Origin of the sequence: Phaeobacter sp. QD34_24 (genome assembly GCF_028890115.1) — a bacterium.
Taxonomy (GTDB): Bacteria; Pseudomonadota; Alphaproteobacteria; order Rhodobacterales; family Rhodobacteraceae; genus Phycobacter.
The window spans coordinates 56,901-113,478 of sequence record NZ_JARCJD010000011.1 but is presented as its reverse complement, the minus strand read 5'-3'; the positions used below and the strand labels follow the sequence as shown (position 1 = coordinate 113,478).

The 56,578-nt window shown below is 62.7% G+C and carries 56 protein-coding genes (1 of these 56 running past the window's edge); 27 read left to right on the top strand and 29 right to left on the bottom strand.

The window, feature by feature from the left end; translation table 11 throughout:
* The first annotated feature begins 30 nt into the window (after positions 1–30).
* The 16 genes from PXK07_RS10835 to PXK07_RS10760 all read left to right on the top strand — a co-directional run bounded on the left by PXK07_RS10835 (position 31) and on the right by PXK07_RS10760 (position 15,637).
* On the top strand, positions 31–711 hold the full coding sequence (locus PXK07_RS10835; protein ID WP_274848258.1) for an orotate phosphoribosyltransferase: 681 nt from the start codon (positions 31–33) through the stop codon (positions 709–711).
* Between the two features lie 276 nt (positions 712–987).
* Positions 988–2,514, top strand: coding sequence for a replicative DNA helicase (locus PXK07_RS10830; RefSeq protein ID WP_274848257.1), 1,527 nt, complete (start codon positions 988–990; stop codon positions 2,512–2,514).
* A 25-nt stretch (positions 2,515–2,539) separates the two neighbouring features.
* Positions 2,540–2,971, top strand: a complete 432-nt coding sequence (locus PXK07_RS10825; RefSeq protein WP_274848255.1) for a YybH family protein — start codon at positions 2,540–2,542, stop codon at positions 2,969–2,971.
* Between the two features lie 99 nt (positions 2,972–3,070).
* On the top strand, positions 3,071–4,108 hold the full coding sequence (alr, locus tag PXK07_RS10820) for an alanine racemase (RefSeq protein WP_274848254.1): 1,038 nt from the start codon (positions 3,071–3,073) through the stop codon (positions 4,106–4,108).
* Positions 4,105–4,887: an MlaE family ABC transporter permease gene (locus tag PXK07_RS10815; protein ID WP_274848252.1), complete on the top strand. Its 783-nt coding sequence runs from the start codon at positions 4,105–4,107 to the stop codon at positions 4,885–4,887. Before alr ends, PXK07_RS10815 begins: the two co-directional genes overlap by 4 nt.
* Positions 4,884–5,630, top strand: coding sequence for an ABC transporter ATP-binding protein (locus PXK07_RS10810; RefSeq protein ID WP_274848251.1), 747 nt, complete (start codon positions 4,884–4,886; stop codon positions 5,628–5,630). Before PXK07_RS10815 ends, PXK07_RS10810 begins: the two co-directional genes overlap by 4 nt.
* A 140-nt stretch (positions 5,631–5,770) precedes the next feature.
* Entirely contained in the window at positions 5,771–6,220 is a 450-nt protein-coding gene (locus PXK07_RS10805) for a paraquat-inducible protein A (protein WP_274848250.1), read from the top strand.
* Between the two features lie 290 nt (positions 6,221–6,510).
* Positions 6,511–7,878 (top strand): DNA repair protein RadA, encoded by a 1,368-nt coding sequence (gene radA / locus PXK07_RS10800; RefSeq protein ID WP_274848249.1) that lies wholly within the window; start codon positions 6,511–6,513, stop codon positions 7,876–7,878.
* A gap of 42 nt (positions 7,879–7,920) precedes the next feature.
* Entirely contained in the window at positions 7,921–8,475 is a 555-nt protein-coding gene (locus PXK07_RS10795; protein WP_274848248.1) for a CvpA family protein, read from the top strand.
* A 390-nt stretch (positions 8,476–8,865) separates the two neighbouring features.
* Positions 8,866–9,558, top strand: coding sequence for a Hint domain-containing protein (locus tag PXK07_RS10790; protein ID WP_274848246.1), 693 nt, complete (start codon positions 8,866–8,868; stop codon positions 9,556–9,558).
* Positions 9,559–9,760: 202 nt separating this feature from the next.
* Entirely contained in the window at positions 9,761–11,218 is a 1,458-nt protein-coding gene (gene purF / locus PXK07_RS10785; protein ID WP_446728370.1) for an amidophosphoribosyltransferase, read from the top strand.
* An 85-nt stretch (positions 11,219–11,303) separates the two neighbouring features.
* Positions 11,304–11,882, top strand: coding sequence for a DUF2199 domain-containing protein (locus PXK07_RS10780; RefSeq protein WP_274848243.1), 579 nt, complete (start codon positions 11,304–11,306; stop codon positions 11,880–11,882).
* Positions 11,883–11,948: 66 nt separating this feature from the next.
* The gene (locus tag PXK07_RS10775) at positions 11,949–12,602 is read left to right on the top strand and encodes an SDR family NAD(P)-dependent oxidoreductase (RefSeq protein ID WP_274848242.1); all 654 of its coding nucleotides are present in this window, start codon (positions 11,949–11,951) and stop codon (positions 12,600–12,602) included.
* Positions 12,603–12,953: 351 nt separating this feature from the next.
* Positions 12,954–13,739: a 5'/3'-nucleotidase SurE gene (gene surE / locus PXK07_RS10770; protein ID WP_274848241.1), complete on the top strand. Its 786-nt coding sequence runs from the start codon at positions 12,954–12,956 to the stop codon at positions 13,737–13,739.
* Positions 13,736–14,383, top strand: a complete 648-nt coding sequence (locus PXK07_RS10765) for a protein-L-isoaspartate(D-aspartate) O-methyltransferase (RefSeq protein WP_274848239.1) — start codon at positions 13,736–13,738, stop codon at positions 14,381–14,383. The genes surE and PXK07_RS10765 overlap by 4 nt, the downstream gene beginning before the upstream one ends.
* A gap of 54 nt (positions 14,384–14,437) precedes the next feature.
* The gene (locus PXK07_RS10760; RefSeq protein WP_274848237.1) at positions 14,438–15,637 is read left to right on the top strand and encodes a peptidoglycan DD-metalloendopeptidase family protein; all 1,200 of its coding nucleotides are present in this window, start codon (positions 14,438–14,440) and stop codon (positions 15,635–15,637) included.
* A 38-nt stretch (positions 15,638–15,675) separates the two neighbouring features.
* Here PXK07_RS10760 and PXK07_RS10755 read toward each other — a convergent pair whose 3' ends face one another.
* From PXK07_RS10755 to PXK07_RS10690, 14 genes are all read right to left on the bottom strand, one after another.
* Complete coding sequence (locus PXK07_RS10755) at positions 15,676–16,071, bottom strand: GFA family protein (protein WP_274848236.1); 396 nt, start codon at positions 16,069–16,071, stop codon at positions 15,676–15,678.
* Positions 16,072–16,074: 3 nt separating this feature from the next.
* A complete protein-coding gene (locus tag PXK07_RS10750) occupies positions 16,075–16,917 on the bottom strand; it encodes an ATP-binding protein (RefSeq protein WP_274848303.1) in 843 nt (280 codons plus the stop codon).
* A 177-nt stretch (positions 16,918–17,094) separates the two neighbouring features.
* Positions 17,095–17,547: an SRPBCC family protein gene (locus tag PXK07_RS10745; RefSeq protein WP_274848235.1), complete on the bottom strand. Its 453-nt coding sequence runs from the start codon at positions 17,545–17,547 to the stop codon at positions 17,095–17,097.
* A 13-nt stretch (positions 17,548–17,560) separates the two neighbouring features.
* Positions 17,561–17,683 (bottom strand): hypothetical protein, encoded by a 123-nt coding sequence (locus PXK07_RS10740; RefSeq protein WP_274848234.1) that lies wholly within the window; start codon positions 17,681–17,683, stop codon positions 17,561–17,563.
* A complete protein-coding gene (locus PXK07_RS10735; protein WP_274848233.1) occupies positions 17,676–18,530 on the bottom strand; it encodes an XdhC family protein in 855 nt (284 codons plus the stop codon). The genes PXK07_RS10740 and PXK07_RS10735 overlap by 8 nt, the downstream gene beginning before the upstream one ends.
* Positions 18,531–18,538: 8 nt before the next feature.
* Positions 18,539–19,726 (bottom strand): vWA domain-containing protein, encoded by a 1,188-nt coding sequence (locus PXK07_RS10730; RefSeq protein WP_274848232.1) that lies wholly within the window; start codon positions 19,724–19,726, stop codon positions 18,539–18,541.
* Entirely contained in the window at positions 19,723–20,589 is an 867-nt protein-coding gene (locus tag PXK07_RS10725; RefSeq protein WP_274848231.1) for an AAA family ATPase, read from the bottom strand. Before PXK07_RS10725 ends, PXK07_RS10730 begins: the two co-directional genes overlap by 4 nt.
* A gap of 108 nt (positions 20,590–20,697) precedes the next feature.
* Positions 20,698–23,112 carry an aerobic carbon-monoxide dehydrogenase large subunit gene (locus PXK07_RS10720; RefSeq protein WP_274848229.1) on the bottom strand — a complete coding sequence of 805 codons (2,415 nt, stop codon included), beginning with the start codon at positions 23,110–23,112 and terminating at the stop codon, positions 20,698–20,700.
* A complete protein-coding gene (locus PXK07_RS10715; protein WP_274848228.1) occupies positions 23,109–23,600 on the bottom strand; it encodes a (2Fe-2S)-binding protein in 492 nt (163 codons plus the stop codon). Before PXK07_RS10715 ends, PXK07_RS10720 begins: the two co-directional genes overlap by 4 nt.
* Positions 23,601–23,611: 11 nt before the next feature.
* Positions 23,612–24,466 (bottom strand): FAD binding domain-containing protein, encoded by an 855-nt coding sequence (locus tag PXK07_RS10710; protein WP_274848227.1) that lies wholly within the window; start codon positions 24,464–24,466, stop codon positions 23,612–23,614.
* Positions 24,467–24,887: 421 nt separating this feature from the next.
* The gene (locus PXK07_RS10705; RefSeq protein WP_274848226.1) at positions 24,888–26,075 is read right to left on the bottom strand and encodes an MHYT domain-containing protein; all 1,188 of its coding nucleotides are present in this window, start codon (positions 26,073–26,075) and stop codon (positions 24,888–24,890) included.
* A gap of 179 nt (positions 26,076–26,254) precedes the next feature.
* The gene (gene tatC / locus PXK07_RS10700) at positions 26,255–27,181 is read right to left on the bottom strand and encodes a twin-arginine translocase subunit TatC (RefSeq protein WP_274848225.1); all 927 of its coding nucleotides are present in this window, start codon (positions 27,179–27,181) and stop codon (positions 26,255–26,257) included.
* Positions 27,178–27,663 (bottom strand): Sec-independent protein translocase protein TatB, encoded by a 486-nt coding sequence (gene tatB, locus PXK07_RS10695; RefSeq protein ID WP_274848223.1) that lies wholly within the window; start codon positions 27,661–27,663, stop codon positions 27,178–27,180. The genes tatC and tatB overlap by 4 nt, the downstream gene beginning before the upstream one ends.
* 6 nt (positions 27,664–27,669) lie before the next feature.
* Entirely contained in the window at positions 27,670–27,885 is a 216-nt protein-coding gene (locus PXK07_RS10690; protein ID WP_274848221.1) for a twin-arginine translocase TatA/TatE family subunit, read from the bottom strand.
* A 227-nt stretch (positions 27,886–28,112) separates the two neighbouring features.
* On the opposite strand from PXK07_RS10690, the gene PXK07_RS10685 reads away from it, so the two are divergent.
* Both PXK07_RS10685 and PXK07_RS10680 read left to right on the top strand, forming a co-directional pair.
* Complete coding sequence (locus tag PXK07_RS10685) at positions 28,113–28,433, top strand: hypothetical protein (RefSeq protein ID WP_274848220.1); 321 nt, start codon at positions 28,113–28,115, stop codon at positions 28,431–28,433.
* Positions 28,434–28,465: 32 nt separating this feature from the next.
* Entirely contained in the window at positions 28,466–29,143 is a 678-nt protein-coding gene (locus tag PXK07_RS10680; protein WP_274848218.1) for a helix-turn-helix transcriptional regulator, read from the top strand.
* Positions 29,144–29,228: 85 nt separating this feature from the next.
* Here the strand turns inward: PXK07_RS10680 and PXK07_RS10675 are convergent, their stop codons facing one another.
* Positions 29,229–29,771: a hypothetical protein gene (locus PXK07_RS10675; RefSeq protein WP_274848217.1), complete on the bottom strand. Its 543-nt coding sequence runs from the start codon at positions 29,769–29,771 to the stop codon at positions 29,229–29,231.
* A gap of 425 nt (positions 29,772–30,196) precedes the next feature.
* Here PXK07_RS10675 and PXK07_RS10670 point away from each other — a divergent pair, with 425 nt between their 5' ends.
* The gene (locus PXK07_RS10670; protein ID WP_274848216.1) at positions 30,197–30,592 is read left to right on the top strand and encodes a hypothetical protein; all 396 of its coding nucleotides are present in this window, start codon (positions 30,197–30,199) and stop codon (positions 30,590–30,592) included.
* A 59-nt stretch (positions 30,593–30,651) separates the two neighbouring features.
* On the opposite strand, the gene PXK07_RS10665 is transcribed toward PXK07_RS10670, so the two are convergent.
* The 4 genes from PXK07_RS10665 to PXK07_RS10650 form a co-directional block, all read right to left on the bottom strand.
* Entirely contained in the window at positions 30,652–31,755 is a 1,104-nt protein-coding gene (locus PXK07_RS10665) for an ABC transporter ATP-binding protein (RefSeq protein WP_274848215.1), read from the bottom strand.
* Between the two features lie 92 nt (positions 31,756–31,847).
* Positions 31,848–32,897, bottom strand: coding sequence for a methyltransferase domain-containing protein (locus PXK07_RS10660; RefSeq protein ID WP_274848214.1), 1,050 nt, complete (start codon positions 32,895–32,897; stop codon positions 31,848–31,850).
* A gap of 97 nt (positions 32,898–32,994) precedes the next feature.
* A complete protein-coding gene (locus tag PXK07_RS10655) occupies positions 32,995–34,113 on the bottom strand; it encodes a hypothetical protein (protein WP_274848213.1) in 1,119 nt (372 codons plus the stop codon).
* Positions 34,114–34,117: 4 nt separating this feature from the next.
* A complete protein-coding gene (locus PXK07_RS10650) occupies positions 34,118–34,897 on the bottom strand; it encodes an SDR family oxidoreductase (protein ID WP_274848212.1) in 780 nt (259 codons plus the stop codon).
* A 178-nt stretch (positions 34,898–35,075) separates the two neighbouring features.
* Here PXK07_RS10650 and PXK07_RS10645 point away from each other — a divergent pair, with 178 nt between their 5' ends.
* Positions 35,076–36,086: a Hint domain-containing protein gene (locus PXK07_RS10645; RefSeq protein ID WP_274848211.1), complete on the top strand. Its 1,011-nt coding sequence runs from the start codon at positions 35,076–35,078 to the stop codon at positions 36,084–36,086.
* Between the two features lie 45 nt (positions 36,087–36,131).
* Here PXK07_RS10645 and PXK07_RS10640 read toward each other — a convergent pair whose 3' ends face one another.
* The gene (locus tag PXK07_RS10640; RefSeq protein ID WP_274848210.1) at positions 36,132–37,559 is read right to left on the bottom strand and encodes a Hint domain-containing protein; all 1,428 of its coding nucleotides are present in this window, start codon (positions 37,557–37,559) and stop codon (positions 36,132–36,134) included.
* Positions 37,560–37,979: 420 nt separating this feature from the next.
* Between PXK07_RS10640 and PXK07_RS10635 the strand changes: the two genes are divergently transcribed.
* Together PXK07_RS10635 and PXK07_RS10630 are read left to right on the top strand one after the other, a co-directional pair.
* Entirely contained in the window at positions 37,980–39,605 is a 1,626-nt protein-coding gene (locus PXK07_RS10635) for a thiamine pyrophosphate-binding protein (protein ID WP_274848209.1), read from the top strand.
* 703 nt (positions 39,606–40,308) lie between these two features.
* Positions 40,309–40,494, top strand: a complete 186-nt coding sequence (locus tag PXK07_RS10630; RefSeq protein WP_274848208.1) for a hypothetical protein — start codon at positions 40,309–40,311, stop codon at positions 40,492–40,494.
* A gap of 852 nt (positions 40,495–41,346) precedes the next feature.
* Here the strand turns inward: PXK07_RS10630 and PXK07_RS10625 are convergent.
* The gene (locus PXK07_RS10625) at positions 41,347–41,697 is read right to left on the bottom strand and encodes a BrnA antitoxin family protein (RefSeq protein WP_274848207.1); all 351 of its coding nucleotides are present in this window, start codon (positions 41,695–41,697) and stop codon (positions 41,347–41,349) included.
* Between the two features lie 203 nt (positions 41,698–41,900).
* Between PXK07_RS10625 and PXK07_RS10620 the strand changes: the two genes are divergently transcribed.
* From PXK07_RS10620 to PXK07_RS10600, 5 genes are all read left to right on the top strand, one after another.
* Complete coding sequence (locus PXK07_RS10620; protein WP_274848206.1) at positions 41,901–43,508, top strand: peptide chain release factor 3; 1,608 nt, start codon at positions 41,901–41,903, stop codon at positions 43,506–43,508.
* 36 nt (positions 43,509–43,544) lie between these two features.
* Positions 43,545–44,297, top strand: coding sequence for a hypothetical protein (locus tag PXK07_RS10615; protein ID WP_274848205.1), 753 nt, complete (start codon positions 43,545–43,547; stop codon positions 44,295–44,297).
* Positions 44,294–45,259 (top strand): glycosyltransferase family 2 protein, encoded by a 966-nt coding sequence (locus PXK07_RS10610; protein WP_274848204.1) that lies wholly within the window; start codon positions 44,294–44,296, stop codon positions 45,257–45,259. Before PXK07_RS10615 ends, PXK07_RS10610 begins: the two co-directional genes overlap by 4 nt.
* Positions 45,260–45,424: 165 nt before the next feature.
* A complete protein-coding gene (locus PXK07_RS10605; protein WP_274848203.1) occupies positions 45,425–46,885 on the top strand; it encodes a DEAD/DEAH box helicase in 1,461 nt (486 codons plus the stop codon).
* 211 nt (positions 46,886–47,096) lie between these two features.
* Positions 47,097–47,270 carry an RSP_7527 family protein gene (locus PXK07_RS10600; protein ID WP_274848202.1) on the top strand — a complete coding sequence of 58 codons (174 nt, stop codon included), beginning with the start codon at positions 47,097–47,099 and terminating at the stop codon, positions 47,268–47,270.
* A gap of 81 nt (positions 47,271–47,351) precedes the next feature.
* Here the strand turns inward: PXK07_RS10600 and PXK07_RS10595 are convergent, their stop codons facing one another.
* The 8 genes from PXK07_RS10595 to PXK07_RS10560 all read right to left on the bottom strand — a co-directional run.
* A complete protein-coding gene (locus tag PXK07_RS10595; protein WP_274848201.1) occupies positions 47,352–49,019 on the bottom strand; it encodes a ribonuclease J in 1,668 nt (555 codons plus the stop codon).
* Positions 49,009–49,797: a type III pantothenate kinase gene (locus tag PXK07_RS10590; RefSeq protein ID WP_274848200.1), complete on the bottom strand. Its 789-nt coding sequence runs from the start codon at positions 49,795–49,797 to the stop codon at positions 49,009–49,011. The genes PXK07_RS10595 and PXK07_RS10590 overlap by 11 nt, the downstream gene beginning before the upstream one ends.
* Before the next feature lie 13 nt (positions 49,798–49,810).
* Entirely contained in the window at positions 49,811–50,557 is a 747-nt protein-coding gene (locus tag PXK07_RS10585; RefSeq protein WP_274848199.1) for a biotin--[acetyl-CoA-carboxylase] ligase, read from the bottom strand.
* A gap of 76 nt (positions 50,558–50,633) precedes the next feature.
* Positions 50,634–52,073: an NADH-quinone oxidoreductase subunit NuoN gene (gene nuoN, locus PXK07_RS10580; protein ID WP_274848198.1), complete on the bottom strand. Its 1,440-nt coding sequence runs from the start codon at positions 52,071–52,073 to the stop codon at positions 50,634–50,636.
* A gap of 14 nt (positions 52,074–52,087) precedes the next feature.
* Complete coding sequence (locus tag PXK07_RS10575; RefSeq protein ID WP_274848197.1) at positions 52,088–53,635, bottom strand: NADH-quinone oxidoreductase subunit M; 1,548 nt, start codon at positions 53,633–53,635, stop codon at positions 52,088–52,090.
* Entirely contained in the window at positions 53,635–55,725 is a 2,091-nt protein-coding gene (nuoL, locus tag PXK07_RS10570) for an NADH-quinone oxidoreductase subunit L (RefSeq protein ID WP_274848196.1), read from the bottom strand. Before nuoL ends, PXK07_RS10575 begins: the two co-directional genes overlap by 1 nt.
* Before the next feature lie 6 nt (positions 55,726–55,731).
* Positions 55,732–56,037 (bottom strand): NADH-quinone oxidoreductase subunit NuoK, encoded by a 306-nt coding sequence (gene nuoK / locus PXK07_RS10565; protein WP_005624625.1) that lies wholly within the window; start codon positions 56,035–56,037, stop codon positions 55,732–55,734.
* A 4-nt stretch (positions 56,038–56,041) separates the two neighbouring features.
* On the bottom strand, positions 56,042–56,578 hold the 3' portion of the coding sequence (locus tag PXK07_RS10560) for an NADH-quinone oxidoreductase subunit J (protein ID WP_274848195.1). 66 nt of this gene lie beyond the right edge of the window; the window shows 537 of its 603 coding nt (coding positions 67–603); its start codon lies beyond the right edge, outside the window — the gene reads right to left on this strand; it ends in the stop codon at positions 56,042–56,044.

Here is a 56,578-nt window from a genome sequence, read left to right as displayed (position 1 = left end):
CAGCCCCGACCCGAAGCAAAGGACCTGCCCATGATCCCCTCCTCCTACCCCACCGCCGAAGAAATCGCCCGCCTGTCTGCCCGGATGCTGCTGGAAATCGGCGCGGTGAATTTCAACACGGAAACGCCCTATACGCTGGCCTCCGGCCTGCCCTCGCCCAGCTATATCGACTGCCGCAAGCTGATCTCCTTCCCGCGTATCCGCTCGACGCTGATGGATTTCATGACCGTCACCGTGATGCGCAACGCAGGGTTCGAGGCCTTTGATAATATCGCAGGTGGTGAAACCGCCGGCATCCCCTTTGCCGCCCTGGTGGCTGAGCGCATGGCGCTGCCGATGACCTATGTGCGCAAGAAACCCAAAGGATACGGCCGCAACGCCCGCATCGAAGGCGCCATGAGCGAGGGCGAGCGGGTGCTCTTGGTCGAGGATCTGACCACCGATGGCGGCTCGAAGCTGTCCTTCGTGGATGCGATCCGGGAAACCGGGGCCACCTGCGGGCACACGGCGGTGATCTTCTACTACGACATCTTCCCAGAAACGACCAAGACGCTGGGCGACCACGGGGTGGAGCTGCATTACCTCTGCACCTGGTGGGATGTCCTGGCCGAGGCCCGCGCCCAAGGCGCCTTCAGCACCGCAACGCTGGATGAGGTGGAAACCTTCCTGAAAGACCCCCGCGCCTGGCAGGATGCGCATAAATCCGCCTAAAGACGGCACCGCTGTCAGCTAGATAACCGGGGCCGGATCAGGCCCCGGTTCTTGCATGTACAGGCCGCAGGGGCGCCGCCCCCTTTATTTTGCGGCCCACCCATGCCATCCTACCGGATATTGCGCGCCACAGGCGCTTTTGGGTCCAAATGGGAAATCATCAACAGGCGGCGGAGAGTTCTCCACAGCCTGCCCACAGCTTGTCCACGGTGATTTCCAGATGGATTTGAGCGCCTGAATTGCCCTATCTATCCGGACCGACTGAAGAGAGCCGCGATGAACGAACTGACCCCATTCGACGGAGACCAGCCCCCCGCCCCGATGCCGGAACCGGATGCTCCGCAGCAGGCCAGTGGCATGGAGGCCAACGAGCTGCCCCATTCGGTAGAGGCCGAACAGCAGCTTCTGGGCGCGATCCTGACCAACAATGACGTCTATGACCGGGTTGCCTCGATCATTGATTCCTCGCATTTCTACGATCCGGTCCACACCCGCATCTACGAAATCGCCGCCGCGCGGATCTCCAAGAACGCGCTGGCCTCGCCGGTGACGCTGAAGGCCTTCATGGAGGATGACGAGGGTCTGAAGGAGCTTGGCGGCCCCGCCTATCTGGCGAAACTCGCCGGTGCGTCGATCTCTGTCTTTGCGGTGCGCGACTATGCGCAGATGATCTACGATCTGGCGATCCGGCGCGAGCTGATCGCCCTTGGCCAGTCCATCGCCGACAAGGCGCGGAGGGTGGATGTGTCCTCGGAACCGAAAGAGCAGATTGTCGAGGCGGAACAGTCGCTTTATCAGCTGGCCGAACAGGGCCAGACCGAAAGCGGCTTCAAATCCTTCCTCAAGGCCGTCACCGAGGCGGTCAATGTCACCAACGAGGCCTATCAGCGCGGCGGCGGCATGGCGGGGATTTCCACCGGGCTGACCGATCTCGACAAGCAGCTAGGCGGCCTTCACCCGTCGGACCTTCTGATCCTCGCGGGGCGCCCTTCGATGGGGAAGACCTCGCTTGCGACCAACGTCGCCTTCAACGTGGCCAAGGCCTACAAGAAGGGTGTTAAGCCTGACGGGACCGAGGGTGCCGTGGATGGTGGCGTGGTGGGCTTCTTCTCGCTCGAGATGAGCGCCGAACAGCTGGCCGGGCGGATCCTGGCCGAGGCGTCCGAGATTTCCAGCCACAAGATCCGCCAGGGCGACATGAGCGAAAGCGAATTCCGCCGCTTCGTGCAGGCCGCCAAGGATCTGGAAAGCTGCCCCTTGTTCATCGACGACACGCCCGCCCTGCCGATCTCGCAGCTGGCCGCCCGCGCCCGCCGCCTGAAACGGACCCATGGCCTGGATCTTCTGGTGATCGACTACCTGCAGCTTTGCCGCGGCATGTCCGACAACCGGGTGAACGAGATCGCCGAGATCTCGATGGGGATGAAGGCCATCGCCAAGGAGCTGAACATCCCGGTGATTGCGCTGTCGCAGCTGTCGCGTCAGGTGGAAAGCCGCGATGACAAACGCCCGCAGCTGTCGGATCTTCGGGAATCCGGCTCGATCGAACAGGACGCCGACGTGGTGATGTTCGTGTTCCGCGAGGAATACTATAAAGAGCGTGAAAAGCCCGGCGATCACGAACTGGACAAGATGGAAGAATGGAAGGCCGCGATGGAGCGGTTGCATGCCAAGGCCGAGGTCATCGTCGGCAAGCAGCGTCACGGTCCCATCGGCACGGTGGAACTGTCGTTCGAGGCGCAATTCACCCGCTTTGGCAACCTCGCCAAATCCTGGCAGCAGCAGCCGGACGGCTACGAATAACTCTTTTCCAGGCAGAGGATTTCCAATGAGCATTCACGATTTCATGCAGGCCTACAAACGGGTGTGGGAGGCGCAGGATTCCGAAGGCTTTGCCGCGCTCTTTACCCCCGATGGGCAATATTGGAACACGCCCTTTCAGGTGCAGACCGGCCCCGAAGAACTGGCCCGCTACTGGGATCGGATCAAGCTGCAACAGGACATTTGCCTGACCCCAAGCGTGTTGGCCGAAACACCAAAGGGCGGCGTCGGCCATTGGAACGTCACCTATCAGGTCGCCAGCGAGGAACTGTTCCAGATCTGGGCGAAATCCACCGGCACCGGCCTACCGGATCGCCAGCCCGGCGACCCCCTGCCCCGGATGGAGCTGGACGGCACCCTGGTGGCAGAGCTGAACGATCAGGGCCTTGCCACCTGCGTGCGGATCTTCTGGCACTCCAACGCCACCATGCCGAAGTAGGCACCCGCCACCGGCAAGACGGCGCCATCCAAGGCGCAACACAGCCCTGCAGCACCGTTTCCCCCTTGACCCCTGCTGCGCGCATGTCATGAACAGCGCATGAGCACGGCACGACTGACAATCAACCTTGATGCGCTGGTGACCAACTGGCGCAATCTTGATGCAAAGACCAACTGCGAAACCGCCGCGGTGGTCAAGGCAAATGGATACGGCCTGGATTCAGGCCGCGTGGCAACCGCCCTGGCCAAGGCCGGTGCGCGCAATTTCTTTGTGGCGGCCGCCGAGGAAGGCGTCGCCCTGCGCCGCGCCCTGGGGCCTGGTCCCGGCATTTCCGTCTTCTCCGGCCATATGGAGGGCGACACCGGCCTGCTGCGCGATTTCCAACTGGCCCCGATGCTCAACTCGCTCGACCAGATGCTGCGCCATTTCGAAAGCCTGCCCGGCCATCCCTTTGGCGTGCAGCTGGACAGCGGCATGAACCGTTTGGGGATGGAGCCCGGCGAATGGGCGGCTGTACGCGATATCGCGCTGGGGCAAGGCCCGGTCCTGCTGATGTCGCACCTGGCCTGCGCCGATGAACCCGCGCATCCGATGAATGCACAGCAGCTCAAGACCTTCCACGAGATGACCGACGGGATCGAGGTGCCGCGCTCGCTCTCGGCCACCGGTGGCATCCTGCTTGGTCCCGACTATCATTTCGACCTCTGCCGACCGGGCATCGGTCTTTATGGCGGCGACCCCTACGGCGATGCCCTGCCGGTGGTGCAACTCGACCTGCCGGTGATCCAGATCCGCGACCTGATGCCCGGCGAAACCGTCGGCTATGGCAACACCTGGACCGCCCAGCGCCCCAGCCGCATCGCAACCGTGGCGGCTGGCTATGCCGACGGGTTGCTGCGCGCCATGGGCAGCGGCGGCATTCAGGCCTATGCCGGTGACACGGCCTGCCCGGTGGTGGGGCGGATCTCGATGGATCTGATCACCATCGACGTGACCGACCTTGACAGCGACCCCGCCGCGCTGACCCTGCTCAATGAAGTGCAGACCGTAGACAGCCTCGCCGATGCGGCGGGCAGCATTGGCTATGAGATCCTGACCTCGATGGGCGCGCGCTATGCAAGGAGCTACAAGGGATGAACCCGCTCGCCCTTCTTGCCCGCATCGGCCGTCTGGCGCTCGATATGCTGTCCGCCATCGGTCGTGTCGCCCTGTTTGCGCTCTCCACACTGTCCTACATGATCCGCCCGCCGTTCTATGGCCGCGAGACGCTGACCGCCCTGTTGCATGTTGGCTGGCTGTCGCTGCCGGTGGTGGGTCTGACGGCGATCTTCACCGGCGGTGCGCTGGCCCTGCAGATCTACGCCGGCGGCGCCCGTTTCAACGCCGAGGCCGTGGTGCCCCAGATCGTCGCCATCGGCATGGTGCGCGAACTTGGCCCGGTTCTGGTTGGCCTGATGATCGCCGCCCGCGTCACCTCCTCCATCGCGGCCGAGATCGCCACCATGAAGGTGACCGAGCAGATCGACGCCCTGGTGACGCTATCGACCAACCCGATGCAATACCTCGTCGCCCCCCGCGTGCTGGCAGCCTTCCTGACCGTGCCGCTCCTGGTCGGGATCGGCGACATCATCGGCATTGCCGGCGGCTATGCGGTTGCGGTGCATAACCTCGATTTCAACGCCGCTGCCTATCTCAAGAACACCGTAGATTTCCTTGAACCGCTCGATGTGATCTCCTCGCTGGTGAAAGGCGCCGCCTTTGGCACCATCGCCGCCCTGATGGGCTGCTACTACGGCATGCAATCGGGCCGCGGTGCGCAGGGCGTGGGCCGCGCCACCAAAGGATCGGTCGAGGCCGCCGCCATCCTGATCCTGGCCGCCAACTTCCTGCTGACGGGGGTGTTCTTCTCGGTATGATCAAGCTCGAAAACGTACATAAGGCCTTTGGCTCCAACCAGGTTCTGCGCGGCATGACGCTGGAGGTCCCCAAGGGCACCTCGATGGTGATCATCGGCGGCTCCGGCACCGGCAAATCGGTGGCGCTGAAATGCGTCCTGGGCCTCATCAAACCCGACAGCGGCAGCATTCTGGTGGATGGCAAACCGGCGGATGCAGGCGACCGCGATGCCTTTCTGGCGCGGTTCGGCATGCTGTTTCAGGGCGGGGCGCTGTTTGACTCCCTGCCCGTCTGGCAGAACGTCGCCTTCCGCCTGATGCGCGGCACGCTGAAACGCCCCGCCGAAGAGGCCCGCGAAATCGCCATCGAGAAACTGCGCCGCGTCGGCCTGAAAGCCGATGTCGCGGATCGTTTGCCCGCCGAACTCTCGGGTGGCATGCAGAAACGCGTCGGCCTCGCCCGCGCCATCGCCGCCGAGCCGGAGATCATCTTCTTTGACGAGCCCACCACCGGCCTGGACCCGATCATGGCGGGGGTGATCAACGATCTCATCCGCGAGATCGTGGTCGAGATGGGCGCCACCGCCATGACCATCACCCACGACATGACCTCGGTGCGCGCCATCGCCGACAATATCGCCATGCTGCATGACGGGGTGATCAAATGGACCGGCCCGGTTGCCCAGATGGACAATTCGGGCGATCCCTACCTCGACCAGTTCATCCACGGCCGCGCGGAGGGTCCGATCGAGGCGGTGCGGTAAACGACAGCTCAGGATTTCCCACCTCAAGCAACTGCGAAGAGCTCACGGCCTGCCCCGGCCGATGACTGCCGTGCAACTTTCCCCTTCAAAATCAGCAGCGGAAGGCACACATCTAGGCAACGCCACATATCCGGACCGCCATGATCCTCCGCCTCGCCACCCTGTCGCTCTTGATCCTCTACCCCATCGCCTGGTTCGCGCCCCTGCTGCGGGCGGGCCTTTTGCCGCTGTTCGGTCTTTCCGAGATCAGCGTCATCACCGGGTTGCAATCGCTCTGGGGCAGCGATGTGGTACTGGCGCTGCTGGTGACTTTCTTTGCCATCTTCGCCCCCTACCTCAAAACCATCGGCCTTGCGCTGGTGCAATGGGGCCTGCTGGATCGCCGCGCCCAACCGGTGCTGCATCTGCTGGGCAAGCTTGCCATGGCCGACATCTTCCTCATCGCGCTCTACATCACCCTTGCCAAGGGCATCGGCTACGTCACGATCGAGACCGGCTGGGGCCTTTATCTCTTCTCCGCCTGCATCCTCGCCTCCATCGCCCTCGGCCTCATAACCGAACGCAGCCTGCGATCAAATCCGGGTCAATGACGGCGCGCAGGCGCCGCCTTGCGCAGCAAGGTCGCAGATCATTGACGCGGCTTTGATCCACATAGACTCGAAATCGCGCATTCAGGGCAGACCTGCCCCTGAATCGCCTCTCAGCAAATCCTTTACGCCGCGCCAGCGGCGGCACCGCGGCAGCGGTTCTTTCCTGATCTGGCCGCACCGCGGCAGCGGTGCCGGGCCAAACGGGAGCGGATCCCGCTCGGGATCCAGCGACGGGCGGGAGACCTACCTTACGCCTTGAACAAACCCTGAACATCGGGCAAAACAGCCCCATGGCAAAATCATCTTCCTTCTCCTGCTCGGCCTGTGGCGCCAGCTTCTCCAAATGGTCCGGCCGCTGCGAAGGCTGTGGCGAGTGGAACACCATAGCCGAGGACAAGGGCCTCTCCTCTGGCGGCCCTGCCAAGAAAAGCCTCGGCATGCGGCGTGGGCGCACCATTCCGCTTTCCGATCTTGCGGTCGAGGAAACACCGCCGCCGCGCAGCCAGTCCGGTGTCGGCGAGCTTGACCGGGTCCTGGGCGGTGGCTTGGTGCCCGCTTCGGCCATCCTGGTGGGGGGCGATCCCGGTATCGGCAAATCGACGCTCCTGTTGCAGGCCGCCGCCCGCTTTGCCAGGGCAGGCCTCAAGACCGTCTATGTCAGCGGTGAAGAGGCCAGTGCCCAGGTCCGCATGCGGGCGCAACGCCTTGGCCTGGCACAGGCGCCGGTGAAACTCGCCGCGGAAACCAACCTGCGGGACATCCTGACCACGCTGGAGGCGGAAAAACCCCAGCTTGCCATCATCGATTCGATCCAGACCATGTGGGCCGATCACGTGGACAGCGCGCCGGGGTCGGTCAGCCAGGTCCGCGCCGCCGCGCACGAACTCACAACCTTTGCCAAGACCAACGGCATCTCCATCATCATGGTCGGCCATGTCACCAAGGAGGGCCAGATCGCAGGCCCCCGCGTGGTGGAGCATATGGTCGACACCGTCCTCTATTTCGAGGGCGAGCGCGGCCACCAGTTCCGCATCCTGCGCGCCGTGAAGAACCGCTTTGGCCCGGCGGATGAGATCGGCGTCTTCGAGATGACCGGCGGTGGCCTGGCCGAAGTGGTGAACCCCTCTGCCCTGTTCCTCTCCGAACGTGGCCAGCCCTCGCCCGGATCGGTGGTCTTTGCCGGCATCGAAGGCACCCGCCCCGTGCTGGTGGAACTTCAGGCGCTGGTGGCCCCCTCCCCCCATTCGCAGCCGCGCCGTGCGGTGGTGGGCTGGGACTCATCGCGCCTGGCCATGATCCTTGCGGTGCTGGAGGCGCGTTGCGGCATTCCTTTCGCCGGTCTTGATGTCTATCTCAATGTGGCGGGCGGCATGAAGATCTCTGAACCCGCCGCCGATCTGGCGGTCGCCGCCGCACTGCTGAGCGCCCGCGAGGACACCGCCCTTCCCGCCGATACCGCAATATTCGGAGAAATCTCGCTATCTGGTGCCCTCAGACCCGCGCCTCAGACAGAAAACAGGTTGAAAGAGGCGCAAAAACTTGGTTTCACCTCAGCCATTGCCCCCGGCGGCGGCAAATCCGTATCGGTCAAAGGCCTGGCTCAGCGCAAGGTTGACGACCTCACCGGTTTTGTTGGCGAATTCTTCGGGGCCGGCTAAAGTCGCCGAAAGAATTTTACTGTGCGCTAACGGGCGAGGGACATGGAAGGTTTCACCATTATCGACGGGGTCGTGGCCCTGGTCATTGTTGTATCGGCATTGCTGGCCTATTCGCGCGGTCTGGTGCGCGAGGCGATGGCCATCGCAGGCTGGATCGCCGCCGGTGTCCTTGCCTTCATGTTCGCCCCACAAGTCGAGCCGCTGATGGCAGAGATCCCGGTGGTCGGGGACTTCATCGCCGACAGCTGCGAATTGTCGATCATCGCCGCCTTTGCCGCCGTCTTTGCCCTGGCCCTGATTGTCGCCTCCTTCTTCACCCCGCTGTTTTCCTCCTTGGTGCAGCGCTCGGCCCTGGGCGGGCTGGACCAGGGCGCGGGCTTCTTCTTTGGCGTCTTGCGCGGCATCCTTTTGGTGGCGATTGCCTTCTTCCTCTACAATGTGGTGATGACCGGGCAGAGCTTTACAATCGTTGACGAAAGCCGCTCTGCCGTGGTGTTCGAACGCATGATCGGCAAGATCGAGGACCGCAATCCCGAGCAGGCGCTTGGCTGGGTCACCCAACAGTACGAGGCCCTGATCGGCGCCTGCGAGGACTGATCAGCCCGCCCTCACTCCATGCCCAAAACAATGAGAGCGCCCCTTGAGGCGCTCTTTTTTCATTCAAAACATAAGCATAGCCAGAATCCACCTCAGCGCTCCCGGCCATGCAAGCTCTTGATCAGGCAGATTCGCCCTCTGTGGGCACCTTCAGAATCACCGCGCCCTGCCGCTGCCGCCTTTCCAGCCTTGGCAAGGGGTAATTCTTAACAAAATCTGATCCACAGCGGTCAATTGGTTAACAATCCGGGGAAAAAATCCGATTTTGTCCCCGAAAAATAGGTCAAATTCTAAATTGGCCGCACCCTTGCCCCATTTTCGGCCCAATTCGGGGGCCAATTAGGATCCACGACAGGCAGAAAGCCACTCGATCTCAGAAGGGACACGAAAATGTTGCTGGATCATTTCAACTCTTTCGCTGACTACCAGCCGGTGGACATGCTGTTGGATTTTTCCGTTTTCAACTGCGCGTCCCTGCTGGAGACCCCCATCGACACCACGCCGCTGCGCCCTCGTGAAGGCGGCTTCCTGCCCTCCACCCTGGTGGAAACCGACCGTGGCTTCATCCAGGCCCGCGACGTGAAGCCGGGTGACATGATCTACACCTTCGACGGTGGCGCCCAGGAAGTGCAGGCGGTGCGCCACGCGGTGCCGCGCCTGACAACGCTGATGCATGTGCCTGCTGGCGCCCTTGGCAATGACACCGACCTGCTGCTGCCCGCCGATCAGACCGTGGCGCTGGAACTGGACGCCGCAGAGCGCCTGTTTGGCCTGCCGCTGGTCACCGCCAAGCTGATCCACCTGGCCGGTCACAAGGGTATCAAGGCAGCCGCGCCCGAAAGCATTGGCCGCATTCACATCACCTGCACCGAGGAAGAGCTGATCTGGGCCGAAAGCGGCATGCTGGTTCTGGCCGGTGAAGGCGGCCCCGATGGCGCCTTCTGCGAACTCTCCCTGACCGAGGTACGCCAGGTTCTGGCCAGCGACGAAGGCCGCGCCCTGTCGCAGACCGGCATGGGGGCAGAGGATGCCCGTTACCCCGATCCCTTTGACGCCGTCTTCATGCCCGCTCTGGCCGCGTGAGACGACCGAAACCACCGGCAAGACCAAATAGACGAGCAGAACTGACCGGGGGCCTGTGGAAACAGCCCCCTTTTTCTTCCGCGACAAATCCGCCGGTCACAAAGGAATTGTGATCCTTTGGTGACATCCGTGGAGGAAGGCTCTATGTGAGGGCCATCACTCATTCCCGGATTCGGAGCCACACGCCTTGCCGATGCCGCAGATGCCCCCCGCCCATCCCTTTGACGACGACAAACTACGCGAAGAATGCGGCGTGTTTGGCGTCGTCGGCGTCCAGGACGCCGCCAATTTCGTAGCCCTTGGCCTGCATGCGCTGCAGCACCGCGGACAGGAGGCAGGCGGTATCGTCTCCCATGATCCTGTCGAGGGGTTCAACAGCGTGCGCCGCTTTGGCTATGTGCGCGACAACTTCACCTCGCAGGATGTGATGGCCACGGTGCCCGGGCCGCTGGCCATCGGCCACGTGCGCTATTCCACCGCCGGATCGAAAGGCCAGACCGCGATCCGCGACGTGCAGCCCTTCTTTGGCGAATTCGCCATGGGCGGGGCCGCCATTGCCCACAACGGCAATATCACCAATGCCAACGCCCTGCGCCGCGAGCTGATCGAGCGCGGCTCGATCTTCCAAAGCTCATCCGACAGCGAATGCATCATCCACCTGATGGCGCGCTCCATGGGCCGGTCGATCCCCGACCGCATGGAAGAGGCGCTGCGCAAGGTCGAAGGCGCCTTTTCCGTCGTCGCCATGACCCGTACCAAGCTGATCGGCGTGCGTGATCCCTTAGGCGTGCGCCCGCTGGTGCTCGGCAAGATCGGCGATGGCTATGCGCTGAGCTCCGAGACCTGCGCGCTGGATATCATCGGCGCCGAATTCATCCGCGAGATTGAACCCGGCGAAATGGTGGTAATCAACGACAAGGGCGTCGAGAGCCATTTCCCCTTCCGCCGCCAGCCCTCGAAGTTCTGCATCTTCGAACATGTCTATTTCTCGCGCCCCGATTCGATCCTGGGCGGTCGCTCGGTCTATGAAACCCGCGAAGCCATCGGGCGGGAACTGGCCAAGGAAAACCCGGTCGAGGCGGATCTGGTCTGCCCGGTGCCCGACAGCGGCACCCCGGCCGCGATCGGCTATTCGCTGGAATCGGGCATCCCCTATGCCATGGGGATCATCCGCAACCAGTATATGGGCCGCACCTTCATCGAGCCGACCGAGCAGATCCGCAACATGGGTGTGCGCCTGAAGCTGAACGTCAACCGCGCCCTGATCCAGGGCAAGCGGGTGATCCTGGTGGACGATTCCGTGGTGCGCGGCACAACATCCCGCAAGATCAAGGAGATGATCCTGGATGCGGGCGCCAAGGAGGTGCATTTCCGCATTGCCTCTCCGCCCACCGCCTGGCCCTGTTTCTATGGCGTCGACACGCCGGATCGCGACAAGCTGCTGGCCGCCACCATGACCGAGGATCAGATGGCCGAACATCTGGCGGTCGACAGTCTCAAGTTCATCTCGCTCGACGGGCTTTACCGCGCCGTGGGCGAGGCCTCGGGCCGCGACAAGAGCTGCCCGCAATACTGCGACGCCTGCTTCTCGGGTGAATATCCCGTGACCCCCTCCGATATGATCGAACGGGGGTTTGAAATGAAGACCGCCGCAGAGTAAGAGGTCGCCAAACACAATCAGGGAGGGCGCTGATCCCATGGGGTCGGCGCCCTTTCCTATGGTCCGTTTTTCAGACCGCACCTCAATGAAAGGCCCTTCCTTGGACGCCCACCTTGCCCGATTGCTGACCTCGACGCGCAAATGCCGCTGCTGTGATGCCACCTTTGCACAGCTGCTCAGCCTCAGCTGCGACCGGCCGGATGCCTGCCCCGAAGACCTGGTGGTGCAGGACAATTCCGCGGTGATGAGCCTGCGCGGCGATGTGCTCGCCGAGGATTTCTGCCGCCTTGGCGATCTGCGCTTTGTACGCGCGGTGCTGGCGCTGCCGGTGCAAGGCGGCTGTGGTGCCGAGTTCATCCTGGGCACCTGGGCGAGCCTGGGTCAGGATGATTTCGAAGCCTATCTCGACCTGTTCGAACTGCGCGAGGTGGAAAGCCTGGGCAGCCGCCCGGCCTGGCTTGCCAATGCCATCCCGCCCGACGACGGCGGCCCGGTGGCCTGCATGCTGCATATGCGGCCCGAAGGCGAATACCCGGAATTGCAGGTTTCGGAACCCAGTCACCTGCTTGCCCGCCTGCAGCAAGAGGGGCTGCAGCTGGAAGAAGTGTTGGAAATGCTGCATGCCTACGGGCACGATATCCCTTCGCTGATCTATGACGCGTAAAGGCGCCAGATTGCAGCAGCCCCCTGCCCCCTTGACGCACCAGCCCAACAGGCCCAAAAGGCAGCCATGACACAGAAACTCGCTCTTATCACCGGCGCCTCGCGCGGCCTGGGCGCCGCCCTGGCAGAGGCGCTTGCCCCGACCCATCACATCGTGGCCGTGGCCCGCACCACCGGCGCCCTGGAAGAGCTGGATGACCGCATCAAGGCCAAGGGCGGCAGCGCCACCCTGGCGCCGATGGACGTGACCGTGCCCGAGGCGATGGCGACGCTCTGCCGGGGCATCCATGACCGCTGGGGATCGCTTGACCTGTGGCTGCACACGGCAATCCACGCGGCACCGCTGTCCCCTGCGCCCTTTGTCGCGCCCAAGGACTGGGAGAAATCCGTGGCGGTAAACGCCACTGCCACCTCGGTGCTGATCCCCTATGTAGCACCCCTGCTCGGCCAGAGCGGCCGTGCCGTGTTCTTTGACGATCCCCGCGCGGGCGAAAAATTCTTCGGCGCCTATGGGGCCACCAAGGCGGCGCAAATGTCGCTGGCCCGTAGCTGGCAGGCCGAAAGCGCCAAGACCGGCCCATTTGTTCAGATTGTTGAGCCCCAGCCCATGCCCACCGCCCTACGCGCCCGCTTCTTCCCGGGGGAGGACCGCGAAGCTCTCACCCCGGTGCAGGACGAAGCCGCGCGCCTGTTGCCTCTGATCCTCCAGGACGAAGGCTGACCAGAACAAGGCTGCGCTCCCGTCCCCGCTCTCTCATATCACGGATATGAGGATCGGCGTTGGGCCGGGCGCCGCGCCTATGGCGCGGCGCTGTTGCGCACGACAGATGCCACTCTTTTCGCCCCGCAGGCGTCAGCCTGCCGGGCCCAACTGCGCGGCGGCATTCGCAGAATGCAGCCAAAGCAGGCGGGAGCGTCCCGGTTGCGCTGAACAGCCAGCGGTCCGGAAAAACCTGTGGCGCCTATGCCCCGCTGGAAAGATAGCGTCCCCCACCCCTGCGAAAGGCTTGCCCCAGTATTTTCAACGTCCTATTCAGATCGAAACACCATTCAGGCGGCGGCAGGGGGCTCTATGCGCATTCTCGTAACCAATGACGACGGTATCAATGCACCGGGCCTCACGGTTCTGGAAGCCATCGCCCATGAGGTTGCCGGACCCGATGGCGAGGTCTGGACCGTGGCGCCCGCCTTTGAACAATCGGGCGTCGGCCATTGCATCAGCTACACCCGCCCCTCGATGCTGAGCCAGCTTGGCGAGCGCCGCTTTGCCACCGAAGGCTCGCCCGCCGATTGCGTGCTGGCGGGGGTTCACGTGGCGATGCAGGATGTGGTGCCCGATCTGGTCCTTTCGGGCATCAACCGGGGCAACAATTCGGCCGAGAACGCGCTTTATTCCGGCACCCTTGGCGGCGCCATGGAAGCCGCCCTGCAGGGCATTCCCGCCCTCGCCCTGTCGCAGTATTTCGGCCCCCATAATGCCAAGCTCGACAACCCGTTTGAAGCGGCCGCGGAACATGGTGCCGCACTGATCCGCGACATCCTGAAGGCCAGCCCGCAGGACGCCCATGGCGATTACCGCCTGTTCTACAACATCAACTTCCCGCCCGTCCCCGCCGCCGCCGTCAAGGGCGCCCGCGCCGTGGCGCAGGGGCTGCGCGCAGGACCCCGGTTTTCCGCCGAGGAACAGCTCTCTCCCAATGGGCGGCGCTATGTCTGGATCAAGGGCGGTGACCAACACGTGCACACGGCGCCCGACACCGATGCCTCGGTCAACCTCGAAGGCTATATCTCGGTCACCCCGATGCGCGCGGATCTGACCGCCCATGATGCGCTGCACGCCCTCAAGGTTCTGGAATGACAGGCCCCGATCCCGAGACCAAGATGCAGTTTCTGTTCGCCCTGCGCTCGCGCGGGGTGACGGATCCGCTGGTGCTGGAGGCGATGGAGGAGATCGACCGCGGCCCCTTCGTGCGCGGCATCTTTGCGCAGCGCGCCTATGAGGACACGCCTCTGCCGATTGCCTGCGGCCAGACCATCTCGCAGCCCTCGGTGGTGGGGCTAATGACCCAGGCCCTGCAGGTCTCGCCCCGTGATACGGTGCTGGAGGTCGGCACCGGATCCGGCTACCAGGCGGCAATCCTGTCGAAACTGGCGCGGCGGGTCTATACCATCGACCGCCACGCCCGGCTGGTGCGCGAGGCACGGGCGCTGTTTGAGGCGCTCCACCTGCCCAATGTGACCTCGCTGGTGGGCGATGGCAGCTTTGGCCTGCCGGATCAGGCGCCCTTTGACCGCATCATCGTCACTGCCGCCGCCGAAGACCCGCCCGGGCCGCTGCTGGCGCAGTTGAAGACCGGCGGCATCATGGTGGTACCTGTGGGGCAATCCGACACGGTGCAGACGCTGATCCGGGTGCGCAAGACGGAAACGGGCCTTGATTATGATGAATTGCGCCCGGTTCGTTTTGTTCCCCTGCTTGAGGGTCTCGGCAAAGAGACCTAAATGGAGCCCGAACGAGACCGGCGATTATTGAATTGGTATTTTGAGGAGAGCGAGATGACCGAGACTGCCCCCATCCAGCCGCGCCGCCCGGAACGGCTTTTGCTCCTTCTTCCGACCCTCGCCGTGCTGGCTGGCTGCGAAGGCCCGCTCGACTATGACCTGCGCGGACAATTCGGCGGTTTCAGCACCGCCGCCGCCGCCCAGAACGCCACCACCGACCGGCCTGCTGCCGATGAGCGCGGCCTGATCACCTACCCCTCCTACCAGGTGGTGGTGGCGCAGCGCGGTGACACCGTCGCGGATGTGGCCACCCGGGTGGGCTTGACCCCGACCGAACTGGCCCGGTTCAACGGCATGGAGCCGTCTGATCCCCTGCGCAAGGACGAGATTCTGGCGATGCCCCGCCGCGCGCCCACCAGCATCGCGCCCGGATCGGCCCAGCCGGGCGGCGTCGATATTGCCTCGCTTGCGGGACAAGCCATCGAGGCCGCGCCGCAAACCTCTCCCAACCCTGGATCCGTGACCACCACGACCCTGCAGCCCACGCCGCGGTCGGCGCCGGTCGAGGTCCAGGAGGGCCCCGAACCCATCCGCCACAAGGTGGTGCGCGGCGAAACCGCCTATACCATCTCGCGCCTTTACCAGGTGCCGGTGAAATCCCTGGCCGAGTGGAACGGGCTGGGCAGCGATTTTGCCATCCGCGAGGGCCAGTACCTGCTGATCCCGCTGAAGGACCAGCCTGCCCCTACCCGCACCGCCGAGGTGACCCCGCCGGGCGCGGGCAGCGCAACGCCAACACCGCCCAGCGCCACCAAACCCCTGCCCACCGAAGAGGTCGCTCCGGCCTCCGAGGCCGTGGCAGCGGTGCCCACGGTGAAGGTGCCCGAACCCACCCGCCAAAGCGACGCCGCCCTGGCCTATCCGTTGCAGGGCAAGATCATCTCCACCTATTCCAAGGGCAAGAACGAAGGCATCGATATCGCGGGCACGCCCGGCCAGGCGGTGAAATCCGCCGAGGCGGGCACAGTGGCCGCCATCACCAAGGATTCCAAGAACATCCCGATCGTGGTGATCCGCCACTCCAACAAGCTGCTGACGCTTTACGTCAATGTGACGGATATCTCGGTGAAGAAGGGCGAGGCGGTGAAGCGCGGCCAGCCCATTGCCAAGTTGCGCGATGGCAAGGATGCCTTTTTGCACTTCGAGGTCCGCAACGGCTATGAAAGCCTCGACCCACTCCCCTATCTAAACTGACCAGACCCTAGGCCGAACGGGAGCGCTGACCGAGCCGTCTAGCTCTCCGGATCGGTGCGATTTGAGGGGAACCGGATCATGTCGGGGAATGCGGGCAGCCAGCTTTCGCGGCGCCCGGTCCAGAGCTCGTAGCTCGGCACCAGTTGATCCGGTGCATCCATCGCTCCCAGGTGCACTTCGATCTCCTCATCGCTGCGGGCAAAAACGGACGATCCGCAGCGCGGACAGAAATGCCGCCCCTGATAGGCCCGGCTTTCGCCCGCGATCGTGACCATGTCGCCGCGAAACACCGCCGCCGCATAGAACAGCGCGCCATGATGTTTGCGGCAATCCAGGCAATGGCAGATCCCCACGCGCAAGGGCGCCCCTTGCGCGACAACTCGCAGCGCGCCGCAGAGGCATCCGGCGGTATATGTCTGCTGCGACGGGTCCATGCCTCAGCTGAGCGAAACACCGTGTCGCCCGGCCAGATCGGTGAAATACTGCCAGGCCACCCGGCCCGAACGCGCACCGCGCGTCGCCTGCCACTCCACCGCTTCGGCGCGCAGCACCTCCGGGTCGACCGTGACGCCATAGGCGGTGCAATAGCCCGCGATCATAGACAGGAATTCGTCCTGATCGCAGGGGTGGAAGCCCAGCCACAGACCAAAGCGATCGGAGAGTGAAACCTTCTCCTCCACCGCCTCTGAGGGATTGATGGCGCTGGAGCGTTCGTTTTCGATCATGTCGCGCGGCATCAGGTGGCGCCGGTTCGAGGTGGCATAGAAGACCACGTTTTCGGGCCGCCCCTCGATGCCGCCATCCAGCACCGCCTTCAGGCTCTTGTAGTGCTGATCGTCATGGCTGAACGAGAGGTCATCGCAGAACAGGATGAACCGCTTGGAAGAGGCGCGCAGATGGTTCAGAAGCCGCGCCACCGAAGGCAGATCCTCGCGCTGCAGTTCCACCAGTTTCAGATCGGGATGATCGGCGATCAGCGCGCCATGCACCGCCTTTACCAGGCTCGATTTCCCCATGCCGCGCGCGCCCCACAATAGCGCATTGTTGGCGGCCGACCCTTCGGCAAACCGACGGGTGTTTTCAAGCAGCGTATCGCGCGAGCGGTCGATGCCCACCAGCAGCTCCAGATCGACCCGGTTCACCGCCTCTACCGGGGCCAGCCGATCCGGGGAGACATGCCAGACAAAGGCGGGCGCCGCATCGAAATCGGGCGCTTCCAGGGGCGCGGGCGACATCCGCTCCAGGGCCTCGGCAATGCGGTTCAATGCGTCCTCAGTCATCGGTACTGTCATGGGGTCCTCCGTCCTTGCTTGCGGAGGTGACAAAGCATGTTCGGAGCCGGGCAACAAGCCGCTTTGCCACCCGGATGCATGCAAAAGGGGCGACACCTGCGTGCCGCCCCTTGTCTTCTCTCGGTTCAGTGAGTGTATGCCGCCCTATGGGGACAGAATGGTCCTTTAGGCGGCCTGGGCTTTTTCCATCTCCTCGGAAAAGCTCTTGAAAAACTTGGCGGCCAGTTTCTTGGCCGTGCTCTGGATCAGGCGGCTGCCCAGCTGCGCCAGCTTGCCGCCGATATCGGCCTTGGCCGTGTAGGACAGCAGCGTGCCGCCATCCTGTTCTGTCAACACCACCTCGGCGCCGCCCTTGGCAAAGCCCGCGGCACCGCCATTGCCCTGCCCGGTCAGCGAGAAGCGTTCCGGCGGGGCGTCAGGGGACAGGGTCACCTGGCCCGAGAATTTCGCCTTCACCGGGCCGATCTTCAGCACCACCTTGGCCTCCAGCTCGGTGTCGGAATGTTTGATCAGCTCCTCGCAGCCGGGGATCGCCTTTTGCAGCACCTCCGGGTCATTGAGAGCCGCATAGACCTCGTCACGCGGGGCATTGATGAAGATTTCGTCGTTCAGTTCCATGTGGGTTGTCCTTCTAGCAACAGGGAAATTTGACGGTGGCCAGAACCTTGGCCTGCTCGTCACTCAATTCGGGAAACAGGCGTCGCCACAGGCTGCGGGTCAGGGGGCCTACCAGACGCCGGGTAAAATCAGCCATCTGCCACCTCCCGGCGCTGAAGCGCCCGGCGGCGCTGCACCAGCTCGGCAAGGATCGACAGGGCGATCTCATCCGGGGTGATGGCGTGGATATCGATGCCCGCAGGCGCCTTCACCGTGGCAAGCGCCGCTTCGGACACGCCCTTGTCCTTCAATCGCTGCGACAGGGTCGCGAATTTCCGGCGACTGCCGACAAAGCCGATATAACGCGCCTTCTGCGTGAGCGCCCGGCTGAGCGCAGCCTCGTCGCCGCGTCCTTGCGTGGCGACCACCACGAAGGGCGCGCTGTCCCAGATCGGATGCGCGTCGAAATGCTCCACCACCCGGTCGGGCATGGGCAGATCGACCTGCTGCGGCCCCGGCAGGCACAATGTGCGGTCGAACTCAAACCGCGCCGACAATTCCACCAGCGCCTGCGCCACCGGGCCGGAGCCACAGACCACCAGGGCAGGCAGCGGCAAAACCGGTTCCACGAAGATATCCAGGACACCCTTGCTGGGGCAGCCGTTGCGGGCGTATTTGATGCCGTCGCGCTCCTCGCCTGCGCTGACGCCCGCCTCGGCGAGCAATTCTTCCGGCCCAATCGACAGAAGCTGCGGCGCGCCTGTTTCGATCGCCTCGCGGGCCGCGCGACCCACGGCGCCGCGCACGCAGCCGCCACCCAGGAAACCGACGACGATCTCGCCCTTGGCGTCGATCAACGCCTTTGATCCCGGCTTGGCCGAGGTCGCCGCCACGGTGCGCACCACGGTCGCCATGGCAAAGGGTTCGCCAGCGCTGCGCCGGGCCTCTGTTTCGCGGGCCAGATCCTGTTCCAGCCGTGGTCCAAGTGCGGAATGTCCTGCCATGATGAAACTCATATCGCCCCCAGTTTTTGATCGAGGCTGGCCAGCGCCTCCAGCGTGTTGGCCGCCTCGAACAGATCCAAATACGGCAGCGCCGCCGCCATGCCGCGTGCAATCGGCTCGTAGCCCTGCCAGCCCTTCAGCGGATTGAGCCAGACGATCCGGCAACCACGCCGCTTCAGCGCCTGCAAGCCTGCTGCCATATGGTCCGGCGGGTCGCTGTCGTAGCCATCCGACAGGATGATCACCACCGAGCGCCCATCGACGAAGCGGCGTGCATAGGTGGTGGCAAAATGCGTGAGCGCGCCGCCGATGCAGCTGCCGCCGCCGATACCTTCGGCCATCAGGGTGACGCGGTTCAGGGCGCGCATCGGGTCCTCTTCACGCAGGGCATCGGCAATCCGCACAAGCCGGGTGTGAAAGAGGTACGCGTCCGACGCCGCATCGGCCCGCATCAGCCCCGCAAGAAACGCCAGGAAGGGGCGCGCATAGACCAGCATGGATCCCGAGACATCACACAGGGCAACGATCTTCACAGGCCGGTCGGGACGGTTCCGCCGCGCAAGCCTGAGGGGAACACCGCCGGTGGCCACCGCCTTGCGGATGGTGCGGCGGAAGTCCACCGCCCTGCCCCGCCGCGCCGCCTTGCGCCTGCGGGAGCGCCTGTCGCGCAGGGCCTGCCCCAACCGCACGGCAACCTCTTCGGCCTGACGGATATCTTCCGGGTCCACCAGATCGCGCAGATCCTTCTTCATCAGGTTCTTCACATCTGACGCAACAAGCCGCCCCACGCCGTCGCTTTCCGCCCCGCCGCCGCCGCTGCCGCCGGGGGCCTGAATTGTGCCTGTACCTTCTGCCTCTGTTTCGCCTGCGTCCTTGCGGGTGGCGCGCATGTCGTCGCTCTTGTTTTTATTGTCGCTGGGCACGGTCTTTTGCCGAACCCGGCCCGCATCCATCCAGAAGCTGTCAAAGAGAGTGTCGAACCGCTCCACATCCTCGGCCCGGCCTGCGCAGACGGCCCGCAATGCGGCGCGGGCCTCAGACGGGTCGCTTGCCTCCACCGCCCCAAGCGCCGCCAGCGCGGTGCCGGTTTCGGCCACCCCCAGCGCAAATCCATGGGCGCGCAGATGCGCCATGAAGCCCGCAACGCGGGCGCCGGGGCCGGGATCGCGGCCTGCGAATTTCGTCACCCGGCTCATGCGGCGCGCCCCGCCAGCCGCTGCGCGACCTCTGCCGGAACCGCACCGCGGTCGGCTTCGGTCTTCAGCAAGGTTGCCATGGCCGCCATCAGGGCAGCGGGATCTTCGGTGAGATCCGCAACGCCGAGGCCAGAGAGCGCGGCGGCAAAATCCAGCATCTCGGCCACGCCGGGTTTCTTCACCAGATCTTCCTTGCGCAGATCCTGCACGAAGCCGACGATCTGCCCTGCAAGGGCGGCGCTCAGCCCCGGACAGCGGGCGTCCAGAATGGCGAGTTCCGTCTTGCGGTCGGGATAGTCGACATGAGCGTAAAGGCAGCGGCGCCGCAGCGCGTCCGACAGATCGCGGGTGCCATTGGCCGTGAGGATCACCAAGGGTCGGCTTTTTGCGGTGATGGTGCCAAGCTCCGGCACGGTGATCTGGAAATCCGCGAGCACCTCCAGAAGGTAGGCCTCGAATTCCTCATCGGCGCGGTCGATCTCGTCAATCAGCAGCACCGGGGATATGTCCTGCCGGATGGCCTGCAACAGCGGGCGCTCCAACAGGTAGTCCTCTGAGAATATCTGCGCCTCAGCCTCTTTCCCGGTCTTGCCGGAGGCCTGGATCGCCAGCAGTTGGCGCTGGTAATTCCATTCATAGATCGCCTGTGCCGCGTCCAGCCCTTCATAGCATTGCAGCCGGATCAGGCGCGTGTCCCGCGCGGCAGCCAGGGCGCGGGCGATCTCGGTCTTGCCGACACCGGCAGCCCCTTCCAAGAGCAGCGGACGGCCCAGAGTCACCGCAAGATGCAGCGCCATCGCCAGATCATCGGAGGCGACATAGCCCTGTTCGGCCAAGTCTTTCTGAAGGTCGAGATAGGTCATGGATCAGATCCGACAGGTCGCTGCGCACGGCCCCATCGCGGGGCCGGGTTGGGGCGGAGATGGGAGGCCGCACGCGGCGGCCTCCCTCTTTTTAGTACGACTTAAGCCTTAGCCGTGCAGGCCCAGATCGTTGGCGGTCTTCCAGATCCGCCAGTGATCGTGGGGCATGTGGCTTTGGCGCAGGCCAAAGGCACGGAAGGCATCATGCACCGCGTTGGAGAAGGCCGGAACACCGCCCACATTGGGGCTTTCACCCACACCCTTGGCGCCGATCGGGTGATGCGGGCTGGGGGTTTCGGTGTGGTCGGTGGTGTAATGCGGCGTCTCAACGGCGGTCGGGATGAAGAAGTCCATCAGCGTGCCGGTCTTGCAGTTGCCCATATCGTCATAGGCAATCTCCTGCCCCATGGCGATGGCGAGCGCCTCGGTCAAACCACCGTGCACCTGACCTTCGATGACCATCGGGTTGATCCGGGTGCCGCAATCGTCCAGCGCGTAGAACTGGCGGATTTCATGCTCACCGGTGTCGACGTCGATCTCCATGACGCAGATATAGGCGCCAAAGGGATAGGTCATGTTGGGCGGGTCATAGTAGCTCACCGCCTCAAGCCCCGGCTCGACGCCCGGAATGGCCTGATTATAGGCCGCATAGGCGATGTCCTTCATGGTCTTGAAGCGCTCGGGCGCGCCCTTGACCACGAACCGGTCCACGTCCCATTCCAGGTCGTTGTCGTGCACTTCCAGCAAGTAAGCCGCGATCATCTGCGCCTTGGCGCGGATCTTGCGGCCCGCCATGGCAGTGGCAGCGCCTGCAACGGGTGTCGAGCGTGACCCATAGGTGCCCAGACCGTAAGGCGCGGTGTCGGTATCGCCTTCCTCGATGGTGATCGAGTCAGCCGAGAGACCGATCTCAGACGCCAGGATCTGCGCGAAGGTGGTCGCATGCCCCTGCCCTTGGCTGATGGTACCAAGGCGTGCAATGGCCGATCCGGTGGGGTGGATGCGGATCTCGCAGCTGTCGAACATCCCCATGCCGAGGATATCGCAGTTCTTCACCGGGCCCGCACCGACGATCTCGGTGAAATGCGTCAGACCAATGCCCAGAAGCTTGCGCGTCTTCCCGGCCTTGAAGTCCTCCACCCGCTGCGCCTGCTCGGCGCGCAGCTCATCGTATTTGACCGCCGCCAGTGCCTTGTCCCAGGCGGAGTGATAATCGCCCGAGTCATATTCCCAGCCCAGTGCCGACTGATAGGGGAACTGGTCTTCGCGGATAAAGTTGATCCGGCGCAGCTCGGCTGCGTCCATGTTCAGCTCCATCGCCAGCACCTCGATCATGCGTTCGATGAAATAGGCGGCCTCCGTCACCCGGAAAGAGCAGCGATAGGCCACGCCGCCCGGCGCCTTGTTGGTATAGACGCCGTCAACGCCCACATAGGCGACCGGGATGTCATAGGATCCGGTGCAGATGTGGAAGAAACCGGCCGGGAACTTGGTCGGGTCGGCGCAGGCATCGAAGGCGCCGTGGTCGGCGGTCACATGGCAGTGCAGCCCGGTGATCTTGCCCTCCTTGGTGGCGCTGATCTTGCCCTTCATCCAGTAGTCACGGGCAAAGGCGGTGGCCATCAGGTTTTCCATCCGGTCCTCGATCCACTTCACCGGCTGGCCAGTGACGATGGTCGCCACGATGGAGCAGACATAGCCCGGATAGACGCCGACCTTGTTGCCGAAACCGCCGCCGATATCGGGGGAGATCACGCGGATGTTGTGCTCTTCGATCCCCGACAGAAGGCTGGCCACGGTGCGCACCACATGCGGCGCCTGGAAGGTGCCCCAGAGCGTCAGCTTGCCATTGATCTTGTCCATGCTGGCGACAGAGCCGCAGGGCTCCAGCGGGCACGGGTGGGTGCGGTGGTAATAGACCATCTCCTCGGCCACCACTTCGGCCTCGTCCAGAACCTGCTCGGTGGCTTCCTTGTCGCCCTCTTCCCAGAGGAAGATGTGGTTGTGATGGCGACGGGGGCCGTGAGCGCCCTCTTTCTCGTCCTTGATGTCCTCGCGCAGGACGATGTCGGACTGCAGCGCCTCGAAGGGGTCGACCAGAACCGGAAGTTCCTCGTATTCCACCTCGACGAGTTCCACCGCGTCGGCGGCGATATAGCGGTCCTTGGCGACGACAAAGGCGACCTCCTGGCCCTGGAACAGCACCTTGCCATCGGCCAGCACCATCTGCTTGTCGCCGGCAAGGGTCGGCATCCAGTGCAGCGCCAGCGGCTCCAGATCCTTGGCGGTCAGCACGGCGACGACGCCATCCAGCGCCATGGCGGCATCGATATTGATCGATTTCACCCGCGCATGGGCATAGGGTGAGCGCACGAAATCCCCGTGCAGCATGCCCGGCAGATTGACGTCATCGACGTACTTGCCCTTGCCTTGGGTGAAACGCGCATCCTCGACCCGCTTGCGCGAGCAGCCCATCCCCTTGAGGTTGTCGATCCGTTCCTGACGGTCCTCCAGATCCTTCATTGTGCTGCCTCCTTGGATGCGTTGAGTTCAGCCGCGGCGGCGAGGATCGCCTTGACGATATTCTGATAGCCGGTGCAGCGGCAGAGGTTGCCGGCGATGCCGAAACGGACCTCTTCCTCGGTCGGGTTGGGGTTTTCCTGCAGCAGGCGATAGGCCCGCGTGATCATGCCGGGGGTGCAGAAGCCGCACTGAAGCCCGTGATGTTCGCGGAACATTTCCTGCAGCACGTGCATGCCGTCAGGCGTTGCGATGCCTTCAATGGTGGTGATCTCGGCGCCATCCGCTTGCGCTGCAAACATGGTGCAGGATTTCACCGATTTGCCGTCGATATCGACGGTGCAGGCGCCGCAATGCGAGGTCTCGCAGCCCACATGCGGGCCGGTCAGTTTCAGCGTCTCGCGCAGGGTGTGCACCAAAAGCTCACGCGGTTCGGCGGCGACTTCGTGCTTCTCGCCGTTCACCGTCAGGGTGATGATTTGTTTTCCCATGGTCTCCTCCCTCAGGCCCGCGACCAGGCGCGTTCGATGGCCCGGCGCAGGATGACGCCAGCCACGTGTTTCTTGAATTCAACCGGTCCGCGGTTGTCCTCGGTCGGGTCGATGTCGCCCAGCATGGCACTGACCGCATCCGAGACGGCATCGGCGCCGCAGTCACTGCCGACCAAGGCCGCGCCTGCATCGGCGGAAAACACCGGCGTGTCGCTGAGATTGGTCATCGCGATCGAGGCCGAGGCGACCTTGCCGTCCACCTTTTCCAGGATCACAGCCGCCGCCGCCGTGGCGTAATCGCCGATCTTGCGTTTTTGCTTTTCATAGGCCTGCCCGCCCTTGGGTGCGGCAAAGGAGATCTTGGTCAGGATCTCGTCATCCTCGCGGTCGGTCATATAGGCCGCCTCGTAGAAGTCGCGCGCCTGAACCTCGCGGGTGCCATCCGGCCCCTGCAGGGTGAAGGTGGCATCCAGGCACTGCATCAGCCCGGGCATATCGTTGCCCGGATCGCCATTGGCCACATTGCCGCCAATGGTGCCCACATAGCGCACCTGCGGATCGGCGATCAGCAGTGCCGCCTCGCGCATGATCGGAGCAGCCGCCGCCAGTTCATCGCTGGTGATCAGCTCGTGCTGGGTGGTCATCGCGCCGATGGTGATTGTGCCACCTTCGACAGCGATGCCCTTCAGCTCGGTAATCGCCTGCAGATCGATCAGATGCGGTACATCGGCCATGCGCAGTTTCATCATCGGGATCAGGCTGTGCCCGCCTGCCATGACGCGGGCATCGTCGCCGTGCTCTTCCAGTACCGCCAGGGCCGCCGCAATACTGCCGGGTCGGTGGTATTCAAACTCTGAGGGTATCATCCGTTTCCTCCCTGAATTCCGGATTGGCCACAGTAAAGGGCGCTGCATGCGCCTGAGCGAGAAGCGGGAAACGACCGCCGAAGCCGGGTTCACGAAATGCGAATGAGCTGCACGAGTTGCGAAAACATGCCCTATGGACGAATTCACTTTAATGAATGCATTTCAAAGTTGAGCATATCGCTGAGTCGACAATCGCATACCGGATGCGCACCACATATCGAGACCCAAACCAGGTAAACCCTGCCCCTTGATCCTCACAGATCCCACTCACCGCAATCCGGGGAAATTCGCCCTGACGTATCAGCATCACGAGGGGGGCTGGGCCGAAAGGCACCATCAGACCTGGCCCAGCGCGCGGTGCAAACCTTTGAGGCATTGAAAAGATGTTCAGGGGCTGGATGCGCGAGGGTAGACGCCGGGCTTACATGCCCAGACGGGCGCGGACCTCTGCCAGGCGGGACCGGCTGACCGGCACCTTGGGCAGCGCCGGCGTATCGTCGAAATAGCAGACGCCGTTGTCCTTCTTGCGCTCGAAACTGGTGACGTGATCCAGGTTGACCAGATAACTGCGATGGGTGCGGATGAAGATATCGGCGCCGGTGCGGGCCTCCGCCTCGGAGATCGACCAGGGGCAGAACAGCTTGGCATTGCCACTGTAAAGCACGGTGTAATGCCCCTCGGCCCGGATCGCCGAGACATTGTCGGGACTGATGAAATGGGTACGGGCATCCGATTCATAGGGAATGCGGCGCTCTGCCTGCGCATCCGGTTTGGGTGTCGCGCCGCCACTGCTGGCCAGTTCGGCACTGGCGTCGCTGGGCTGTCGGCCATTGAGCGCTGCGGCAGAGGACGCCTCTGCCTGATCCTCCGGCGCCTTTGCTGCCCCGCCGCCCTGCCCGCCCAGGCGGGTGGCGAATGTGGCCCCGGACAACAGGAAACTGCCCGACAGCACAAAGGCCGAAAGCGTCACCCCAAAGGCCAGCACGCCCCGGCTCATCGGGGGGACGAAGGTGGTCTGTTCCTCGGCCAGGGAAAAACCGGTCCCGGCCATGGCAATGAAATGCACCGCAAAGACGGCAATGCCGAACCCGAAGGTGCCCATCACGATATTGCGGGCACTGCGTCGGCCGTAGGACACCTGGAACGACGCCATGCTCAGCGCGATGGAAGCGGCAAAGGCCATCGCCACCTGCGGCACGGTATAGCTCGGCACGCAGAGTTCCATGCCCGACATGCCGATGTAATGCATCGCCGCGATGCCGCTGCCCATGATGATGCCCGCCAGCATGATCTTGGCCCGGGTGCGGGTTCCAAAATGCACGATGAGCAGCGCCAGCCCCATGAAGAGGATCGCCGTCAGCGCCGAAATCAGGGTGACCAGCGGATCAAAGTAATAGGCAACCGGCAGCTCCAGCCCCAGCATCGCCACGAAATGCATCGACCAGATGCCGCTGCCCAGGATCACCGAGGCCACCGAGACCACGATCTTGCGCACCGGCGGCGACATCTGCGAGGCCCCCTGGGTCAGTGACAGGCCGGAAAAGCCCGCAATCAAGGCAATGGTCAAAGATGCCAGGACAAACAGGTAGTTGTGGCTGTAGTCGAGCAAAAGGGCCTCCCTTCCCATTGAGCTCCTATAGCTGCAAGCCGCGCCTGTCCGGCCAAGACCGGGCCGCGCGCCCATAGCATAGACCTATAGTTGAAACCCCGTCACCATCCAATTTACGCTTGAAACAACAGGGGGCGCAGCCGGTTCGGTTGCGCCCCCTTGGTTTTCTGATCGACGGATTACCTGTCGTCATCCTCCGCGTCGAATTCGGCCATCAGAGGATCCTCTTCATCCTCGTCGTCATAATAGCCTTCCTCGCGCAGCTTTTCTTCGCGCTTCTTCTCGACCCGGCCGACCAGGAAGATCGAAATCTCGTAAAGGCCATAGACCACGGTAAAGAGGATCAGCTGGGTGATCACATCCGGCGGCGTCACCAGGGCGGCCAGCACCAGGATGGCCACAACCGCATATTTGCGCACCGAGCCCAAGCCTTCGGCGCTGACCAGACCGGCCTTGCCCATCAAGGTCAGCAGCACCGGCAGCTGGAAGCATAGGCCAAAGGCCATGATGAACTTCAGCGTGATATCCAGCGACTCGTTCACCTTGCCAAAGAAGGTGATACGCACGCCCTCGGCGGTTTCCGGCACCACGGCAGCATCGGCCGGCAGGTCATCCACCGCCCCCGACAGCAGGTTGGCAAAGATCGACGAGACATCCGCAAAGCCCAGGAAAAAGGCCATCGCCAGCGGGGTGACGACGAAATGCGCAAAGGACGCCCCCAGGAGGAACATCACCGGCGCCGCGATCAGGAAGGGCAGAAAGGCGTTCTTCTCGCTCTTGTAGAGGCCCGGCGCCACGAAGCGCCACAGCTGGAAGCCGATCACCGGGAAAGACAGCGCAAAGCCGAAGACCATGGAGATGCGAAACAGCGTGAACAGGTATTCCTGCGGGCTGGTGTACTGCAAGGTGGGCGAGGGATCGCCCAGTTCGCGCAGGGTCGCCTCGATTGGCGCCAGGAGGAACTGCAGGATCGGCTCGGCCACGGTGAAGGCCAGCACGATCCCGACGATAAAGGCCCCGACCGCCCGGATCAGGCGGGTGCGCAGCTCGGCCAGATGCTCGATCAGCGGCGCGGAGGAATCCTCGATCTCTTCGGATTGGCTCATGATTTGGTCTCTTTATCCTCAGCAGCGGGGGCAGCGCCTGCCTCCAGCTCCTTTTCGGCCGCCTCGGCATAGGCCAGCGCCTCCTGCGCCTCCTTGGCCTTGCGTTCAGCAGCAGCGCGGGCCGTGGCCGCCTGGATCTTCTTGGCGTCAGCGGCACGTTCTGCGGCCAGCTTGCCGGTTTCGCTGTCTGCGTCAAACTTGGTCGGATCGATGGATTTGGCCATGTCCTGCGCCGCCTCCTTCACCCCGTCCATGGCGGTGCCGACCGGATTGGTGGCGGCCTTCAGCCCCTTGGCCACGTCCTTGACGCCCGCCTCGTCGGCGGCATCGTTCATCGCTCGGCTGAATTCGCGGGCCATGCCCTTGGCTTTGCCCACGAAGCGGCCCACGTTGCGGAACAGCACCGGCAGGTCCTTGGGGCCGACCACGATCAGCGCGACCACCCCGACCACCATAAGTTCGGTCCACCCAAGATCGAACATGGCGGCTTAGGCCTTGTCTTTTTCGGTCTCGGGCGTGATGTCCTTCGCCTCCACGGCGGCGTCCTGCTCGATCTCTTCGGTGCTGTCCTTCACGCCCTTCTTGAAGGCGGTGATGCCCTTGCCGACTTCGCCCATCAGCGAGGAAATCTTGCCGCGGCCAAACAGGACCAGAACCACGACGGCGATCAGCAGAATGCCGGGAAGGCCAATATTGTTGAGCATGTGAGTGTCTCCTTCTTGTCCGGCGTCCATCCGCACCGGTTCATGTCTCTTTCATCCTTGGTTTTACGGGCGCATCCCCGCGTCGCAAAGATGCCGAAGCGCACTGCCGGTGCCCAGCGGGGCGAAAATCGCCTCCATAGGGGCAACACGAAAACCAACTGACAGGTTTATGTCAGTTGGACAGTGCTAGCACCAGCCTGTCACATCAGCAAGGAGACAGAGAAGATATGACCATCCATTCCCCCAACCCCGTGGCCGAAATCGTCACCTTCACCCTGGCACAGGGTGTCACCCCGGACGCCTTTGTGGCCCTCAGCCAGGACAGCGAGGCCTTCGTGCGTGCCCAGCCGGGCTTCATGGTCCGCCGCCTCAGCTGCGGCGCCGATGGCCGCTGGAGCGATCAGGTGGTCTGGCGCGACATGACCTCAGCCAAGGCCGCAGCCGAGGCGTTTCCCAAGCAGCCCTTTGCCGCTGCGCTGATGCAGGCGATTGAGCCCGGCAGCATCGATATGCGCCACGAAGACATCCTGTGGCAGATGGCGGCTTGACCAACCGGTGCGGCGCAGGCCAAGGCTAGGGCATGCGCCGCACCGACCGTCTTTTTGAAATCATCCAGATCCTGCGCGATGGGAAACTGCACCGCGCGCAGGACATTGCCGCGCGGCTGGAGGTCTCCACCCGCACCATCTATCGCGACATGGACACGCTGGTGGCCTCGGGCATACCGGTCGAAGGGGAGCGCGGCGTCGGCTATATGGTGCGCGAGGCGATCACCCTGCCCCCCCTGACATTGACCCCGGAAGAACTGGAAGCGCTGAACCTTGGCATGGCGATCGTCGCCGAGGCCGCCGATGCCGATCTCAAGGCCGCCGCACAATCGCTGGCGGCCAAGGTCGATGCGGTGCTGCCGACGGAAACCATTGCCGAGGCAGAGGCCTGGAAATTCGCCGTCTACCCCTTTGCCGATGCGGCGCGGGGCTTTGCCCAGATGCCGACCTTACGCGCCGCCATCAAGGCGCGTCAGAAATTGCAGATCACCTACCGCCGCATCAATGGCGAAGTGAGCGCGCGCAAGATCCGCCCATTGCACATGGAATACTGGGGTCGTGTCTGGACCCTCACCGCCTGGTGTGAGGCCCGCGAGGATTTCCGGGTCTTCCGCGTCGATCTGATTGAGGAGGCCACCGCCCTGCCCGAATTGTTCGTGGATGAACCGGGAAAGAGATTGGCGGATTACGATCCGATGTCGTCGGGCTAGGCGCCCTCAGACCAGCAACGCAGGATCACCGGGATCTGATCACCGGGGCCTGATCACCGGGAGCAGGTCACCGGGGCGCCTTCACCTAGGGCGTTGGGCGCGCCCGCTCGGCCACCCGGGCCCGCGATGCGGCAAGCTGCGCCCGGGCCGCCCGGGCCCGGTCTTGCAACCTGTCCTCGGACACTTCAGGAAGAGCGCCGCAGCGCACGGTGAAGCCCTTCAGATCGGTAAAGATCCATTGGGCAGCGATGAGTTGATAGCTCTTGAGATCCCAGCCCGATTCATCGGTTTCAAACCGCATGCGCCAGTTCCCAAGCACGCGGATTGGCAGCCGCAACCGGCGGATCCGCAGCATGGCATCATGTCCATTCATCGCCGTACGCAGACCTTCGGTGCGCAGTGCCTTGATCCGTTCAAGCAGCCCGCCGACATCCTGCAGGCGGCGACCGGCAAACAGCACCTCGATCTCTGCATCGGGCTGAACGACGCCCTTGATCAACAGGTCGCCCCGGCCGTTGCGCTGCAGGGTGGGGATAAGTTCCACCGGCACGTCCCGCAGCTCGCGCTTGAACAGGCCCGCGTCCTCGATCAGCGGTGTTATTTCCGTCTTGTCTCTACGTCTGTCCATATTTCGGAAGTCCACGCGTTTAACCCCATGCCGCGCAGGTCCAGGGTGCCAGACAGCGCGCGGTCGCAGAGCAGCTTATCTGATGGCGGTTAATAGGGCATTGAGCAGCCCCCGGCACGGGCAACGGCAGAGAATGAACAGCATTCAGACTTTGAAAACTCTGGCACGCCCTATAAATTCAGGGGGGCGGCATTTCAGCCGCGTTGGTCCTGGGCAACCTTTGTCTTTGATCGCAAAGCAATTGTAGAAGAACTGCGGTGATGGACAGGCCAGCCAGCGCGAATTCAAAGGAGCAATTCAATGGGGGACATCGACCCCTGTAAGAACCTGAACGGCCCGACACCCGAAAATCGGCGCGCACCGGAATGCTGCGGTGCAGTGCATTTTGTACAGGTCTTTCCCGGCCCAAAGAAGAAGAGCAATTCATGATCACCAAATTCGCCAAACCCATTCTACCGCTGACCTGCTGCGCCCTGCTGGCCGCCTGCGGCGGGGCTCCTGCCAGCAACGAGATGCGTTTAGACAGTGACGGAAATGGCCGTTTCAGTGGCACTGCGGGGGCCGGATGGACGCCGGAAGAGATTCGAACCCAAGTGTCCGCACAGATATGTGGCAACGCGCCTGTGGCCGAGTTCCGTGTCACGGTCCTGGCTACGGCACCGGATTACACGATCATTTCGGGCCGCTGTGCCTCCGGCACAGGCAGCCTATCCACAGTCGGCATGGGACAGAACCACGTCGCAACGGCGCCCGCAACGGCGGTCACGACACCAGTTGCAAACAATGCCACCTGGGATGGCTCCACCCCCTTCGTGGATTGACCGCTCAGCGCCTCTGACAAATGATGGGGAGACATGGCAATGCTCTCCCCTCACCCTCTCTAGCCCTTGGGGAAGACAAAGCACCGGTTGCGCGGCACGGTCAGCCAGAGGACACGCCCCACTTCAGGCAGGAACACGTTCGGCACCGTCACCTTCAGGAGCGAGCCGTCAAAATCCATGCGGAATTCCACCAGGCTTTCGTGACCCAAGAAACGCGCGCGCTCCACCACGCCACGGGCCGGGACGCCATCGCTGGGGGTGGGCAGCGGACCCTTGCCGGCGCGGTCGAAATCGATGCGCACGTGCTGGGGGCGAAAGACGATCTCCACATCGGTGCAATCGGGCACGCCGGGTGCCAGGAACTGCCCAAAGGGGGTTTCGGCCAGGGCACCGTTCACCTGCGCGTTCAACACATTGACGTCGCTGAAAAAGGCCACCGCTGCCTTGTCCACCGGGCGGGTATAGACATTGTAGGGCGCGCCCTGCTGCACGATCCGCCCGCCCCGCATCAGGGCGATTTCATCGGCCATGCGCATGGCTTCCTCGGGTTCATGGGTCACCAGCAAGACCGCCGTGTCCTCTTCGCGCAACAGCGTCAGGGTTTCATCGCGGATGCCATCGCGCAGCCGGTTATCAAGGCCCGAGAACGGCTCGTCCATCAGCATGATACGTGGGCGCGGCGCCAGGGCGCGGGCCAGTGCGACGCGCTGCTGCTCCCCGCCTGACAGCTGATGCGGGAAATCGTCGATGTATTTCGACAGCGACACCTTGGCGAGCAGCTCTTCTACCCGCGCACGTTTCTGATCCTTGGCGCCCTTCAGGCCGAAGGCCACGTTGTCGGCGACGCTCAGATGCGGAAACAGCGCGAAGTCCTGGAACATCAACCCGATCTCGCGCCGCTCGGGCGGCACTCGAAAGATGGTGTCGCAGATCAGCTTGCCATCCACATAGATCTCGCCCTCGTCCTGCATCTCGACGCCGGCGATCATGCGCAGGGTGGTGGACTTGCCGCAACCCGAAGGACCCAAAAGGCAGGTCACCTGCCCCGCCTGGATGGTGAGCGAGACATCATCCACCACCGCGCGCCCGTCAAAGAACCGCCGGATATTGCGGATTTCAAGACGGGGAACCGGGCGGGAGGGAGGGACAGATGCGGCGCTCATGGGCTCTCTTGTTCAAGCCGATCAAAACAATCGGAATTACCCGCAGATAGCAACCCCATGGGTCGCACGCAAGGGCGCCGTCCCCTGCCGCCCTAGCAGCAGGAGGCCGCAGCTCCCCCTTCGTCGAAACCATTGAAGGGCGAGGCGCCGCCGCAGCCTGCAAAGATCCCGTAATGGGTGGAGAAATCACTGATGAAGTCGAAATGCGGCGCAAGCCGCGTGTCCTGCAGCATCATCCAGGTGTTGCCACAGACCGGGAAGACCTTGCCGGTCTCGATCACGTGGTGATCGTCCAGCGTCAGCGCGTGGGGGGCATGCGGAATGGTGCCCTTGTAGATCACCGCCTGGCCATAATCCTCGCAATCGGGTTCCAGCTGGGGCAGTTTGAACAGCCGATAGGTGGCCGAGAGGAACTTGAGCGGCGCGACACGCGCTTCCAGCTTGGGGTTCTCGATGGTCAGGGGGCGGGCTGTCACCATGCGCGGGTCCAGGAACCCGGCCTCCCGCGCGAGGCGCAGGAAATCATTCCAGTACAGCGCGCCGGACAGGCATTCACCGTACAGAACCTCGTCCTGCGCCATCGCCTCGGGCACGCGGCGGTCGGCATAGACATCCGAGAAATACATCTCGCCGCCCTCCTTCAAGAGCCGATGCGCCCCGCGCAGCACCGCGCCCTTGTCGGTCGCCAGGTTGATCACGCAGTTGGAGACGATGACATCGAAGGAGCCCGGCTCAAGATCCAGCTCATCCAGCTGTTCGATATAGCCGTGGTGGAATTCCACATTGCTGGCGCCATGGCCAAAAGCCGCCGCGTGATAGTCGCGGTGGCGCTGTGCCACCTCCAGCTGGGCCGGGGTCATATCGACGCCGACGACGCGGCCCTTGTCCCCGACCATGGCCGAAAGCGCATAAACATCGCGCCCGGCACCGCAGCCCAGATCCAGCACCGAGGCGCCTTCCAAGGCTTCCGGCGCAATCAACCCGCAGCCGTAATAGCGGGTCAGCACTTCGTCATGGATCTGCGACAGGATCTCTTTCACATGGTCCGGCATGTCATCCGGCGTGCAGCAGGCATTGGTTTGCAGATCCTCGCTGCCCTGCAGGACCTCGCCATAGTAATTCTGCACGCTTTCATGGTTCATGTCCGGCCCTTTCACGGTCTTTTCCGGCTCATGGGTATCGCGCGCGCCTGCCCCGGACAAGCGGCAGAGCGCCGCAGTGACGCAAGCGTGAAGCCCCCTAGCCCGTCAGCTCAAACGCCATCTCGGCCCGCTGGGTGCCGTTGACCAGGATCTCGATCCGGTGCGTGCCCGGAACAAGGGTAAAGGTGGTGGCATCCCCCTTCATGCGGTGGCGTTTTGAAAGGGTCAGCCGCCCTTTCATCAGATGCGCCTGTTTCAGCTTGAACACCTTGGCCGAGGTCTTGCCGCCGGGGCGCTGGAAATGCAGGCGGTAGTCCACCAGAACCGGCTGATCCTCTGGCCCCGCCAGAACGACCGAGAAGCACAGCGCCTCGCCAATGGGCACAGATGTGACCTCCAGCAAGATCTGTGCCGTGACCGGTGCCTCCGGGTCATAGCCCAAGAGGCCCAGCGCGCCCGGATGACCCGCCTTGACCAATCCCCGGCAGGCGTGGCGTGTCATCCAGTCCATCTCTTTCCCGGTCTGTAGACCTCCATCGCCCCAGCGCCGCAGGGTGTCGACCACCAGATCCGGATCCTTCCTGGCAATGTCATTCAGATGATTGGCGACCGAGCGGGTGACAAACCGGGTGCTGTCCCCATGAAGATGGTCGAGCAGCGGCAAGGGCGCGCGCAGGTCCAGCCCAATTCCCAGGCCCCAGGGCAGGCGTGGCCGGGTGCCTTCGCTGACCAGACGACGCACGTGGTAATTTTCGTGGCGCACCCAGTCCTGCATCCGCGTGAGGGTCAGATCCGGCCAGCGGTTCAGCATGGGCCGGATCGCGTATTCCATGGAAAACCGCTGGGTCAGCGCCTCCAAGAGATCCAGCGTCAGATCGGGATGATCCTCAATCCCCTTGGCGATGACGAATTCCCCCAAGGGGGCAAAGATGAAATCGCCAAAATCATCATCGCTCTTGCCCGGATCCAGCGGCGGCGGCAGCGCCGACAGCAGAACCGGAGCGACCTCGGGCAGCGGGCCGCTGTAGTGGCCTGCCAGCACCTCGGCAATCCAATGGATGCGCTGTTTCAACTCCAGCTCAGGGAAACGCGCCATCACCTGCGCCTCGAACCCGTCTGCATCAAACCCCGGATCGGCAGCTGCAAAAAGACCCGCCAGGTAGCGGGTCTTTTCCAGGTTGAACAGCTGGTCCTTCAGGGAAAACCCGCTGGCCATGTGATTACAGGGTCATATTGGTGGCGCCGCCATCCAACAGCACGTTCTGACCCACGATAAAGCCCGCGTGCTGGGAACACAGGAAGGCACATGTGGCGCCGAATTCCTGCCGCGTGCCATAGCGGCCTGCGGGAATGGTGGCGGCGCGCTGTGTCTTGGCCTCTTCAATCGAGATGCCCTGCTGGCTGGCAACCCCGGTGTCCAGCGACACGGCGCGGTCGGTGGCATGGATGCCGGGCAGAAGGTTATTGATGGTGACCCCCTTGCCCGCAACCTGCCGCGAGGTGCCCGCCACATATCCCGTCAGACCCGCACGCGCCGAGTTCGACAGGCCCAGCACCGCGATCGGCGCCTTCACCGATTGCGAGGTGATATTGACCACCCGGCCCCAGCCCCGCTCCATCATGCCGGGCAGAAGCGCCTTCATCAGGGCAATCGGCGCCAGCATGTTGGCGTCCAGTGCCTTGATGAAATCCTCGCGCTCCCAGTCGGACCACATGCCGGGGGGCGGGCCGCCCGCGTTGGTGACCAGGATATCCACGTTTCCTGCGGCATCCAGCACCGCCTTCTGCCCCTCTGGCGTTGTGACATCCGCCACGACGGTTTCGACCTCAACGCCATAGGCGTCGCGGATGCCCTGTGCCGCCGCCAGCAGCGCCTCTTCACCGCGGGCGTTCATCACCAGGTTCACACCGGCTTCGGCCAGCGCCTCGGCACAGCCAAGACCCAAGCCCTTGCTGCTGGCACAGACCAATGCGCGCTTGCCTGCAATTCCAAGATCCATGTTCGTCCTCCATCGGGATTTTGCGTTTCCGGGCGGAGATTGCACGTTCCGCATGGGAATGACCAGCCCGTGCGGCCCGCCCTGTCGCTGGTCGGAATTTCTGCCCCATCCGGCCTGTTTCATGCCACAATTGAACTGTATTCCGAAACAAGGCCCAGATCAGGACAGGAGGCCCCACGTGACAGAGGCGCGCACCGCCACCCGCTCTATCCCCGCCTACCCGGCCGAGGCCTTCCGGGTGGAGACCGGCGCCAATGCCGGTGATGCCTTGGGCGTACTGGAAGATCTGGTGCTGGACGATGTCTATGCGCTGGCAGGCAAGACCCCGGCCCGCCGCCTGTCCCTGGTCAGCCACGCGGACGGCAGGTTTTCCGTTGGGTCCGACACCGAGCTGGGCCGCGCAGGCGCAGCCCTGCATCTGGATTGCGCGCTCACCCTGATGCCCGAAGCAGGCCCCAATGTGGATGCGCTGGTGATGGTCGAGGTAGACGGCGACGGCATGATCGCGGGCATCACCCTGTTGCCGCTTGCTCCGCTGACGCCCGAGACCGGCTATACGCTGTTGAGCGCCGAGCGCAGCGGCGCCCGGGCGCGGCTGGCACAGATGGCCGCCGTCTCTTTCACGCGCGGCACCCATATCACCCTGGCCACCGGCGCCCAAAGGCCGATCGAAGACCTGCGCCCCGGCGATCGCATCCTCACCCGCGACGATGGCGTGCAAGAGCTGCGCTGGATCGGCCAGACCACCAGCCGCGCAACAGGCGCCATGGCCCCGATCCTGATCCGCAAGGGCACGCTCAACAATGCGCGTGATCTGCTGGTCAGCCCCGACCACCGGCTGATGCTCTACCAGCGCCATGACGCGCTGGGGGCAGGCACGCCCGAGCTGCTGATCCCCGCCCGCCACCTGGTGAACGGCGACAGCGTGGTGGTGCAGGACGGCGGCTTTGTCGATTACTTCCAGCTGCTGTTCGACCGTCATCACATCGTCTATGCCGAAGGCATTGCCGCCGAAAGCCTGTTCCTGGATCCGGTGACCGAACCGGCCCTGCCGCCCGAGCTGTTGGAACGTCTTGCTGAAGCATCGCTCTCCCACCAGCGCCGCGACAGCCATGGACTGGACGTGCCACGCCCGCTTCTGGACAGACCCGACCTGGTGGAGCTGCTGAAGCGCGCCTCACTGCGGTAGACCGCCTGGGGCAGACCCTATGGGATATCCGAGCCTGAACAGCGGCTAGGTATCGCGCATCAACCGGCTTTCATGGGCCTTCAACGCATAGCGCGCGCTCGGGCCGTACTCCGCGATCTGCGCCATCAGCTCCAGCACCTCGGCACGGGTATCGGCATCAAAGGCATCGAGGGTTTCCGCCCCCGGATGATAGCTTTCGCTCTCCAATCCGTTGCCGCGGATGATTTCATGCTGATCAAACAGCAGATGCACATAGGTCACGGGGCGACCATCTGCCCGCAGTCGGATCGTCCGGTCGTTCACCAGGTGCTTTGCCTTGACCAGAACCTCGGACTGGCCAAACAGCAGCTCGGCCAGTTCGGACGAGATCAATACCCGGTGATTGGGCGACAGCGCGATGGCGTCATGTCTGCCCAGCGCATTGGCGGCGATGACAACCGGCGCAGAGCGCCCCGTCGCCCGCCGCCGACTGCGGCCGATCCAGCGCAGCGGTTGCAGGCCGTGATCGCGGGTCTGGACCCGCATGCCGACCTCCAGCTCCTCGACCGCTACGGGGCCAAGCTCGGTCTCGATCCTGGTTCCTGCCACGAAACAGGGCGGCGGTCCCACCACGGTCTTGACCTGAACTGTCCCGGTGTCGCTGTTCCCCAGATCGTCCTTCACCGTGTAGGTGAAACTGTTGATCTCATTGACGCTGCTGTCATTGGTGATCGACAGCGTCCCATCGCCATTGAGGGTCACCACCTCGCCCGACGGCAGGGTGACCGATCCGCCAGCGGCAACCGGCTGCCCGGCAATATGGGTGATGGCCAGGCTGCTGCCCGCGCCGTGGCTATCGTTTTCCAGGACGTTCAGCACCTCGGAGCCGTCGCCGGAGATCTGGAACAGATCATCCGTGGCCACCAGGGTGGGATCAAACGGCCCTTCCAGCGTGTCGATATCCGTGTTCCAGACCAGATCCCCCAGAAGCCCGCCACCGGGCAGCCCGGTGAAATCAAGCGTCATGGTGGTATAGATATCGCCAACCGCCTCCGCTCCGGAGAGGTTCACGATACCGGTGTAGGTCGCGGTGATATTGCCCGATAGGCTCTCATATTCGGGAGCCAGCTTGAAGGGAAACCCGTTCAGGGAGCTGGGCGTCGATCCCCCGCTCGGATCGTCATCCATGGCGAAGGTCGTATCGAAGACCGAATGGGCCGGAACAAGGTCGATCTGCAACGAGGCCAGCGGCTTGGTCGTGGTCAGCTCGTGCCAATCGTAGTCGAAGAACATATCGATGTTCTCACCCGTCGCGCCACCATTGGTATAGGGGTCCAGCGCCTTCCAGGTCAGAACCTCGCTGGTGCCATCGGCATAGGTCGCGGTGATCTGCGCCCCCTCCAGGTCCACCCCGCGCGAAGAGGTATCCGCACGCACGCCATAGGCGGTTTCGCGCGGATCTTCTGCAAGGCGGATGATATCAACCGTGGGCACGAGGCGGGTGTCTTTCTAATGGGCAGTGACGGCACCGACCCTGAAACCGGACCGCCGACATTGCGTCACGTTCTTAAACCTAGTGACCGTCTATGAACGCAAAGTAAGAGCGGAGCATGGCATAAAGGCAGCCGAATTTGGGCGATGCTGGCCTCAGCCCGGCCAGGGATGCGGTGCAAAAGGGCCTGCGAATTGCCGGAACAGACAGCCATCCAGCAGGTCGCCAGTGACGAATACCCCCCATAGGCCGCCAGGCTGTGAAGACGGGCCCTCAGTCCGAAAAGCCACCCAGTGCGAAAAATGCGCATCCTTTGATGAGTCTACGCGTATACTCCGCAAAAAACCCGCGCCATGAAGGTGTTTTGCGTAATCTGCGCATCGGAATACCGATATGACATCGAAAACCCGGACAGACAGAAAATGAGCCGCACCATGCACGTGTACCAATCCATTGCCCAATCCCTTGCCGACCATGGCCATGACATGATGTTTGGCCTGATGGGGGACGCCAACCTGTTCATGGTCGACCACTTCGTGCGCGACGGCGGCGCGACCTTCGTGCCCGTCGCCTATGAGGGCAGCGCGGTGCTGATGGCGCTGGCCTATGGCCGGGTGGCGGGCAAGGTGGGCATCGCCACCGTCACCCATGGCCCGGCCCTGACCAATTGCATCACCGCCCTGACCGAGGGCGCGCGCGGCCATGTGCCGATGGTGCTGCTGGCCGGGGATACCGCCGTCTCGAACCCGCATAACCTGCAGAACATCGACCAGCGCGAAGCGGTCAAGGTCACCGGGGCCGGTTTCGAACAGATGCGATCGCCGGAAACCGCTTCCTATGACGTGGCCCACGCAATCTATCGGGCGCAGGTGGAGAAACGTCCCATCGTGCTGAACATGCCCGCCGATTTCATGTGGCAGGAGGTGGAGCACAGCCGCCATGTCTTCCCGGCCTTCAACGCCCCCGCCTATGTGCCCGAGGGCGACGACCTGGACGAGGCCGTGGGCATGATCGCCAGCGCCAAGCGCCCGATCATCCTGGCCGGGATCGGCGCCAAGGACGCGGTCGAGCAGATCAAGAAACTGGCGGATCGCCTGCAGGCCCCCCTGGCCACCACGCTCAAGGCCAAGGGCATGTTCAACGACCACCCCTATAACATCGACATCTTCGGAACCCTGTCGACGCCCGCCGCCTATGATGCCATCGCCAAGGCGGATTGCGTCGTCGCCTTTGGCACCTCGCTGCACCATTTCACCACCGACAAGGGCGCGCTGATGAAGGGCAAGCGGGTGGTGCAGATCAACGATACCGTCACCGAGGTGGCCAAGAACTACCACCCGGATGCGGCCCTGGTGGCCGATGCGGGGCTGACGGCGGACAATATCGTCTGGTGGCTGGATGAGGCCGAAATCCCCGGCACCGGCTTCACCGCCGAACTGGACATGGAGGTGCTGACCGCCCACCCCAAGGGCGATCCCGACAAGGCCAAGCCCGGTTACGTGAACTTCGAATATGCGCTTGACCGGCTGGAGGAGGCCCTGCCCAAGGACCGCTTCCTGACCACCGATGGCGGCCGGTTCATGACCGAGGTCTGGTGCCGCGTCTCCTGCCCCAATGCCGAAAGCTTCATCGCCACCACCAATTTCGGCTCCATCGGCCTAGGCCTGCAGGTCGCGATCGGCGCGGGCTTCGCGACGCCAAACCGCCCCGTAGCGCTGTTCACCGGCGATGGCGGTTTCATGATGGGCGGGATCAACGAGTTCAACACCGCCGTGCGCATGAAACAGGATCTGATCGTGATCGTGGCCAATGATTCCGCCTATGGCGCCGAGCATATCCAGTTCCTGGACCGCAAGATGGATCCCGGCCTTTCGATGTTCGACTGGCCCTCCTTCGCGCAGGTGGGCACTGCCCTGGGCGGTCAGGGTATCCTGGTGAATTCGGTTGAAACCCTGGAACAGGCGCTCAAGGCGATCGAGACCCGGGACAAGCCCCTGTTGATCGAATTGATGCTGGACCCCAACGACGTCCCGCGCATGCGGATCTGACCCCTCGGGGTCAGGTCTTGCCCGCCCCTGATCGGCGGGAACGGACCGGCATATCAAAAGCGTGGTTTTCGCCCTCCCCGGCCGTACAAGGGCTGGGGGAGGACTTATGGATGCCTTGGACGCGTGAGCGATACGTCCGCCGGCGCGGGAAGCGGAATTTTCAACATCGCGGGACCTGGCCATACGAGAGGCACGCTTTGCTGCGTGTGAACTGCTTGATGGGCGCGATATTGGCGCTGGGCTGGTTTTTGAGTGCCAATGCGGGCGCTAGGAACGCTATGATCCGCAAGGGGTGTATCGCGTCTCAAGGTCGTGCGGGCCGTTCAGGAAACGGCCCCAGAGCATTGCCAAGCCCGACTCGCTTGTTCAGAGGTATTTGATATTAAAAGGCTGCCACGTGTTGAAAAAGTTGAATTGTGAAATACGCTCCGCCGCCTTACGTGACGGCGGTGAGGGGCTTTTCGCCGTTGAAACTAGCGACTTGTGTCCTATCTCTTTATTAGGGAATGTGGCGTACACAGTGGAACACCTGTGGATGGACAGGAGTTGACAATTTGTGCTTAGCTGGCGCAAAGACGCCACAAACGGATGCTAAGAGAGTACCCAAATACCCAGTAGACACTGGGTCTCAGCTACCGAACTGGCTGAGAATCAACCGAAATTCGGACGTTAGAAGTCGAATCGGAAATATTGGAGAATAGGAATGAATCGTACACCAGCCAAACAAGCAGGTGGGAAATGGGCTGAAAATGCCTTCCCCCCGGAAGCGGCAATGAACTTCGACGAATTCGACCCTGAACAAGTTCGTAACCTGAAGGCCACCCTTGAGAAAGAACTTGAGGGCGACGAATGGGAAGTCGTAGACGGGACCAAGTTCCCCTATGCCTGAATGGGTGAAAGTCCCTCCGCAAGCTTATTCGATTGTTACCGGGTTTTACCCGGAGACCAAACCCAAGGACGGCAGCCCAGACTGCCGTCCTTTGCTTGTTACGCAGGTCCTTCAGTCCAGCAAGACAGGTGAAACCGCTGTCCGCGTTTGCTACGGAACGACAAAGCTCAAGTTTCCGCAACGGGCAAACGTTGACCTCATTGTTCAAAATTCATCGGACTTGGACGCCTGCGGCCTATTGCGGCCAACGAGGTTTGTTGTTGACCCGTCTCAGCAGGTTATTTTGCGCTGGGGCGATACACACTTCAAGCCTTGGACTGGCTGCGTTCATCCGCGTCGAGGGATGCTACCGCTGGATCTTCAGAAGGATTATGCTTGGCTCATGGCCCAGCATCTTTGACAGCACATTCGTTTTAGTTTCACAAGCCAGCTCTATCGTAAATTTACCTCCCCCGTGATGAACGCCTGCCTCGTAGTGCCAACTTGTGGCACAAAGCGATAAATAGCTGAAGTCAATCTTTTCCAATAGAACCTTGGTGTTTTCACGGTCATGGCGCACGCCTCCGCCGAGCCATGCACTGGTGGGCTGGCGTCCCTTCACTTTCCGTGGCTGATTGTTCCTTCAGCATTCAAGGATCTTGTTTCAAAGTCCCACCCGTCACGCACCATCTGGTTGATGATAGTTGCTAGATAGCGCGCCAACCTGCGCTTCGCTGTCACTTGCGCTGTGTGCAGCATTGCCCTGACCAGCTGAGCAAACTGAAGGACCACTCTCGGGAAGTCTTTCGCTTCTGCAGCAGGGCCTTCGCTGCAACGTGCGTGAGTGTCTCGTTCAGGCTGAATCGTGCCCCCTCACTCCCCCCGCTCCTCCTCCAGCCTCCGCCGGGCATTCAGCGCGATGCGCAGGATGGTGTTGTCATTCTCATGCGCCTGGATGTGGCCCGACAGCAGCGCCATCCAGTAGATGCGCAGAACCGCGTTGATGCGGCGGCTGTAGTTGGGGCCCAGCTTGCGGAACCAGCGCACCATGTCCGCGTCCAGCCGGATCGTCACCCGCGTCTTGGGCCGGTCGATGCGTTGCCAGCTGTCCATGCCGTGCCAGTCCACGGGCAGGCTGTTGCCCAGCCATTCGCGCCGCAGGGCGGATTGCAGCTCTTCCAGCTCTTGCTGCATTTCGGCGTCATAATGTTTGCGGCTGGGCATCGGATGGGGGCGGTCTGGCTATCTGCGTTCGAGATCAGCATGGGCCATTTGCCTTAAGGGCGGCTCATGCCTCCGGTCGCTGGGGCGGCAACGGGCGGTGCATGCCCGCTGTACAGGCGGTGTACGGGGGGTGCACAGGTGGTGCATGGGGGGTGACGCCTGTTTTTCTTGCCTCGGGGCGCAATCCTGATATACGCGCGCTCATGCTGGATTCCGTCACAAACCGCCCCGAATTGCCGCCCGAAATCGCGCGCCGCCGCACCTTTGCGATCATCTCGCACCCGGATGCGGGCAAGACCACGCTGACCGAGAAATTTCTCCTTTATGGTGGCGCCATCCAGATGGCCGGTCAGGTGCGCGCCAAGGGCGAGGCACGGCGCACGCGGTCGGACTTCATGCAGATGGAAAAGGACCGGGGCATCTCGGTCTCAGCCTCGGCAATGTCGTTTGACTTCAAGGAGTTCCGCTTCAACCTGGTGGACACACCCGGCCACTCGGACTTTTCCGAGGACACCTATCGCACGCTGACGGCGGTGGATGCGGCGGTGATGGTGATCGACGGCGCCAAGGGGGTGGAAAGCCAGACCCAGAAGCTGTTCGAGGTCTGCCGCCTGCGCGATCTGCCGATCCTGACCTTCTGTAACAAGATGGACCGGGAGAGCCGAGATACCTTTGAGATCATTGATGAAATCCAGGAAATGCTGGCGATTGACGTGACGCCCGCCAGCTGGCCCATCGGGGTGGGCCGCGATTTCATCGGCTGCTATGACCTGCTGCGCGACCGGCTGGAGCTGATGGACCGCGCCGACCGCAACAAGGTGGCCGAGAGCATCTCGATCGAGGGGCTGGACGATCCCAGACTGGCCGAACACGTGCCCGCGCATCTTCTGGAGAAATTCCTGGAAGAAGTTGAAATGGCAAAGGAACTTTTGCCAGCCCTGGATCCGCAATCGGTGCTGGAAGGGCATATGACCCCGATCTGGTTCGGCTCGGCGATCAACTCCTTCGGGGTGAAGGAACTGATGGACGGGATCGGCACCTACGGGCCGGAACCGCAGCCTCAGCAGGCCAGCCCCCGCCAGATCTGCCCCGAGGAAAAGAAGGTCGCCGGTTTCGTGTTCAAGGTGCAGGCCAATATGGATCCCAAGCACCGCGACCGTGTCGCCTTCCTGCGCCTGGCCTCGGGCCATTTCAAACGCGGCATGAAGCTGACCCATGTGCGCACGAAAAAGCCGATGGCGATCTCCAACCCGGTGCTGTTCCTCGCCTCCGACCGGGAGCTGGCGGAAGAGGCCTGGGCAGGCGATATCATCGGTATCCCCAACCACGGCCAGCTGCGCATCGGTGATACGCTCACCGAAGGCGAAGCCCTGCGGGCGACCGGCATCCCCTCCTTTGCGCCGGAATTGCTGCAGACCGTGCGCGCGGGCGACCCGATGAAGGCGAAACATCTGGAAAAAGCCCTGATGCAATTTGCCGAAGAAGGGGCCGCCAAGGTCTTCAAACCCTCCTTTGGTTCGGGCTTCATCGTCGGCGTTGTCGGCGCGCTTCAGTTCGAGGTGCTCGCCAGCCGGATCGAGATGGAATACGGGCTGCCGGTGCGGTTCGAGGCATCGCAGTTCACCTCGGCCCGCTGGGTCAGCGGTGACAAGCCCGCGGTGGAAAAGTTCATCAACGCCAACAAGCAGCATATCGCGACCGACCACGACGGCGACACCGTCTACCTGACGCGCCTGCAATGGGACATCGACCGGGTCGAGCGGGATTATCCGGACTTGAAACTGACTGCGACCAAGGAAATGATGGTCTAGACCACCTCAGACCACCGAGACGGAACCAAATCACGCATGGACATTGCCAACGAGATCTACCCCGGCGGTTTCCATCGCTTGATGCGGCGCCATGATCGCAAGTCGCGCCCCTATACCGGCTCGGCCGAACTGCTGGAAAAGATCGGCACGAACCTTGATGATCTGCAGGCCCGTGTGGTTCCGGCGCAAAACCCGGAAGACCGGCCAAAGATCAAACAGCATATCGAAACCAAGTGGTTCGAGATCCGGGGCGAGTTCGAGGGGCGCAGCGAGCTGGAAGCGACCCATGCCCTGTGCATCGCCATCCTGCGGCGGGAAAACCCGCCCGCGCAGGCACGGGATCTGTTCCTGCAGATCTGGCGCGAACGCGGCAGGTATTTCGCCGACACATTGGACACGCGCTGGCTGATCTCTTCGGCAACCACCTTTGGCGACCATGGCGAGACAGAAGCGCAGCGGCGGGGCGGGCAAGGCCTGTCGATGCTCTTTGACCTGATCAAACTGCACGACAGCGAGCGCAGGCTGTCGGGGCGTCCCGGACATTTCGCCTTTCCCAGGCTGAAGCGGCGCAACTCGGATCATCCACTGGCCTTTGACATGACCCCCTACTCCCTGCAAACGGGAGACCTTGACATGAATATGCTGGCGCGTCTGTGGCACTGCGTCGAGGAAGACCCGGTCTTTCGACCGCTGGGCGCCCAGATGCTGCGCATGGTGATGACCGACAACCGCAGCATTTTTGCACGGCTCAGGCACTACAAGCGCAAGTCCGATGTGAACAAGATATGAGGACTTCGGCGGACAGATGGGGAATTGTCGCCACGGTAAAGGCCCCCGCCGCCGACATCTTGAACTGGGCCGCCTACCATATCGAAGCGGGCGCGCACCGGCTGTTCATCTACCTTGATGCCCCCTGCCCCGAGGCCCGCGATCTCCTTGCCCGGCACCCGAAGATCCGCATCTTCGACTGCGACGAGGCCTATTGGGCGCAACGCCGCAAGGGCGGCAAGCCCGAGAAACACCAGGTCCGCCAGACAATGAATGCAACCCGCGCCTATCGTCGGCAGACAAAGGGGCTGGACTGGTTGATCCACATGGATGTGGACGAATTCCTGTGGTCTGAGACCGATCTGGGCGAGGTTCTGGGCGCTTTGCCCGAAACCGCGCATTGTGCCCGCGCCTATCCGATTGAAGCCCTGGCCGGGGGCGATGGCACCGCCTTCAAGAGCCATATCGCAGCGGGCGCGAACCAGCTCTCTATCGCCGAGCGGGTTTACCCGACCTACGGCGAATACCTGTCCGGCGGATTTCTCAGCCACAGCCAGGGCAAGCTGTTCGTGCGCCCGGGATTGGAGCAGGCTCAGTTCCGCATCCATAACATCTACACCGAACAGGGTGAAAACCCAGGCCAGGCTATCCTGAACGGGGTCGACCTGTGCCACCTGCATGCCGCCGATTGGGACGCCTGGATCGCCCATTACCGATACCGCCTGGAAAAAGGCGCCTACCGATCCGAGCTGAAACCGATCCGGCCGCGCCACCAAGGCGGCGTGACCCTGCATGACCTGCTGTCGGCGATCGAAGAAGATCCGGGAACAGCAGGGCTAAAGGCGTTTTTCGAGGAAGTCTGCGCCGATACCCCTGCGCTGCGGGCGCGGCTGCAGGCGGAAGGGCTGCTCTGCCTGCGCGACCTGCAGCTTGAGGACAAGCGACAGAAACAGTTTCCAGAATTCGGCCAACGCCTGTTCTGATCTCTCCTGCAACAGGGTGTCGGGAAAATCAGGCTACAATTGACGATCTCACCTTATTTTGATAGACCGCGCCCCAAGCCGAAAGCTGCCAAACCGCATGACCTTGCGAGATCGGCTGGTACACACACGCGCGGGCCTGGTCAGTGTCCGCAATAACGGACGCAAATGACAAAATTCTCCGATCTGAACTTGAATCCCAAGGTCCTCAAGGCAATTGAGGAAGCCGGCTATGAAACCCCTACCCCCATCCAGGCCGGCGCCATCCCGCCCGCGCTGGAAGGGCGCGATGTTCTGGGGATCGCCCAAACCGGCACCGGGAAGACCGCTTCCTTTACCCTGCCGATGATCACGCTTCTGGCCCGTGGCCGCGCCCGAGCCCGCATGCCGCGCAGCCTGGTGCTCTGCCCGACGCGGGAACTGGCCGCCCAGGTGGCGGAAAACTTCGACACCTACACCAAACACATGAAACTGACGAAGGCGCTGTTGATCGGCGGTGTCAGCTTCAAGGAACAGGACCAGCTGATCGACAAGGGTGTCGATGTGCTAATCGCAACCCCCGGCCGCCTTCTGGACCATTTTGAACGCGGCAAGCTGATCCTTTCAGACGTCAAGGTCATGGTGATCGACGAAGCCGACCGGATGCTGGATATGGGCTTCATCCCCGATATCGAACGCATCTTCGGCCTGACGCCCTTTACCCGCCAGACGCTGTTCTTCTCGGCCACGATGGCGCCCGAGATCGAGCGGATCACCAATACCTTCCTCTCGAACCCGGAGCGGATCGAGATCGCCCGTCAGGCGACCACCTCGGAGACCATCGAACAGGCGGTGGTGGAATTCAAAGCCTCCCGCAAGGACCGCGAAGGCAGCGAGAAACGCAAGGTGCTGCGCGCGCTGATCGATCAGGAAGGCGACAAGCTGACCAATGCGATCATCTTCTGCAACCGCAAGACGGATGTGGATATCGTTGCAAAATCGCTGCGCAAATACGGCTATGATGCGTCGCCGATTCACGGCGACCTGGACCAGAGCCAGCGCACCAAGACCCTTGATGGCTTCCGGGAAGGCAATCTGCGCATCCTCGTGGCCTCGGATGTGGCCGCCCGTGGCCTTGATGTGCCCAGCGTCAGCCATGTGTTCAACTACGATGTCCCCGGCCATGCCGAAGACTATGTGCACCGCATTGGCCGCACCGGCCGTGCCGGCCGCGAGGGCAAGGCGATCACCATCTGCGTGCCGCGGGATGAAAAGGCGCTGGATGCGGTCGAAAGCCTTGTTCAGAAGACAATCAACCGGATGGAAAACCCGGTGAAGAAAGCCCCCGCGCGCAAGGCCGCTCCCAAAGAGGGCGAAGGGGAAGAAAAAGCAACGGAAGCGAAGACCAGCCGCAGCCGTTCCCGCAGCAAGTCCAAGGAGAAGGTCCAGTCCCAGGCCCCGGAGCAAGAGGCGCAGCCCCCCGCAGTGACCGAAAGCGCCGAGACCAAGAAGTCCTCGGAGAGCAAGAAATCGCGCGGCGGACGCAGCAGCACCAAGGATCGTCGCGACGACCGCAAGGTGGTGGTCGGCATGGGCGATCACATGCCCAGCTTCATCGCCATGTCCTTTGACGAACGCCGCGCCAGCTGACAGCTCCGTTTGAGGCTGCTGGTTTTGCGACCGTGCCCCTGCCGGGTGCGGTCGTTTTCATTTCTGCCCCCGCAGCCAGGCCAGGGATACGCGCAAGGGTTGCTTTGCACCTGCAGCATGGCGGCAATGACAATTTTGCCGGATGTCAAATGCGCTCTTTGCGCCTAATTGGGCGTCAGACACTGACACGCCCTAGCCGCTGAGACGCATTATGACACATTCCGACATCCCCTCCCTGTCCGCCGAAGACATCCAAGCCATCGAACGCCGGGCGCAGGCCATGCGCAGCCAGGCCATGGCCACCTTCCTGCGCGCAGGCTCTGCTGCCATCGTGACCGCTGCACAGAAGCTTGCGGCCCTGGTCCTGCGCCCGCGCCACGCCTGATTTCATTTCGAAGACCACCACTCACGAAAAAGCGCCCTGGCCGGATTGGTCAGGGCGCTTTTTTGTCTTTTCGTTTGCGGCTTAGCGCATGCGGCTGATCACCACCGTCACCTCGGGCTTCTTGCCGATCTCATTGTTGGCGGTCTGGCGCGCGATGCGGCGCAGTTCGCCCTCCAGCTTGTCGTCGTCACGCAGGGTCTTGGCCCCTGCCCGCATCAGGAACTGGTTGAGATCTTCCTCGATCACCTCAGCGAGGGCGGCGTCGGATGTGCCGGTTTCCGCCAGCCCCTTGATATCGCACCAGGGCTCGCCCAGCGGCTCATCTTCTTCATCCAGGATCACGGTCACGACCAAATGGCCGTTCAGCGCCATGCGGATACGATCCCGCACGATGCCATCAAGCGCGCCGATCTTCACGGTCCCATCCAGGTAGACCCGTCCGGTTTCCACAAAGTCCACCACCCGGGGCCCATCGCCCGCGAGATCCAGCATGGTGCCATTCACCGCCACGACGCTGGCGATACCGGCTTCCTCGGCGATGCGCGCATGCTGACGCAGGTGACGATGTTCACCGTGCATCGGCACCAGCATCTTCGGTTTTACCAGCGCATGCAGCTGCTCCAGATCGGGCCGGTTGGCATGACCCGACACGTGATACAGACCCGAGCTGTCATCCACCACATCGACGCCCCGCTCCGAGAACTGGTTCATGATACGGATCACGCCCTTCTCGTTGCCGGGAATGGTCTTGGAGGAGAAGAGGAACAGATCGCCCTCTTTCAGCTCCAGCCCGCGGTACTTGCCACGTGCCATCTGCGCGGTGGCCGCACGGCGTTCGCCCTGGCTGCCGGTGGTGATCAGCATCAGGTTTTCGCGCGGCACGTCCTGCGCTTCCTCGGGCTGGATCACCTTCGGAAAATCGGTCAGCACGCCGGTTTCCACCGCCGCCTCGACCATGCGCAGCATCGCGCGGCCCAAGAGCACAATAGACCGCCCGGCCCGCTCGCCCGCTTCAGCAAGGGTTTTGACCCGGGCGACGTTGGAGGCAAAGGTGGTCGCCGCGACCAGACCCTTTGCCTCGCCGATCAGCCGGGTGATCTCGGGCGCAAGTTCCGCTTCCGAGCGGCCCGGATGGGCGGAAAACACATTGGTGGAGTCGCAGATCATCGCCTGCACGCCATCCTTGGCGATCTCTTTCCACATGTCCGGATCAAAGGGTTCGCCCACCAGTGGGTTCGGATCCAGCTTGAAGTCGCCGGTATGGACCACCCGCCCGGCGGGCGTATCGATCACCAGTGCGCCGCTTTCGGGGATGGAGTGGGACATGGGGGCAACGCCCACCGTAAAGGGGCCAAGCTTGGTCACCTCGGGCCAGGCCGAGACGGTCTGCACCATCTTGGGATCATGGCCCCGCTCTTCCATCTTGCGGCGCGCCAGATTGGCGGTAAAGGCGCGGGCATAGACCGGCACCCGTAGATCACCGTAAAGGTGGGCCACCGCGCCGATGTGGTCTTCGTGACCGTGGGTGATGAACACCGCCTCCAGCTGGTCCACCCGCTGTTTCAGCCAGGTGATGTCGGGCATGATCAGATCCACGCCCGGGCTGGTATCCATATCCGGGAAGGCCACGCCCAGATCCACCAGGATCAGCCGTTCCTTGCCCGGTTTGCCGTAGCCATAGACATAGGCGTTCATGCCAATTTCACCTGCCCCGCCAAGGGGCAGATAGATCAATCTCTCAGTGCTCATTCGGAGTACCGTTATCCTTGTTATATTGATGGATGACCTGCAGACCATGCATGGTGAGATCATCCTCATATGCGTCGAACAGATCAGCCGTTTGCTGGAACAAAGGCGCCAGCCCGCCTGTTGATATCACTTTCATGGGCACGCCGCGCTCGTCCTTGATGCGGGTGCAGATTTCACGGACAAGGCCGACATAGCCCCAGAAGACGCCGGATTGCATGCAGGCGACGGTATTGGTGCCGATGACCCTCGGCGGTTTCGAGATGTCCACATGGGGCAAGGCCGCGGCCGCCTGGTGCAGCGCTTCGAGGCTGAGGTTGACACCCGGTGCAATCACCCCCCCCACATAGGCGCCATCCTCGGCCACCACATCGAAGGTGGTCGCGGTGCCAAAATCCACCATCACCAGATTGCCGCCATATAGGTCAAAGCCCGACACCGTGTTGACCAACCGGTCGGGGCCGACAGCGGTGCCTTCATCGACCCGCACTTCCACCGGCAAGAGGCAATCGGGTTTCCCGACCACCAGCGGCCTTGTGTTGAAATAGCGATCGCCCAGCACACGCAGGTTGAAGACCACCCGCGGCACGGTCGAGGAAACGATCATATCGGTGATATCCGCCTCGATGCCCTGCAACCGCATCAGCGTGTTGAGCCAGACGAAATACTGATCCGCCGTGCGCCGCCAGTCGGTCGCCGTGCGCCAGGTGCCGATGAACTGCTCCCCATCCCAGATCGAGAAGACAGTATTGGTATTGCCACAATCAACGGCCAGAAGCATGGGCACGCCTTTCCTAGAAATAGACATCCGCGGCGGGAATGGTGACGCGGCCTTTGGCGCTGTTTAGGACAAGGTTGCCCTGGGCGTCCACCGTTTCAAAGGTGCCCTCGGTTTCCGACGTTGCGGTGCGGGCGGTGATGACCTCCCCCAGCTTGGCCGCGCGGGCCAGCCAGGCGGTGCGGATCGGCTCGAACCCATAGGTCACGAACTGCTGCTCATAGCGGGCATAGGCCTCTGCCAGGGCCTCGAGGAAATCCTCGGGGCCGACCTGCATCCCGGTTTCCGAGAGCAGCGACACCGGCCAGACGGCACCCGGCTCCAGCCATTCCTTCATCGGGGTTTCCATCAAGTTGACCCCGATCCCGATCGACAGATAGGTGACCCCGCTCCCCTGGCCTGCGCTTTCCAAGAGGATCCCCGCCAGCTTGCCACCGTTCAGCAGCACATCGTTGGGCCATTTCAGGGCCAAGCCATCGGTGCGGCCCGTCAAGGCGACGCATGCATCGAACAACGCCAGAGAGGCCACGAAACTTCGCAGGGCCACCTGATCGGCGGCGCCTTCGGGACGCATCACCAGCGTGGCGGCAAAGTTGCCTTTCGGATCCTTCCAGTCCCGCCCCCGGCGCCCGCGCCCCTTGGTCTGACGCAGGGCCAGGATCCACTCGGGGCCCGACAACTCGCCTGCAATCCGGGCGGCTTCGTCCAGGGTGCTGTCCACCTCGGCCAGCACGCGTTTGCCATATCCCACTGGCCAGGTCATCGCTGTCACCCTTTGTCCAAATGCGCAAAAGGCCCGGTCCTGCGACCGGGCCTTTTGTGTTTGTCACTTTGCTTGATCAATTGACAAGAGTTGCAGCCGCCGCAGCAGCAGCCCCGTCGATGCCAAATTGATAGACGACCCCGATCAGCATCAGCGCAGCCGACGCCATCAGCCCCAGGGTCAGAACCGGCGACCCCTTGGCCTCGACCTCTCCCTCGGAGGCGCCGAAGTACATGTAGAAGACGATCCGCAGGTAGTAGAAGGCACCAATGACCGAGGCCACGGCGGAGGCAATGACCAACCCCATCAGGCCCGCATCCACACCCGCCTGCCAGACGCCCAGCTTGGCAAAGAAGCCCAACATCGGCGGAACGCCAGCCAGCGAGAACATCAGGACCAGAACCGCCAGCGCCTTGCCCGGCTCACGCGATGCGAATTGGTTCAGAGCGTCGATATCGGTGACCGGCTTGCCGTCCTTTTCCAGCATCAGGATGAAGGAGAAGGTGCCGACATTCATGGTGACGTAGATCGCAAGGTACACGAGCATCGCCGAAACACCCGCTTCGGTGCCCGCGGCCAGGCCGATCAGCGCATAGCCCATATGCGCGATGGACGAGAAAGCCATCAGGCGCTTGATGTCACGCTGACCGATGGCCGCAACAGCGCCCAGGAACATCGACAGCACGGACAACACGACGATGACCTGCTGCCAGTCAACAATGGCGCCGCCAAAGGCGTCATGCAGCACGCGGGCAAACAGCCCCATAGCAGCCACTTTCGGTGCGGTGGCAAAGAAGGCGGTGACCGGCGTGGGGGAGCCTTCGTAGACATCCGGCGTCCACATATGAAAGGGCACGGCAGAGACCTTGAAGGCCATGCCCGAGATCAGGAAGACGAGGCCAAAGAGCATGCCCAGCGACATGTGGCCATGTTCCGCGACCTGGATGATGCCCGCGAACTTGGTGGTTCCGGCAAAGCCATAGACCAGCGATGCACCATACAAGAGCAGACCCGAGGAGAGCGCGCCGAGCACGAAATACTTGAGGCCGGCTTCGGTGGATTTCACGCTGTCACGACGCAGGGAGGCAACCACGTAAAGCGCCAGCGACTGCAGCTCGAGCCCCATGTAGAGCGCCATCAGATCGCCAGCGGAGACCATGACCATCATGCCGACCGCGGAAAGCGCGATCAGGATGGGGTATTCGAAGGGCAGCATGCCGCGGCGCGACATGTAGTCCTGCCCCATGATCATCACGGCAGCGGCGGCCACCAGGATCACCACCTTGGCAAAGCGCGAGAAACCGTCGTCGACGAACATGCCGCCGAATGCCTCTTGGCTGCCGTTACCGCCGGTGGCGATCCAGACCGCCAGCGCGACCATCAGACCGCCGGTGACCCAGACCAGCGTCGAAGCCAGCTTGTCCTTGCCGGTATAGACCGCGGCCAGCAGCGCAACCATTGCGTAAAGCGCCAGAACAATCTCTGGCAGGACGATGGAGAGATCAGCTTGGATCATCTGCCTTGGCTCCCTTAGTGCGAAGCAATCTGGGTCGCAGACGCGGTGTCAGCGGCGGCCAGAGATTGGTTGAAGTTCGAGATCAGCGCCTCGGTGGACGGGCCGATGATATCGGTGACAAGCGACGGGTAGACGCCCAGCAGAATGGTCATCACCACCAGCGGCGCAAAGATGAACCGCTCGCGGGCGTCCATGTCCTTGATGGTCTTGAGGCTTTCCTTGATCAGATCACCAAAGACCACGCGGCGAAAAAGCCACAGCGCATAACCAGCCGAGAAGATCACCCCGGTTGCGGCGACAGCCGCCACCCAGGTGTTTTTCTGGAAGGTGCCCATCAGGGTCAGGAATTCACCGACAAAGCCCGAGGTGCCCGGCAGGCCCACGTTGCCCATGGTGAAGAACATGAAGACCAGCGCGTAAGCCGGCATGCGGATCACAAGGCCGCCATAGGCGTCGATGTCGCGGGTGTGCATACGGTCATAGATGACGCCCACGCACAGGAACAATGCGGCCGAGATGAAGCCGTGGCTCAGCATCTGGAAGATCGCGCCGTCAATGCCCTGCTGGTTGGCCGCAAAGATGCCCATGGTGACAAAGCCCATATGCGCGACGGACGAATAGGCGATCAGCTTCTTCATGTCCTCCTGCACCATCGCCACCAGCGAGGTGTAGACAACCGCGATGGCCGACATCCAGAGGATCAGGTCAGTCATCACATCCGCACCCACCGGGAACATCGGCAAGGAGAAGCGCAGGAAGCCGTAACCGCCCATCTTCAGGAGGATCGCCGCCAGCACGACAGACCCAGCCGTCGGCGCCTGCACGTGCGCGTCGGGCAGCCAGGTGTGCACCGGCCACATCGGCATCTTCACCGCAAAGGAGGCGAAGAACGCCAGGAACATCAGCGTCTGCATGCCGCCAACGATATGGACGCCCAGAACATCAAAGCTTGCAGCCGAGAAGCTGTGCGTCAGCAGGGTCTCGATATCGGTGGTGCCCGCATCGGCGTACATCGCCACCATGGCCACCAGCATCAGCACCGAGCCGAAGAAGGTATAGAGGAAGAACTTGAAGGAGGCGTAGATCCGCTCCTTGCCACCCCAGATGCCGATGATCAGGAACATCGGAATGAGGCCCGCCTCGAAGAACAGGTAGAAGAGCACCAGATCCAGCGCCATGAAGACACCCAGCATCAGGGTCTCAAGCAGCAGGAAGGCCACCATGTATTCCTTGACCCGGGTGGTCACGTTCCAGCTGGCCAGGATGGTCAGCGGCATCACGAAGGTGGTGAGCATCACGAACAGCACCGAAATGCCATCGACGCCCATCTTGTACTTCAGGCCAAAGATCCACTCGGCCTCTTCCACGAACTGAAAGCCCGTATTGGCAGGGTCGAAGTCCAGGTAGATCGCCAGCGACACCAGGAAGGTGATCGAGGTCGCCAGGAGCGCGATCCATTTGGCGTTGCGTTGTGCCGCAGCATCCTCTCCCCGGAGCAGCAGGGCCATCAGGCCCGCCGCAAAAGCCGGGATAAAGGTGACAATAGAAAGGATGTTGTCCATCAGTGCGCTCCTCCGCCGATCGACATCCAGGTGACAAGGGCGGCAATGCCCAGCACCATCCAGAAGGCATAGGTAAAGATGAAGCCGGACTGGGCCCGGCCAGCGAGACGGGTGAAGAAGGGCACGATGCCCATGGCCACACCGTTCAGGAAACCGTCGATCGTCTTGCCGTCGCCCTTGCGCCAGAAGAAGCGACCGATCGCAATGGCCGGTTTGACAAAGATCGCATCATAGAGCTCGTCAAAGTACCACTTGTTCTTGAGGAACAGATACAAGGGGCGCTGGTTCTCTGCCAGGCGTGCGGGCAGCGAGGGGTTCCAGATGTAGAACCACAGCGCCATGATCAGACCGCCCAGCATGGCGATGAACGGCGACACCTTCACCCATTTCGGAGCGGCATGGGCATCGTCCAGTACGGTGTTGTCCGGCGCGATGTACAGCGCCCCCTCGCCCGGCTTGCCGGTGAAGACATAATGATGTTCACCCTTGGCAACTTCGCCGTGATCGTCCTTCGCCTCACCATGCGCAGCTTCTTCGCCGTGACCTCCGGCCTCAGCCTCGGCGTAGGGAATGCCGTAGAACTTGCCCACCGTGTCGGTGTGACCAAAGAAGCTGTTGTACCAGATCATGCCGGAGAAGACCGCACCGAGTGCCAGAACGCCCAGCGGGATCAGCATGACCATCGGGCTTTCATGCGCGTGATCATGGGTGTGCTTATCGCCGCGCGGCTTGCCGTAGAAGGTCAGGAAGATCAGGCGCCACGAGTAGAACGAGGTCATCGCGGCAGCCACGACCAAGAGCCAGAAGCCGTAGGACGATCCGCCCGCATAGGCGCTTTCGATGATTGCGTCCTTGGAGAGGAAACCGGCAAAGCCGAAGTGGGTGAGCGGAATACCAACACCGGTGATGGCCAGCGTGCCGATCATCATCGCCGCAAAGGTATAGGGGATCTTCTTGCGCAGACCACCGTAGTTCATCATGTCCTGCTCGTGGTGCATCGCGTGGATCACGGAGCCCGCGCCAAGGAACAGCATCGCCTTGAAGAAGGCGTGGGTGAACAGGTGGAACATTGCCGCCGAATACATGCCGACACCAGCAGCCACGAACATGTAACCAAGCTGCGAACAGGTGGAATAGGCGATGACGCGCTTGATGTCGGTCTGAACCAGGCCCACGGTCGCGGCAAAGAAGGCTGTCGTGGCGCCCAGCACCGTGATGAACATGGTCGCTTGCGGTGCAACCTCCATCAGCGGCGACATGCGGCAGACCAGGAAGACGCCGGCGGTCACCATGGTTGCGGCGTGGATCAGCGCCGACACAGGGGTCGGGCCTTCCATCGCGTCCGGCAGCCAGGTGTGCAGGATCAGCTGCGCCGATTTACCCATGGCGCCGATGAACAGCAACACCGCCAGAAGGTTCGCCGCATTCCATTCGCCCCAGAGGAAGCTCAGCTGGGTTTCGGCAATCTCGGGCGTGGCCGCGAAGATGTCGTTGAAGCTGATGCTGTCGGTCAAGAGGAACAGGCCAAAGATACCCAGCGCAAAGCCGAAGTCACCGACACGGTTGACGATAAAGGCCTTCATCGCCGCCGCATTGGCCGAGGGCTTGCGGTAGTAGAACCCGATCAGCAGGTAAGAGGCAACGCCCACGCCTTCCCAGCCAAAGAACATCTGCACTAGGTTGTCCGAGGTCACCAGCATCAGCATCGCAAAGGTGAAGAAGGACAGGTAGGCAAAGAAGCGCGGCTTGTAGCTTTCGCCGTCTTTCCACTGCGGGTCATGCGCCATGTAGCCAAAGGAGTAGAGATGCACGAGGCTCGAGACCGTGGTCACAACGATCAGCATGATCGCGGTCAGACGGTCCAGCCGGATCCCCCAGGAGGTCGAGAGCGAACCGCTCTCGATCCAGCGCAGGATCTCGATGTTCTGGGTGGTGCCATCGAAGGTCAGGAAGACGGTCCAGGACAGCACGGCAGAGAGGAACAGCAGCCCCGTGGCCGTGATCATCGCCGCCTTTTCGCCGATGAACTTCCAGCCAAAGCCGCAGATCACTGCCCCGACCAGAGGGGCAAAGAGAAGGATGGTTTCCATGACGCTTTAGCCCTTCATCACGTTGATATCTTCGACGGCGATGGTGCCGCGGTTACGGAAGAAGCAAACCAGGATCGCAAGGCCGATGGCGGCCTCGGCGGCGGCCACGGTCAGCACGAACAGGGTAAAGACCTGCCCCACCAGATCGCCCAGGAAGCTGGAGAAGGCCACAAGGTTGATGTTCACCGCCAAGAGCATCAACTCGATGCTCATCAAGAGGATGATCACGTTCTTGCGGTTCAGGAACAGGCCAAAGATGCCAATGACGAACAGCGTCGCCGCAACGGTGAGATAGTGTTCAAGTCCGATCATCGCCTTACAGCCCCTGCCCCGGTTTTACGTCCTTGAGTTCCATCGCCTTGGCCGGGTCGCGCATCATCTGGGCGACGATGTCCTGGCGCTTGACGTCCTTGCGGTGGCGCAGGGTCAGCACGATGGCGCCGATCATGGCGACCAGCAGGATCAGACCCGCCAGCTGGAACAGAAGGAAGTATTGGTCATAGATGATGAGGCCAAGCGCCTCGGTGTTGTGCTTGTCTGCCGGGACCGGCTGCGCGATCAGGTCGGATGCCAGCGGCGCGCTGACCCAGGTGCCATAGGCCATGACCAGCTGCATCAGGATCACAAGCCCGATCAGCAAGGCGACCGGCATGTAGCGGGCCATCTCGGCCTTCAGCTCGGCAAAGTCCACATCCAGCATCATCACCACGAAGAGGAACAGAACCGCGACCGCCCCCACGTAGACGATGACCAGCAGCATGGCGACGAATTCCGCCCCCAGAAGCACGAACAGCCCGGCCGAGGAAATGAAGGCCAGGATCAGCCACAGCACAGAATGCACCGGCTGACGGCT

Coding starts and splice junctions, on each gene's coding strand:
- PXK07_RS10835 (WP_274848258.1), top strand. CDS start 31: ATGATCCCCTCCTCCTACCCCACCGCCGAAGAAATCGCCCGCCTGTCT.
- PXK07_RS10830 (WP_274848257.1), top strand. CDS start 988: ATGAACGAACTGACCCCATTCGACGGAGACCAGCCCCCCGCCCCGATG.
- PXK07_RS10825 (WP_274848255.1), top strand. CDS start 2,540: ATGAGCATTCACGATTTCATGCAGGCCTACAAACGGGTGTGGGAGGCG.
- alr (WP_274848254.1), top strand. CDS start 3,071: ATGAGCACGGCACGACTGACAATCAACCTTGATGCGCTGGTGACCAAC.
- PXK07_RS10815 (WP_274848252.1), top strand. CDS start 4,105: ATGAACCCGCTCGCCCTTCTTGCCCGCATCGGCCGTCTGGCGCTCGAT.
- PXK07_RS10810 (WP_274848251.1), top strand. CDS start 4,884: ATGATCAAGCTCGAAAACGTACATAAGGCCTTTGGCTCCAACCAGGTT.
- PXK07_RS10805 (WP_274848250.1), top strand. CDS start 5,771: ATGATCCTCCGCCTCGCCACCCTGTCGCTCTTGATCCTCTACCCCATC.
- radA (WP_274848249.1), top strand. CDS start 6,511: ATGGCAAAATCATCTTCCTTCTCCTGCTCGGCCTGTGGCGCCAGCTTC.
- PXK07_RS10795 (WP_274848248.1), top strand. CDS start 7,921: ATGGAAGGTTTCACCATTATCGACGGGGTCGTGGCCCTGGTCATTGTT.
- PXK07_RS10790 (WP_274848246.1), top strand. CDS start 8,866: ATGTTGCTGGATCATTTCAACTCTTTCGCTGACTACCAGCCGGTGGAC.
- purF (WP_446728370.1), top strand. CDS start 9,761: ATGCCCCCCGCCCATCCCTTTGACGACGACAAACTACGCGAAGAATGC.
- PXK07_RS10780 (WP_274848243.1), top strand. CDS start 11,304: ATGAAAGGCCCTTCCTTGGACGCCCACCTTGCCCGATTGCTGACCTCG.
- PXK07_RS10775 (WP_274848242.1), top strand. CDS start 11,949: ATGACACAGAAACTCGCTCTTATCACCGGCGCCTCGCGCGGCCTGGGC.
- surE (WP_274848241.1), top strand. CDS start 12,954: ATGCGCATTCTCGTAACCAATGACGACGGTATCAATGCACCGGGCCTC.
- PXK07_RS10765 (WP_274848239.1), top strand. CDS start 13,736: ATGACAGGCCCCGATCCCGAGACCAAGATGCAGTTTCTGTTCGCCCTG.
- PXK07_RS10760 (WP_274848237.1), top strand. CDS start 14,438: ATGACCGAGACTGCCCCCATCCAGCCGCGCCGCCCGGAACGGCTTTTG.
- PXK07_RS10755 (WP_274848236.1), bottom strand. CDS start 16,071: ATGGACCCGTCGCAGCAGACATATACCGCCGGATGCCTCTGCGGCGCG.
- PXK07_RS10750 (WP_274848303.1), bottom strand. CDS start 16,917: ATGACTGAGGACGCATTGAACCGCATTGCCGAGGCCCTGGAGCGGATG.
- PXK07_RS10745 (WP_274848235.1), bottom strand. CDS start 17,547: ATGGAACTGAACGACGAAATCTTCATCAATGCCCCGCGTGACGAGGTC.
- PXK07_RS10740 (WP_274848234.1), bottom strand. CDS start 17,683: ATGGCTGATTTTACCCGGCGTCTGGTAGGCCCCCTGACCCGCAGCCTG.
- PXK07_RS10735 (WP_274848233.1), bottom strand. CDS start 18,530: ATGGCAGGACATTCCGCACTTGGACCACGGCTGGAACAGGATCTGGCC.
- PXK07_RS10730 (WP_274848232.1), bottom strand. CDS start 19,726: ATGAGCCGGGTGACGAAATTCGCAGGCCGCGATCCCGGCCCCGGCGCC.
- PXK07_RS10725 (WP_274848231.1), bottom strand. CDS start 20,589: ATGACCTATCTCGACCTTCAGAAAGACTTGGCCGAACAGGGCTATGTC.
- PXK07_RS10720 (WP_274848229.1), bottom strand. CDS start 23,112: ATGAAGGATCTGGAGGACCGTCAGGAACGGATCGACAACCTCAAGGGG.
- PXK07_RS10715 (WP_274848228.1), bottom strand. CDS start 23,600: ATGGGAAAACAAATCATCACCCTGACGGTGAACGGCGAGAAGCACGAA.
- PXK07_RS10710 (WP_274848227.1), bottom strand. CDS start 24,466: ATGATACCCTCAGAGTTTGAATACCACCGACCCGGCAGTATTGCGGCG.
- tatC (WP_274848225.1), bottom strand. CDS start 27,181: ATGAGCCAATCCGAAGAGATCGAGGATTCCTCCGCGCCGCTGATCGAG.
- tatB (WP_274848223.1), bottom strand. CDS start 27,663: ATGTTCGATCTTGGGTGGACCGAACTTATGGTGGTCGGGGTGGTCGCG.
- PXK07_RS10690 (WP_274848221.1), bottom strand. CDS start 27,885: ATGCTCAACAATATTGGCCTTCCCGGCATTCTGCTGATCGCCGTCGTG.
- PXK07_RS10685 (WP_274848220.1), top strand. CDS start 28,113: ATGACCATCCATTCCCCCAACCCCGTGGCCGAAATCGTCACCTTCACC.
- PXK07_RS10680 (WP_274848218.1), top strand. CDS start 28,466: ATGCGCCGCACCGACCGTCTTTTTGAAATCATCCAGATCCTGCGCGAT.
- PXK07_RS10675 (WP_274848217.1), bottom strand. CDS start 29,771: ATGGACAGACGTAGAGACAAGACGGAAATAACACCGCTGATCGAGGAC.
- PXK07_RS10670 (WP_274848216.1), top strand. CDS start 30,197: ATGATCACCAAATTCGCCAAACCCATTCTACCGCTGACCTGCTGCGCC.
- PXK07_RS10665 (WP_274848215.1), bottom strand. CDS start 31,755: ATGAGCGCCGCATCTGTCCCTCCCTCCCGCCCGGTTCCCCGTCTTGAA.
- PXK07_RS10660 (WP_274848214.1), bottom strand. CDS start 32,897: ATGAACCATGAAAGCGTGCAGAATTACTATGGCGAGGTCCTGCAGGGC.
- PXK07_RS10655 (WP_274848213.1), bottom strand. CDS start 34,113: ATGGCCAGCGGGTTTTCCCTGAAGGACCAGCTGTTCAACCTGGAAAAG.
- PXK07_RS10650 (WP_274848212.1), bottom strand. CDS start 34,897: ATGGATCTTGGAATTGCAGGCAAGCGCGCATTGGTCTGTGCCAGCAGC.
- PXK07_RS10635 (WP_274848209.1), top strand. CDS start 37,980: ATGAGCCGCACCATGCACGTGTACCAATCCATTGCCCAATCCCTTGCC.
- PXK07_RS10630 (WP_274848208.1), top strand. CDS start 40,309: ATGAATCGTACACCAGCCAAACAAGCAGGTGGGAAATGGGCTGAAAAT.
- PXK07_RS10625 (WP_274848207.1), bottom strand. CDS start 41,697: ATGCCCAGCCGCAAACATTATGACGCCGAAATGCAGCAAGAGCTGGAA.
- PXK07_RS10620 (WP_274848206.1), top strand. CDS start 41,901: ATGCTGGATTCCGTCACAAACCGCCCCGAATTGCCGCCCGAAATCGCG.
- PXK07_RS10615 (WP_274848205.1), top strand. CDS start 43,545: ATGGACATTGCCAACGAGATCTACCCCGGCGGTTTCCATCGCTTGATG.
- PXK07_RS10610 (WP_274848204.1), top strand. CDS start 44,294: ATGAGGACTTCGGCGGACAGATGGGGAATTGTCGCCACGGTAAAGGCC.
- PXK07_RS10605 (WP_274848203.1), top strand. CDS start 45,425: ATGACAAAATTCTCCGATCTGAACTTGAATCCCAAGGTCCTCAAGGCA.
- PXK07_RS10600 (WP_274848202.1), top strand. CDS start 47,097: ATGACACATTCCGACATCCCCTCCCTGTCCGCCGAAGACATCCAAGCC.
- PXK07_RS10595 (WP_274848201.1), bottom strand. CDS start 49,019: ATGAGCACTGAGAGATTGATCTATCTGCCCCTTGGCGGGGCAGGTGAA.
- PXK07_RS10590 (WP_274848200.1), bottom strand. CDS start 49,797: ATGCTTCTGGCCGTTGATTGTGGCAATACCAATACTGTCTTCTCGATC.
- PXK07_RS10585 (WP_274848199.1), bottom strand. CDS start 50,557: ATGACCTGGCCAGTGGGATATGGCAAACGCGTGCTGGCCGAGGTGGAC.
- nuoN (WP_274848198.1), bottom strand. CDS start 52,073: ATGATCCAAGCTGATCTCTCCATCGTCCTGCCAGAGATTGTTCTGGCG.
- PXK07_RS10575 (WP_274848197.1), bottom strand. CDS start 53,635: ATGGACAACATCCTTTCTATTGTCACCTTTATCCCGGCTTTTGCGGCG.
- nuoL (WP_274848196.1), bottom strand. CDS start 55,725: ATGGAAACCATCCTTCTCTTTGCCCCTCTGGTCGGGGCAGTGATCTGC.
- nuoK (WP_005624625.1), bottom strand. CDS start 56,037: ATGATCGGACTTGAACACTATCTCACCGTTGCGGCGACGCTGTTCGTC.